Annotated in this window: 56 protein-coding genes and 2 pseudogenes (1 of these 58 running past the window's edge); 36 read left to right on the plus strand and 22 right to left on the minus strand. The window is 32.1% G+C overall.

Going from position 1 to position 57,671, the window contains the following annotated elements:
* Window positions 1–45 precede the first annotated feature (45 nt).
* Together murD and mraY are read right to left on the minus strand one after the other, a co-directional pair.
* Entirely contained in the window at window positions 46–1,263 is a 1,218-nt protein-coding gene (murD, locus tag OQH62_RS03050; RefSeq protein WP_266013641.1) for a UDP-N-acetylmuramoyl-L-alanine--D-glutamate ligase, read from the minus strand.
* Window positions 1,263–2,324: a phospho-N-acetylmuramoyl-pentapeptide-transferase gene (gene mraY, locus OQH62_RS03055; protein WP_266013646.1), complete on the minus strand. Its 1,062-nt coding sequence runs from the start codon at window positions 2,322–2,324 to the stop codon at window positions 1,263–1,265. Before mraY ends, murD begins: the two co-directional genes overlap by 1 nt.
* 74 nt (window positions 2,325–2,398) lie before the next feature.
* Between mraY and gpmI the strand changes: the two genes are divergently transcribed.
* Together gpmI and fabG are read left to right on the plus strand one after the other, a co-directional pair.
* Entirely contained in the window at window positions 2,399–3,877 is a 1,479-nt protein-coding gene (gpmI, locus tag OQH62_RS03060; protein WP_266013649.1) for a 2,3-bisphosphoglycerate-independent phosphoglycerate mutase, read from the plus strand.
* Window positions 3,878–3,917: 40 nt separating this feature from the next.
* Entirely contained in the window at window positions 3,918–4,661 is a 744-nt protein-coding gene (gene fabG, locus OQH62_RS03065) for a 3-oxoacyl-ACP reductase FabG (RefSeq protein WP_266013653.1), read from the plus strand.
* A 161-nt stretch (window positions 4,662–4,822) separates the two neighbouring features.
* Here fabG and tenA read toward each other — a convergent pair whose 3' ends face one another.
* Window positions 4,823–5,488, minus strand: a complete 666-nt coding sequence (gene tenA / locus OQH62_RS03070; protein WP_266013656.1) for a thiaminase II — start codon at window positions 5,486–5,488, stop codon at window positions 4,823–4,825.
* A 133-nt stretch (window positions 5,489–5,621) separates the two neighbouring features.
* On the opposite strand from tenA, the gene acpP reads away from it, so the two are divergent.
* The 9 genes from acpP to OQH62_RS03115 all read left to right on the plus strand — a co-directional run bounded on the left by acpP (window position 5,622) and on the right by OQH62_RS03115 (window position 16,273).
* Entirely contained in the window at window positions 5,622–5,858 is a 237-nt protein-coding gene (gene acpP, locus OQH62_RS03075) for an acyl carrier protein (protein WP_266013659.1), read from the plus strand.
* A 19-nt stretch (window positions 5,859–5,877) separates the two neighbouring features.
* Entirely contained in the window at window positions 5,878–7,092 is a 1,215-nt protein-coding gene (locus OQH62_RS03080; protein ID WP_266013662.1) for a beta-ketoacyl-ACP synthase II, read from the plus strand.
* 1 nt (window position 7,093) lies between these two features.
* A complete protein-coding gene (gene accA, locus OQH62_RS03085) occupies window positions 7,094–8,035 on the plus strand; it encodes an acetyl-CoA carboxylase carboxyl transferase subunit alpha (RefSeq protein WP_266013665.1) in 942 nt (313 codons plus the stop codon).
* 221 nt (window positions 8,036–8,256) lie between these two features.
* Window positions 8,257–10,374, plus strand: a complete 2,118-nt coding sequence (locus tag OQH62_RS03090; protein ID WP_266013667.1) for a TonB-dependent receptor domain-containing protein — start codon at window positions 8,257–8,259, stop codon at window positions 10,372–10,374.
* A 131-nt stretch (window positions 10,375–10,505) separates the two neighbouring features.
* The gene (locus OQH62_RS03095; RefSeq protein WP_266013670.1) at window positions 10,506–11,096 is read left to right on the plus strand and encodes an NUDIX domain-containing protein; all 591 of its coding nucleotides are present in this window, start codon (window positions 10,506–10,508) and stop codon (window positions 11,094–11,096) included.
* A gap of 218 nt (window positions 11,097–11,314) precedes the next feature.
* Complete coding sequence (gene mnmG / locus OQH62_RS03100) at window positions 11,315–13,174, plus strand: tRNA uridine-5-carboxymethylaminomethyl(34) synthesis enzyme MnmG (RefSeq protein WP_266013673.1); 1,860 nt, start codon at window positions 11,315–11,317, stop codon at window positions 13,172–13,174.
* A gap of 225 nt (window positions 13,175–13,399) precedes the next feature.
* Complete coding sequence (gene petA / locus OQH62_RS03105; RefSeq protein ID WP_266013676.1) at window positions 13,400–13,903, plus strand: ubiquinol-cytochrome c reductase iron-sulfur subunit; 504 nt, start codon at window positions 13,400–13,402, stop codon at window positions 13,901–13,903.
* A 1-nt stretch (window position 13,904) separates the two neighbouring features.
* Entirely contained in the window at window positions 13,905–15,155 is a 1,251-nt protein-coding gene (locus OQH62_RS03110; RefSeq protein WP_266013680.1) for a cytochrome b, read from the plus strand.
* Window positions 15,152–16,273: a c-type cytochrome gene (locus OQH62_RS03115; RefSeq protein ID WP_266013683.1), complete on the plus strand. Its 1,122-nt coding sequence runs from the start codon at window positions 15,152–15,154 to the stop codon at window positions 16,271–16,273. The genes OQH62_RS03110 and OQH62_RS03115 overlap by 4 nt, the downstream gene beginning before the upstream one ends.
* Window positions 16,274–16,340: 67 nt before the next feature.
* Here OQH62_RS03115 and OQH62_RS08790 read toward each other — a convergent pair whose 3' ends face one another.
* The 4 genes and pseudogenes from OQH62_RS08790 to rpmB form a co-directional block, all read right to left on the minus strand.
* Window positions 16,341–16,781, minus strand: coding sequence for a CZB domain-containing protein (locus OQH62_RS08790; protein ID WP_416335536.1), 441 nt, complete (start codon window positions 16,779–16,781; stop codon window positions 16,341–16,343).
* Window positions 16,764–17,030, minus strand: a pseudogene (locus OQH62_RS08795) (methyl-accepting chemotaxis protein); the annotation flags it as partial. The gene OQH62_RS08790 and the pseudogene OQH62_RS08795, both read right to left, overlap by 18 nt.
* A 421-nt stretch (window positions 17,031–17,451) precedes the next feature.
* Complete coding sequence (locus tag OQH62_RS03125) at window positions 17,452–17,667, minus strand: YdcH family protein (RefSeq protein WP_266013690.1); 216 nt, start codon at window positions 17,665–17,667, stop codon at window positions 17,452–17,454.
* 157 nt (window positions 17,668–17,824) lie between these two features.
* Window positions 17,825–18,019, minus strand: a complete 195-nt coding sequence (gene rpmB / locus OQH62_RS03130; protein WP_266013693.1) for a 50S ribosomal protein L28 — start codon at window positions 18,017–18,019, stop codon at window positions 17,825–17,827.
* Window positions 18,020–18,157: 138 nt separating this feature from the next.
* On the opposite strand from rpmB, the gene rpe reads away from it, so the two are divergent.
* Together rpe and OQH62_RS03140 are read left to right on the plus strand one after the other, a co-directional pair.
* Window positions 18,158–18,805, plus strand: coding sequence for a ribulose-phosphate 3-epimerase (rpe, locus tag OQH62_RS03135; protein WP_266013696.1), 648 nt, complete (start codon window positions 18,158–18,160; stop codon window positions 18,803–18,805).
* Window positions 18,802–19,584 (plus strand): 3'-5' exonuclease, encoded by a 783-nt coding sequence (locus OQH62_RS03140; RefSeq protein ID WP_266013699.1) that lies wholly within the window; start codon window positions 18,802–18,804, stop codon window positions 19,582–19,584. Before rpe ends, OQH62_RS03140 begins: the two co-directional genes overlap by 4 nt.
* A 250-nt stretch (window positions 19,585–19,834) precedes the next feature.
* Here OQH62_RS03140 and OQH62_RS03145 read toward each other — a convergent pair whose 3' ends face one another.
* From OQH62_RS03145 to OQH62_RS03170, 6 genes are read right to left on the minus strand one after another with little or no spacing between them, the layout of a single operon-like run.
* On the minus strand, window positions 19,835–20,356 hold the full coding sequence (locus tag OQH62_RS03145; RefSeq protein ID WP_266013702.1) for a hypothetical protein: 522 nt from the start codon (window positions 20,354–20,356) through the stop codon (window positions 19,835–19,837).
* On the minus strand, window positions 20,356–20,877 hold the full coding sequence (locus OQH62_RS03150) for a hypothetical protein (RefSeq protein WP_266013705.1): 522 nt from the start codon (window positions 20,875–20,877) through the stop codon (window positions 20,356–20,358). Before OQH62_RS03150 ends, OQH62_RS03145 begins: the two co-directional genes overlap by 1 nt.
* The gene (locus tag OQH62_RS03155) at window positions 20,874–21,842 is read right to left on the minus strand and encodes a clan AA aspartic protease (RefSeq protein WP_266013707.1); all 969 of its coding nucleotides are present in this window, start codon (window positions 21,840–21,842) and stop codon (window positions 20,874–20,876) included. The genes OQH62_RS03150 and OQH62_RS03155 overlap by 4 nt, the downstream gene beginning before the upstream one ends.
* A 1-nt stretch (window position 21,843) precedes the next feature.
* Window positions 21,844–22,473 (minus strand): lysophospholipid acyltransferase family protein, encoded by a 630-nt coding sequence (locus OQH62_RS03160; protein ID WP_266013710.1) that lies wholly within the window; start codon window positions 22,471–22,473, stop codon window positions 21,844–21,846.
* Window positions 22,457–23,758 (minus strand): tRNA (N6-isopentenyl adenosine(37)-C2)-methylthiotransferase MiaB, encoded by a 1,302-nt coding sequence (gene miaB, locus OQH62_RS03165; protein WP_266013712.1) that lies wholly within the window; start codon window positions 23,756–23,758, stop codon window positions 22,457–22,459. Before miaB ends, OQH62_RS03160 begins: the two co-directional genes overlap by 17 nt.
* The gene (locus OQH62_RS03170) at window positions 23,755–23,997 is read right to left on the minus strand and encodes an HP0268 family nuclease (RefSeq protein ID WP_266013715.1); all 243 of its coding nucleotides are present in this window, start codon (window positions 23,995–23,997) and stop codon (window positions 23,755–23,757) included. Before OQH62_RS03170 ends, miaB begins: the two co-directional genes overlap by 4 nt.
* A 142-nt stretch (window positions 23,998–24,139) precedes the next feature.
* Between OQH62_RS03170 and nusA the strand changes: the two genes are divergently transcribed.
* Window positions 24,140–25,222: a transcription termination factor NusA gene (gene nusA / locus OQH62_RS03175; RefSeq protein WP_266013719.1), complete on the plus strand. Its 1,083-nt coding sequence runs from the start codon at window positions 24,140–24,142 to the stop codon at window positions 25,220–25,222.
* Between the two features lie 211 nt (window positions 25,223–25,433).
* Window positions 25,434–26,774 carry an MFS transporter gene (locus tag OQH62_RS03180; protein ID WP_266013723.1) on the plus strand — a complete coding sequence of 447 codons (1,341 nt, stop codon included), beginning with the start codon at window positions 25,434–25,436 and terminating at the stop codon, window positions 26,772–26,774.
* Here OQH62_RS03180 and OQH62_RS03185 read toward each other — a convergent pair.
* Window positions 26,763–27,956, minus strand: a complete 1,194-nt coding sequence (locus OQH62_RS03185; RefSeq protein ID WP_266013727.1) for an MFS transporter — start codon at window positions 27,954–27,956, stop codon at window positions 26,763–26,765. The two genes, OQH62_RS03180 and OQH62_RS03185, sit on opposite strands and share 12 nt — an antisense overlap.
* Window positions 27,957–28,027: 71 nt before the next feature.
* Here OQH62_RS03185 and OQH62_RS03190 point away from each other — a divergent pair, with 71 nt between their 5' ends.
* The 3 genes from OQH62_RS03190 to recG are packed head-to-tail and all read left to right on the plus strand — an operon-like array spanning window position 28,028 to window position 32,095.
* Complete coding sequence (locus OQH62_RS03190; protein ID WP_266013730.1) at window positions 28,028–29,074, plus strand: dehypoxanthine futalosine cyclase; 1,047 nt, start codon at window positions 28,028–28,030, stop codon at window positions 29,072–29,074.
* On the plus strand, window positions 29,074–30,294 hold the full coding sequence (locus tag OQH62_RS03195) for a M16 family metallopeptidase (RefSeq protein WP_266013733.1): 1,221 nt from the start codon (window positions 29,074–29,076) through the stop codon (window positions 30,292–30,294). The genes OQH62_RS03190 and OQH62_RS03195 overlap by 1 nt, the downstream gene beginning before the upstream one ends.
* Complete coding sequence (gene recG, locus OQH62_RS03200; RefSeq protein WP_266013735.1) at window positions 30,284–32,095, plus strand: ATP-dependent DNA helicase RecG; 1,812 nt, start codon at window positions 30,284–30,286, stop codon at window positions 32,093–32,095. Before OQH62_RS03195 ends, recG begins: the two co-directional genes overlap by 11 nt.
* A 2-nt stretch (window positions 32,096–32,097) precedes the next feature.
* Here the strand turns inward: recG and OQH62_RS03205 are convergent, their stop codons facing one another.
* Window positions 32,098–32,469, minus strand: a complete 372-nt coding sequence (locus OQH62_RS03205) for a group III truncated hemoglobin (RefSeq protein WP_266013737.1) — start codon at window positions 32,467–32,469, stop codon at window positions 32,098–32,100.
* 116 nt (window positions 32,470–32,585) lie between these two features.
* Between OQH62_RS03205 and OQH62_RS03210 the strand changes: the two genes are divergently transcribed.
* Genes OQH62_RS03210 through OQH62_RS03250 form a run of 9 tightly spaced genes read left to right on the plus strand, consistent with a single transcriptional unit; the run spans window position 32,586 to window position 41,419 of the window.
* Entirely contained in the window at window positions 32,586–33,287 is a 702-nt protein-coding gene (locus tag OQH62_RS03210; RefSeq protein ID WP_266013740.1) for an amino acid ABC transporter permease, read from the plus strand.
* Window positions 33,280–33,936 (plus strand): amino acid ABC transporter permease, encoded by a 657-nt coding sequence (locus OQH62_RS03215; RefSeq protein WP_266013743.1) that lies wholly within the window; start codon window positions 33,280–33,282, stop codon window positions 33,934–33,936. The genes OQH62_RS03210 and OQH62_RS03215 overlap by 8 nt, the downstream gene beginning before the upstream one ends.
* 4 nt (window positions 33,937–33,940) lie before the next feature.
* The gene (locus tag OQH62_RS03220) at window positions 33,941–34,666 is read left to right on the plus strand and encodes an amino acid ABC transporter ATP-binding protein (protein ID WP_266013745.1); all 726 of its coding nucleotides are present in this window, start codon (window positions 33,941–33,943) and stop codon (window positions 34,664–34,666) included.
* A gap of 17 nt (window positions 34,667–34,683) precedes the next feature.
* Entirely contained in the window at window positions 34,684–35,448 is a 765-nt protein-coding gene (locus OQH62_RS03225; RefSeq protein ID WP_266013748.1) for a hypothetical protein, read from the plus strand.
* Between the two features lie 2 nt (window positions 35,449–35,450).
* Window positions 35,451–35,804 (plus strand): hypothetical protein, encoded by a 354-nt coding sequence (locus tag OQH62_RS03230; protein ID WP_266013751.1) that lies wholly within the window; start codon window positions 35,451–35,453, stop codon window positions 35,802–35,804.
* A gap of 56 nt (window positions 35,805–35,860) precedes the next feature.
* A complete protein-coding gene (locus tag OQH62_RS03235; RefSeq protein ID WP_266013754.1) occupies window positions 35,861–38,167 on the plus strand; it encodes an N-6 DNA methylase in 2,307 nt (768 codons plus the stop codon).
* Window positions 38,160–39,509, plus strand: a complete 1,350-nt coding sequence (locus OQH62_RS03240) for a restriction endonuclease subunit S (RefSeq protein WP_266013757.1) — start codon at window positions 38,160–38,162, stop codon at window positions 39,507–39,509. The genes OQH62_RS03235 and OQH62_RS03240 overlap by 8 nt, the downstream gene beginning before the upstream one ends.
* A 10-nt stretch (window positions 39,510–39,519) precedes the next feature.
* Window positions 39,520–41,109 carry a hypothetical protein gene (locus tag OQH62_RS03245; RefSeq protein WP_266013760.1) on the plus strand — a complete coding sequence of 530 codons (1,590 nt, stop codon included), beginning with the start codon at window positions 39,520–39,522 and terminating at the stop codon, window positions 41,107–41,109.
* Complete coding sequence (locus tag OQH62_RS03250; RefSeq protein ID WP_266013763.1) at window positions 41,102–41,419, plus strand: hypothetical protein; 318 nt, start codon at window positions 41,102–41,104, stop codon at window positions 41,417–41,419. Before OQH62_RS03245 ends, OQH62_RS03250 begins: the two co-directional genes overlap by 8 nt.
* A gap of 218 nt (window positions 41,420–41,637) precedes the next feature.
* On the opposite strand, the gene OQH62_RS03255 is transcribed toward OQH62_RS03250, so the two are convergent.
* From OQH62_RS03255 to alaS, 3 genes are read right to left on the minus strand one after another with little or no spacing between them, the layout of a single operon-like run.
* Window positions 41,638–43,554: a penicillin-binding protein 1A gene (locus OQH62_RS03255; RefSeq protein ID WP_266013766.1), complete on the minus strand. Its 1,917-nt coding sequence runs from the start codon at window positions 43,552–43,554 to the stop codon at window positions 41,638–41,640.
* Window positions 43,551–44,099 (minus strand): septum formation inhibitor Maf, encoded by a 549-nt coding sequence (gene maf / locus OQH62_RS03260; protein ID WP_266013769.1) that lies wholly within the window; start codon window positions 44,097–44,099, stop codon window positions 43,551–43,553. The genes OQH62_RS03255 and maf overlap by 4 nt, the downstream gene beginning before the upstream one ends.
* On the minus strand, window positions 44,099–46,633 hold the full coding sequence (alaS, locus tag OQH62_RS03265; RefSeq protein WP_266013773.1) for an alanine--tRNA ligase: 2,535 nt from the start codon (window positions 46,631–46,633) through the stop codon (window positions 44,099–44,101). Before alaS ends, maf begins: the two co-directional genes overlap by 1 nt.
* A 179-nt stretch (window positions 46,634–46,812) precedes the next feature.
* Here alaS and hemH point away from each other — a divergent pair, with 179 nt between their 5' ends.
* The 9 genes and pseudogenes from hemH to OQH62_RS03310 all read left to right on the plus strand — a co-directional run bounded on the left by hemH (window position 46,813) and on the right by OQH62_RS03310 (window position 54,751).
* Window positions 46,813–47,736, plus strand: a complete 924-nt coding sequence (gene hemH / locus OQH62_RS03270; protein WP_266013775.1) for a ferrochelatase — start codon at window positions 46,813–46,815, stop codon at window positions 47,734–47,736.
* A gap of 278 nt (window positions 47,737–48,014) precedes the next feature.
* Window positions 48,015–49,244: an ammonium transporter gene (locus OQH62_RS03275; RefSeq protein ID WP_266013778.1), complete on the plus strand. Its 1,230-nt coding sequence runs from the start codon at window positions 48,015–48,017 to the stop codon at window positions 49,242–49,244.
* 76 nt (window positions 49,245–49,320) lie between these two features.
* Window positions 49,321–49,950 (plus strand): urease subunit gamma, encoded by a 630-nt coding sequence (gene ureA / locus OQH62_RS03280; RefSeq protein WP_323053600.1) that lies wholly within the window; start codon window positions 49,321–49,323, stop codon window positions 49,948–49,950.
* Window positions 49,951–49,979: 29 nt separating this feature from the next.
* Complete coding sequence (gene ureC / locus OQH62_RS03285) at window positions 49,980–51,683, plus strand: urease subunit alpha (RefSeq protein ID WP_266013781.1); 1,704 nt, start codon at window positions 49,980–49,982, stop codon at window positions 51,681–51,683.
* A 36-nt stretch (window positions 51,684–51,719) separates the two neighbouring features.
* A pseudogene (locus OQH62_RS03290) lies at window positions 51,720–52,232 on the plus strand (AmiS/UreI family transporter).
* A complete protein-coding gene (locus tag OQH62_RS03295; protein ID WP_266013783.1) occupies window positions 52,229–52,723 on the plus strand; it encodes an urease accessory protein UreE in 495 nt (164 codons plus the stop codon). The pseudogene OQH62_RS03290 and the gene OQH62_RS03295 overlap by 4 nt, the downstream one beginning before the upstream one ends.
* On the plus strand, window positions 52,720–53,379 hold the full coding sequence (locus tag OQH62_RS03300; protein WP_266013785.1) for an urease accessory protein UreF: 660 nt from the start codon (window positions 52,720–52,722) through the stop codon (window positions 53,377–53,379). Before OQH62_RS03295 ends, OQH62_RS03300 begins: the two co-directional genes overlap by 4 nt.
* A gap of 11 nt (window positions 53,380–53,390) precedes the next feature.
* Window positions 53,391–53,996 (plus strand): urease accessory protein UreG, encoded by a 606-nt coding sequence (gene ureG, locus OQH62_RS03305; protein WP_266013788.1) that lies wholly within the window; start codon window positions 53,391–53,393, stop codon window positions 53,994–53,996.
* A complete protein-coding gene (locus tag OQH62_RS03310; protein ID WP_266013791.1) occupies window positions 53,993–54,751 on the plus strand; it encodes an urease accessory protein UreD in 759 nt (252 codons plus the stop codon). The genes ureG and OQH62_RS03310 overlap by 4 nt, the downstream gene beginning before the upstream one ends.
* An 18-nt stretch (window positions 54,752–54,769) precedes the next feature.
* Here OQH62_RS03310 and OQH62_RS03315 read toward each other — a convergent pair whose 3' ends face one another.
* The 4 genes in view from OQH62_RS03315 to flgB are tightly spaced (at most 9 nt apart) and all read right to left on the minus strand, a layout consistent with a single transcriptional unit that may run on beyond the window.
* The gene (locus OQH62_RS03315) at window positions 54,770–56,554 is read right to left on the minus strand and encodes a peptidoglycan D,D-transpeptidase FtsI family protein (RefSeq protein WP_266013794.1); all 1,785 of its coding nucleotides are present in this window, start codon (window positions 56,552–56,554) and stop codon (window positions 54,770–54,772) included.
* Between the two features lie 6 nt (window positions 56,555–56,560).
* A complete protein-coding gene (gene fliE, locus OQH62_RS03320; RefSeq protein WP_266013797.1) occupies window positions 56,561–56,860 on the minus strand; it encodes a flagellar hook-basal body complex protein FliE in 300 nt (99 codons plus the stop codon).
* 5 nt (window positions 56,861–56,865) lie between these two features.
* On the minus strand, window positions 56,866–57,360 hold the full coding sequence (flgC, locus tag OQH62_RS03325; protein WP_266013800.1) for a flagellar basal body rod protein FlgC: 495 nt from the start codon (window positions 57,358–57,360) through the stop codon (window positions 56,866–56,868).
* 9 nt (window positions 57,361–57,369) lie between these two features.
* Window positions 57,370–57,671: the 3' portion of a flagellar basal body rod protein FlgB gene (flgB, locus tag OQH62_RS03330; protein WP_266013802.1), read on the minus strand. 130 nt of this gene lie beyond the right edge of the window; the window shows 302 of its 432 coding nt (coding positions 131–432); its start codon lies beyond the right edge, outside the window; it ends in the stop codon at window positions 57,370–57,372.

The following is a 57,671-nucleotide window of genomic DNA, read 5'->3' on the forward strand; positions in this document are numbered from 1 at the left end:
GAGAACTCTTTAAATTTTGATTTTGGATTGATTTTTGAAAAAAGATTATTTTTCTAATTGATTGATGTATTGTTTGAAGAGTTCCCCGCGTTGTATATATGATGAAAACTGATCTAAACTTGAACAAGCTGGACTAAGCAAAGCTATGTCAGTTTTTTGGAGAATTTTGGAAATTTCTTTGACTGCTTTTGAAAGAATTTCACATTTTGAAGCTTGTATTTGGTGTTTTTGTGCTAGAACAATCATACTATCAGCACTTTTTCCGATAAGATAGAGATGAATTTTAAAATTTTTTAGAAAATAAAATAAGCCGTTTAAATCAACTCCTTTGTCATCTCCTCCTAAAATAAGATGGATATTTTTAGTTTTATAACGATTGAGAGCAGCTTTCACTGCATCTTCATTGGTTGCTTTTGTATCATTAACCCAAAGTCTGCCTTGTTTATCGTAGAGTTCTTCAAGTTTGTTTTCTTCTATGGTGAAATTGTTTAGAATATCGTAGCTTGTAGTATCAAGCAAAATTTTTTCTATACTCAAAGCCATAGTGGCATCGAGTAAAAAAGGAGTTTGAAATCTTATTTTTTCAATATTTATACCCATTTTTTTAGCTAAATCAAATTCGTTTTTATAACTTATAATATAAGCTTTGCAATCAAGAAAATCTTTGTGTGTTTGAGGTATAATTGCTATGTCGCATTCATTTAATCTTTCTAAAACACTCAATTTTGCTTGTACGTATTTTTCAAAGTTTCCGTGCCAAGAAAGGTGATCAGCACCTATAGGTAAAAGAGCATAAATTTCAGGTTTTGCTAGTTTTGTATAATGCAATGTGAAAGATGAAGTTTCAAGTATCCAAAGTTTTGCGTTAAGGTTAAGTTGTGCTAAAGGGATTCCGATATTACCGCCCATTGCAATTTCTATATGTGAGAGCAGATGAGCAGTCATTTGTGTCGTTGTTGTTTTACCATTTGTTCCACTTATCCAAATGCTTTTTGGCATAGCATCATAGAAGAAGTCATATTCGCTTTGTAGATTTTTTGCTTTTTGAACGAGAAAATGCGTTGGTGGAAATCCCGGACTTGGAATTTCAAGCTCACTTGCATTAGGGTCAAATTCATTTGGAGGTAGAAGTTTATTACCAAAATTATCTTCACTTGGCTTTAAAAAATTGTCATCATAGATGTTAAAACCACCTATTTTTTTACCAAAAATTTCAGCCAGACTTCGTGTTGTTTTGCCGTATCCAAAAAGTGATTTTTTCATTATCGCAATTTTATAGAAGCAAGTGCAAGGAGGTTTGCAAGAAAAGCTATCATCCAAAAACGTACTATGATTTTGTTTTCTACCCAACCTGCTTTTTCAAAATGATGATGGATTGGTGCCATTTTAAAAACTCTTTTGTGCCAGATTTTAAAGCTCCCAACTTGTAAAATAACTGAAACAGTTTCTAGAACAAAAATAAAACCTATAAGGAGTAAAAGAAATTCATTTTTACTAATAATTGCTAAAAATCCTATAAATCCACCAAGTGCAAGACTACCGCTATCTCCCATAAAGATTTGTGCAGGATAGCAGTTATACCACAAAAAGCCCATTAAAGATCCTATTAGAGCTCCGCAAATTACAACAACTTCTCCGAGTCCTTGAATTTTAGGCAGGAGTAAATATTCACTATAATTTACATTTCCGCTTAAATAAAGAAATATTCCAAGAGTTGTTAGAGAAAAAATACTTGGAACTGTGGCTAAACCGTCCAAACCATCAGTCAGATTAACAGCGTTTGAACTTGAGATTAATACTAAAATCCAAAAGAAAATAGCGAAAATTCCCATATCAAAAAGTGGATGTTTGTAAAAGGGCATATAAAGCTCGGTGCTTAGTTTTTCACTTAAAAAAAGTGGAAAAGTACAAAGAATTCCTGCAAGAATTTGAAGTATTAATTTCATTTTCGGACTTAAACCTGAGTGATTGTCTTTTTTTAAGACTTTTCCTAAATCGTCTATAAGTCCTATTGCACAAAAAAGAACAAGACATAAAAGCGCTGTAATGGAGAAAATATTATCAAGTCGCACACAAATTATACTTGTCAATACAGCACAACCTATAAAAACAAGACCTCCCATAGTAGGAGTTTTTGATTTTACTTGATGTGTTTCTGGGGCAAATTCATAGATAGGTTGATTTGCTTTTCTTGTTTTTGCCCAAGCGATAAATTTTGACATAAAAAATAAAGACAAGCATAAAGCAATGAAAAAAGCAAATCCTGCTCGCACGCTGATATAACTAAAAAAAGCATAATTGCTTAAATCCGAAAGGTAGTACAAAATAGAGCCTTTTTTGTTTTTATAAAGTTTAATTCTAGTAAAATCTAGCAAAAAAAATTCTTATAAGGAATACAATGAGTCAAAAATGTATTTTAGTAATTACTGACGGTATAGGCTGTAATGAAAAAAGTGAATTTAATGCTTTTTTTGCAGCAAAAAAACCGCATTATGAAAAGCTTTTTAGTCAAGTACCTAATACTTTGTTAAAAACAAGTGGTTTGGCAGTTGGTTTGCCTAAAAATCAAATTGGTAATAGCGAGGTAGGGCATATGTGTATAGGGAGTGGTCGTGTTATATATCAAAATTTGGTACGGATAAATGCAGCCATTGAAAATGGCGAATTGAAAAAAAATTCCAATTTGCACACTTTGCTTCAGAAATGTAAAAAAGTACATATTATAGGGCTTTATAGCAATGGCGGGGTACATTCTATGGATATGCATTTTAATGCTTTGCTTGAAATTTGTGTTCAAAATGGAAATGAAGTTTTTGCTCATGCCATTACAGACGGTAGAGATGTTCCTCCTACAACAGCATTAACTTTTGTAAAAAATTTGCAAGAGCTAACAAAGAGATTAGGAGTAGAATTTGCTTCGCTTTGCGGACGCTTTTATGCAATGGATAGGGATAGGAGATGGGAGAGAATTGAAGAATATTATAAATGCTTGATAGGGGATTGTGTTGTGAGTGAAGATTTTGCTAATTTTATTGAAGATTCATACGCACGTCAGATCACAGATGAATTTTTGAAACCTGTGAGAAGTAAGAAATTTCAAGGAATTGGGACTGATGAGGGTTTGATTTTTATTAATTTTCGTAACGATAGAATGAAAGAAATAGTCCAAGCACTTAACAAAAAAGATTTTAATGAATTTCAACGTGATAGAATTTATAAAAATATCCTTACAATGAGTGAGTATGATGAGACTTTCGCATTGCCTGTTTTATTTGAAAAAGAAAAATTAGAAAATACTTTAGCTGAACTTGTTTCTCAGGCAGGACTTAGACAACTCCATACAGCTGAAACAGAAAAATATGCCCACGTTACATTTTTCTTTAATGGTGGCAAAGAGCAGGTACTTGAAAATGAAACAAGGGTTTTAATACCAAGCCCTAAAATTCGTACCTATGATGAAAAACCTCAAATGAGTGCTTTTGAAGTGCTTGAGGTTGTAAAACAAGGTATAAGAAAAGGTGAGGATTTTATAGTTGTAAATTTTGCAAATGGTGATATGGTAGGACATACCGGTAATTTTGATGCAACGGTTAAAGCTGTTGAAACAGTGGATACTTGTTTGGGTGAGCTTGTTAGCGAAGCAAGAAAAAATGGATATGCTTTTATAATCACAAGCGATCACGGAAACTGCGAGGCTATGCAAGATGAAAAAGGCAATATACTTACAAATCATACAAATTTTGATGTTTTTGTTTTTGTTGAGGCGCAAAGAGTAAGTAAGCTCAAAGAAGGAATGGGGCTTAGCAATGTAGCTGCTAGTGTACTGAAAATTTTAGGACTCGAACCAGCACAAGAAATGAATGAGGCTTTGTTTTAATATTCTTGTGTTACAATAATAAGAAATTTGAAAGGTAAAAATGCGGTTTAGTGGAAAAAATGTTTTAATTACAGGTTCAAGTAAGGGTATAGGTGCGTCTATTGCTAAAGTATTAGCAAATTTTGGTTTAAAAGTGTGGATAAATTATCGTTCAAATCCAGCTCTTGCAGATTCTTTAAAAAAAAGTATTGTACTTAATGGTGGGAAAGCTGCTGTAATAGCTTTTGATGCGAGTCAAGAAAGTGAATTTGAAGCTGGTGTTAAGACTATTCTTGATTGTGATGGAGAATTAAACTATCTAGTCAATAATGCCGGTATAACAAATGATAAACTTGCTCTTCGAATGAAGCTTGATGATTTTAATTCTGTTGTTGATACGAATTTAAATTCAGCGTTTTTAGGGTGTAGAGAGGCTTTAAAAGCTATGAGTAAAAAAAGGTTTGGTGGTGTTGTAAATATTTCTTCAATAGTTGGTGAAATGGGCAATATTGGGCAGGTGAATTATTCTGCAAGTAAAGGTGCTATGATAGCAATGACAAAATCTTTCGCCAAGGAAGGTGCGAGTCGCAATATCCGTTTTAATTGTGTAACACCGGGTTTCATTAAGAGTGATATGACAGAAGTTTTAAGTGATGAAGTAAAGCAAAATTATCAAAAAAATATACCACTTGGACGTTTCGCAGAACCTGAAGAAATAGCATATTGTGTAGCATTTTTGTTAAGTGATTATGCTTCATATATTACAGGCGATGTTCTTAAAATTAATGGTGGTCTTTATATGTAAAAATTTTTTGAGATTGAAAAAATATTTTTTTAAACTAGAAATACAGCTATAAAGAATTTTTACTCATCTCTTACAATGAAAATATTTTTTATAATTTTAATTCGTGATAATTCTTTCAGTTTGAAAATTTCCAAGGAAAGCGATTTTAGTTATAGAGAGACTTAGAAATCCATTTGCATTTTCATACTGTGTTCCCAAAAAGCCGTTTCTAAACGCACCGCTGTGTAAAAAATCTCGTTAAGCCTGTTGAATTTTGTTGTATTGATTTGCCTTTGATAGCTATTTACAAAATCTTCAAATTCTTTGATTTCTGTTTGAAATTCTTGACTCGAATAAGTTAAAATCCATTCTTTATAAGGATGATGGTGTAATGTTTTTTCATCTATGCTTGCTATCATTTCAGTTCCTATATATCCATATCCTATAGCACAGGCACTAAGAGCTATAAGCATATCTAAAAAATCTCCACTTTGTCCAACATTTAAAACATAACGCGTATAAGCTATTGTGGTGAGACTTTCGTCTTTAATGCTAAGTTCTTTTGTGTCAATGCCTAATTGTAAAATGTTTTTATGAAGCTCAATTTCACCATTGATAATGGCATTTTGAAATTTCATTGCAAAGCGGAGTTCATTTGCATTTGTCGCGTTTAAAGCTAAAGTGGCATAAGCTTTAGCGTAATGAAGAAGGAAAAGATAGTCTTGTTTGAGATAAAATAAAAACACTTCTTTTGGTAAGGAACCATCTTGAAGTTTTTTGACAAAAGCATGGTGTATATAATTATCCCACTGTGCTGAATTTTTTTCTATTAAATCTTTAAAAAGCATACTTACAATCCTTTATTATTTGTATATTTTTGCATTGCATTTTCTTAATCAAAGTATAGCAAAACTTTCTATAAATAGTTTAAGTTTTTTATAGTAAAATACTTTTTATTTTTTAATTTTGAAGGAGAAGTAAATGGCAACTTTTGATGATGTAAAAGCTGTAGTAGTGGAGCAATTAAGTATCGATGCAGACGCTGTAAAATTAGAGTCAAAGATTATTGAAGATTTGGGTGCTGATTCTTTAGATGTTGTGGAGCTTATTATGGCTTTAGAAGAAAAATTTGAAGTAGAAATTCCAGATAGTGATGCTGAAAAACTTATCAAAATCGAAGATGTTGTAAAATATATTGAAAATCTTAAGAAAGCTTAAATTATTTAAAGGCTTATTTTTGAAAAGAGTTGTAGTTACAGGTATGGGTATGATTAATGCCCTTGGATTAGAAAAGGAGAGTTCTTTTAAAAGAATTTGTGAAGGGAAAAGCGGGATTAATAAAATTACTTTATTTGATGCAAGCGATTTTCCTGTACAAATTGCTGCTGAAGTTAAGAATTTTGATCCTTTAAAAATAATTGATCCAAAAGAAGTGAAAAAGATAGACCGCTTTATTCAGTTGGGTATTCAAGCTGCGAAAGAGGCGATAGAAGATGCGAAATTTGATACTGCAATAGATAAAAATGACTTTGGTATAGTTTCGGCTTCAGGCATAGGCGGTTTGCCAAATATAGAAAAAAATTCTATTGTTTCTGAACAACGAGGACCTAGAAAAATTTCACCTTTTTTTATCCCTTCAGCTCTCATCAATATGCTTGGAGGTTTGATTTCTATTCAACACGGACTCAAAGGACCAAATCTTTCTTGTGTTACTGCTTGTGCTGCTGGGACTCACGCCATAGGAGAAGCTTATAAAAGTATAGTTTTAGGAAGTGCAAATAAAATGCTTGTAGTTGGTTCAGAATCGGCAATTTGTCCTGTGGGTATAGGTGGTTTTGCTTCTATGAAAGCTTTATCTACAAGAAACGATGAACCAGAGTTTGCTTCAAGACCTTTTGATAAGGAAAGAGATGGTTTTGTAATGGGTGAAGGTTCTGGAGCTTTAGTGCTAGAAGAATATGAGCAAGCAAAACAAAGGGGAGTAAGAATTTATGCTGAGCTTATAGGTTTTGGCGAGAGTGCAGATGCGTATCATATTACTTCGCCAACATTAGAAGGGCCGTTAAGAGCTATGCAAAAAGCTTTACAAATGGCAGGAAATTTAAAAGTAGATTATATTAATGCACACGGTACTTCTACACCGATTAATGATAAAAATGAAACTGCAGCTATAAAAACTCTTTTTGCTGATTCTATTCCGGTTGTAAGTTCTACTAAAGGACAGATTGGACATTGTTTAGGTGCTGCAGGAACTATTGAGGCAGTTATTAGTCTTATGGCTTTACAAAATAATATTGTTCCTCCTACTATAAATCAATTTGTTAAAGATGAAGAATGTGATCTTGATTATGTGGCAAATCAAGCTAGAGAAATAAATTTGGAAGTTGTAATGAGTAATTCTTTTGGTTTTGGCGGTACAAACGGTTGCGTTCTTTTTAGAAAAGTGGAATAAAATGGCTTCATATTTAGATTTTGAGAAAAATATTCAACAAATTGATGAAGACATTGTAAATGCACAAATTAAAGGCGATGCCGATGCTGTTATCATTCTGAGAAAAAATCTTGAAAAAGAAATTACCAAAACTTATAAAAATTTAAGTGATTTTCAAAGATTACAACTTGCCAGACATCCGGATAGACCTTATGCTTTAGATTATATAGAGCTTTTTTTAAGTAATTCTTACGAGATTCACGGTGATAGAGCTTTTAGAGATGATCCTTCCATAGTTTGTTTTATGGGGTATTTGGGTGAAAAAAAAATTATTGTGATTGGAGAACAAAAGGGACGTGGAACTAAAGATAAGATTGCTAGAAATTTTGGAATGCCACATCCTGAAGGGTATCGTAAGGCCTTAAGAGTTGCAAGACTTGCTGAAAAATTTCAAATTCCTATTTTATTTTTAATTGATACTCCCGGTGCCTATCCCGGTATTGGTGCAGAAGAACGTGGACAAAGCGAAGCTATTGCGAAAAATCTTTATGAATTAAGTGATTTAAAAATTCCTACTGTTGCCGTAGTAATAGGAGAAGGTGGTAGTGGAGGAGCTTTAGCTATAGGAGTAGCTGATAAACTTGCTATGATGAAAAATTCAGTTTTTTCTGTTATCTCTCCTGAAGGATGTGCGGCTATACTGTGGAATGAGCCTACAAAAAGTGAGGCTGCTACTAAAGCGATGAAAGTAACAGCAGATGATTTAAAAGCACAAGGCTTAATTGATGATGTGATTGATGAACCTATAAACGGAGCTCATCGCGATAAACAAGCTGCAGCTATCGCGATAGCAGAATATGTTAAAAAAGCTTTTCGTGAATTAGAGAGTATAGACAGAAGAGAACTTGTCTCAAATCGTATGGAAAAAATTTTAAAACTAGGAGCTTTTAAAGAGAATTTTTGAGTCTTTTTTGCCGCAAAATTCAACTACTATATAAAACTTCTAAAAAATTGAAATACTATTATTTTTTATTCCATTAATCTTACAAAGAGTTGTTTCAATGTTAATAGAGTATCTTTGATAAATAAAAACTATGCTTCATTAATATTTTTTTAAGTGAGTTTTCTGTTTAATTCAAAATATTGATTTTAAGTATCAAAATATTTTTAAGAAAGGTTTGGAGAATGAACAATTTCAAAGTTAAAAGAAAATTATTTCTTTCCCTTGTTTGCTTTAATTCACTTCTAGCAGAAACTAATTATAATCTTGATGATGTGGTTGTAAGTGCTTCTGGATATGAGCAAAATGTTAAAGAAGCCCCGGCAAGCATTTCTGTTGTTACCGGAGAGGAAATTTTAAATCGTCCTATGAGAGATTTGGGTGATATAGTTCAAGAGGTACCCGGAGTATCTACTTCAGTTGGAAAAACGGGTTCAAATACTATTAACATAAGAGGTATGGCAAGTAAATATACTTTAATATTAATTGATGGAAAGAGAGTAAATATTTCTTCAAGTTTTGATAGCAATGGATTTGACTCTACTTCGGGCTTTCTACCACCTGCTAATATGATAGAAAGAGTTGAGGTTATAAGAGGTCCTGCTAGTGTTATTTATGGAAGTGATGCTCTTGGTGGAGTAATCAATATCATTACTAAAAAAAATCCAGATAAAGCTACGGGTGGCATAGGATTTGACACAAGACTTCAACAGCATCATAACACTTGGGGGAATGTTTATGGTTTAAATGGAAATATATTTGCGCCAATTGATGAGAAAATTTCTTTTAATTTTAGAGGAAAATATTATTATGGAGAAAAAAATAAATTTTATAAGAGAGATATAGCAGGATATGATCTTAGCGGTCAAACACAAGCAGGTAAAAATAATCCTTATACTTCGCATTCTCCAACAGGATACAAAAATTTTTCTGTTGGTGGTCGGGTTAATTATCTTTTAAATGAGAGAAATTCTTTCTATTTTGACGTAGATTATGGCTTTCAAAGATTAGGTTCTCTCAATACTTCAGGGAATCAAATCACAGCCATAAGGGATTATCATAAGTATAATTTTATTTTCAATCACGATGGAGATTATTCAGAACTTTTTGGAAGGATAAATAATTATATTCAATATTCTAACACTAAAAGACTTTCCCACAGAGATGTAAAAATAGGAACAAGTAGTGGGACTCCTAATCACGAGGCTTTGATTGATGATCAGTTTATAGCTTTGGGTTCAACTTGGACAAAAAATTTTGATTTTATAAAATACGGCTCAATGATTTTTCAAGCAGGTCCTTATTTTCAATGGGAGAGATTGTATAAAAGAAATGCGAATTTCGATAAAGATGCTTATCAAGCGGCTTTATTTTCAGAAGGGGAATATTTTATTAATGATTATTTTTCAACCACACTCGGTGCAAGGTTGAATTATGCTCAAGTGTATGGAGCATTTTTAAGTCCGAGATTTTTTGTGAATACGTATCCAAACGATTGGCTTATTTTAAAGGCAGGAGTTGCTAATGGACTTTCTATCCCAGATCTTGGACAGAAATATGATGGGTACTATAATACAAGCGGAACAACAGATTTGTACGGTAATGGAAGTTTAAAAGCAGAGACAACTTTGAATTACGAAATTTCCGCCATAGCAGAGAATCATTTAGCAACAGTGACTTTAACAGGCTTTTTGACTGATTTTAGCAATGCTATTAATTCTCAAACTTATCAAACTTCCGCTCAACTTCCTTTTGGATATGGAGAGTGTGGAACTTATGGGGGTCAAACTTGTAGTATTTATGAAAATGTTGATAAGGCAAGATCTAAAGGGGTAGAATTTTCTATAAAATCAAAAGCACTTTTGAGTACTTATATCCCAAAAGGTATTTATTTGGACTTTAATTATGCTTTTACAGATACAAAACAACGAACAGGTGCTAATAAAGGTAAAGCTTTAAATGATGTACCAAGACATAATCTTGCAGCTAAGGTTTCTTATAAGAACTGGGGATTTGACAGTTATTTAAGATTGGTATCAAAAATTGATACTCCAACCGATAATGCACATAGTGCTAATATTGGTCCGGGTGCTTTTTATAAAGATATGCACCTTGTGGATTTAGGGACAAATTACCATTTTAAAAATGGTATAACTATGGGAGTGGTAATAAACAATCTTCTTGATAAAAATTTTGTTGATTATTCTGTATATGAGCAACGTGGAAGAAGTTCATATACAAATAATTATCAAAGAATGATTCCGAGCAGAAATGTTTGGCTTACCCTAAGAGCTGATTTTTAAAAAAATAAAACTTAAGTTTCATAGAATTTCTTCTTTAAGAAACCAAAGAGTTTATAGCTTTTTGGTTTCAAAGTTTTTTAAGCAGAAATTTACTACCTTTTTATAACCTTCTTTATTCAAGGAAAAAAATAATGGCTTTTACAGATTTACAGGAAGAGTATTTTGATAGTTCCATTTATATCAAACCAAAAAGATTTTCTTATAAAAGCAATAATAAAGCTTGTGTTTGGGATTTTATTGAAGCTAAAGATAGTGTTTCTATACTTTTATATCACCAAACTTTTAAAAGCTTTATCTTTGTACGTCAATTTAGAATTCCACTTTGGTACCACCAAAACCGCGATAAAACTTATAAGAAAGATGAAAATATGGGTTATACTATTGAGCTTTGCTCTGGACTTGTAGATAAAAATATTTCTTTAGAGCAAATTGCTAAAGAAGAGTGTATTGAAGAGCTTGGTTATGCCCCTAAGATTTTTGAGAAAATAGGAGATTTTTATACAGGTTTTGGTTCTGGAGTAAGCAAACAGAGTTTTTATTTTGCTGTTGTAAATGAGAATGATAAAATTGCACAAGGGGGAGGTGTTGATGGAGAACAAATTGAAGCAGTCTATGTAAAAGTAGAAGAATTTGAGAGTTTTATTCAGAATGTTATACATTCACCCTTGCTTAATTTTTCTTATTTATGGTTTATGAAAGAAAAAAGCAGATTATTTTGTTAAGTTTTGAATGTAAAGAAATTCTGTTTTAATTGCTGCAAAAAGTTAAAGAAACTAGTTTGAGTACAATCATTTAAAACGCAATACTTTCTTGTAGAACAAAAGTAAGTGTATTCATACTCAATTTTCAATGAGTTTTATCCTATCAAAAAAGAAAACGAGCTTTTAACCTTTACTTTAATTAAAATACTCTATAATCCGTTAATACTTAAAGGTGGAGAATGTTTGATATTATAGTCATTGGAGGCGGACACGCTGGTATTGAAGCAAGTCACGTTTCTGCAAGAATGGGAAAAAAGACCTTGCTTTTAACAACGCTTGTTGAGCAAATTGGTGCTGCAAGTTGCAATCCGGCTGTTGGAGGACTCGCAAAAGGACATTTAGTGAAAGAGCTTGATGCAATGGGTGGCTTGATGGGTGAAATTACTGATAGAGCAGGGATACAATTTCGCATACTTAATGAAAGCAAAGGTGTTGCTGTACAAGGCAGCAGAGCACAAATTGATATGGATCAGTATAAGATTATCGCTCGTAATATACTTTTAAAGCTTGAAAATTTGGAGATTTCTCAAGAACAAGTTGTTGCTTTACTTGTTGAGGGAAATGAAGTAAAAGGCGTAAAAACAAATCTCCAAAATGAATATTATGCAAAAAAAATTATTCTTACAACAGGAACTTTTTTAAATGGATTGATTCATATAGGTGAGAACAAGCTTGAAGCTGGAAGAGTTGGAGAACTCGCTTCTGTAAGGCTTGGACACTACCTTAAAGAATTAGGATTACATATAGGAAGATTGAAAACTGGAACTTGTCCTAGAGTGTCAGCAAAAAGTATAGATTTTTCCGTTCTTGAAATTCAATATGGAGATGAAAAGCCTAAGCCTTTTAGTTTTCGCACAAATAATTTTTCACCAAAGCAACTTCCTTGTTATATAGCAAGGACAAACACACAAACACACGAAATTATCAAAAAGAATTTTTATAGAGCTCCGCTTTTTACAGGGCAAATTGAAGGGGTTGGTCCAAGATACTGTCCTTCTATCGAAGATAAAATTAACCGCTTTGGTGATAAGCAAAGCCATCATTTGTTTATAGAACCCCAAACGATTGCTGCAACGGAATATTATATCAATGGTTTTTCTACTTCCTTGCCTTATGAAGTACAAAAAGAAATGCTGCAAAGCATCAAAGGTTTTGAAGATGCTAAAATAACACGTTTTGGTTATGCTATTGAATATGATTACCTTATACCAACACAATTGTATCATAGTCTTGAAACAAAACAAGTGAAAAATTTATACTGTGCAGGACAGATTAATGGTACTACAGGATATGAGGAAGCGGCAGTTCAAGGCTTTATGGCCGGAGTTAATGCTGTTTTGGCAATACAGGAAAAATCGCCATTTATTTTAGGACGCGACGAGGCTTATATAGGAGTTTTGATTGATGATTTAGTAACAAAAGGTACAAAAGAACCTTATAGAATGTTTACTTCAAGGGCTGAATTTAGACTCCTTTTGCGAGAAGAAAATGCTATAGTAAGACTTGGAAAATATGGTTATGACTTTGGACTTTTAGATAAGGAACATTATGCTTTTATACAAAAATTATCTGAAAATGTTTCAAAAGGTTTTAATCTCTTGCTTTCAAAAGAAATTACACCTAATATCCAAAACAATACTTTTTTACAAGAATTGAACGAAGAAAAAATTTCTTCTGTTATCAGCCTTCAGAAAATTGTTGCAAGAACAAGTTTTACGACAGAAAAACTTAAAAAACTTGACCCAATTTTTAAGAATATGGATGAATATGCCTTAAGGGAAGTACTTAGCGAAGCGAAATACTATCATTATGTGTGTATGCAAAAGGCACAAGTTGAAAAAATGAAAAGTTTAAGAGAGCTTAAAATTCCGGAAAATTGTGATTTTAAAGCTATAAGCGGACTAAGCAATGAAGTCGTTGAAAAACTACAAGAATATAAACCGCTAACACTTTTTGCAGCAAGTAGAATTAGCGGGATAACTCCTGCAGCTTTAGACATATTGCAAATTTATATTAAAACACAAAAGAAAAAGGCTTAAATGTTTTTTTGAGTCTTTTTTATTGGATTGAAAATTCTGAAAAGATTTCAAAATAATCTCTCGTTTTCATTTTTCTAGCATTTTTATACAGCCTTTTGTACAGCAGTATCAGAGTAAGGTAAAGCTTAAAAAATACTAAAAAAAGAAAAAATTTATTTTATTTTAGATACACTGCTAAATTTAATTAACGAAAGCAAAAACAAACCAAAAAGAAAGGAATGGACAATGGCTACATCTGAAAGCAGACGAAGTTTTATGGGTTTTGCATTTGGCGCTGTGGCTGCTGTGGGTGGTGTTTTTTCACTTGTTGCGATGAAAAAAACTTGGGATCCGCTTCCAAGTGTGAAAGCTGCAGGTTTTACCACAGTAGATTTATCAGGGATGCAAAATGGAGAGCTAAGAACCATAGAATGGCGTAAAAAACCTATTTTTATATTGAAAAAAGATTCAAATATGGGAAAAGATAGCAAACGCGATGTTGTAGTGCAGAATGATACTTATACGGTTGTGATAGGACTTTGCACTCATTTAGGCTGTATCCCAGCTTATGCACCAAATGAGCAACTTTTTAAATGCGCCTGTCACGGTGGAGAATTTGACACGAGTGGAAAAAATATTTTTGGACCACCACCAAGACCGCTTGATATACCTCCTTTTAAAATTGACGGAACCAAACTTGTTTTAGGAGAAGAGGGTTCTGAGTATAAAAAAATGATTGCGGAGGTTTAAAATGGCACACATACAAAAAGCTAATGGACTAGTGGATTGGCTTGACCAAAGACTTGCTATACGTAAATTACTGAATGTTTTAATGATTCAGTATTGGATACCAAAACAAATTAATTTCTTATGGGCTATGGGTGTTATTTTAACTACTCTTTTTGCCATTCTTTTTGTTACAGGACTTTTACTTGTGATGTATTACAAACCAGATACCGCTTTGGCATTTGATAGTGTGAATAAAACTATTATGCAAGAAGTGGAGTATGGTTGGCTTTGGCGGCATATGCATGGCGTTGCTGCTTCTGTAATTTTTTTGATCATATACATTCATATGCTTACAGGAATTTATTATGGCTCTTATAAAAAAGGGCGGGAGATGATTTGGATTAGCGGTATGCTTTTATTTGTTGTTTTTTCAGCTGAAGCTTTTAGCGGTTATATGCTTCCTTGGGGACAAATGAGCTATTGGGCAGCGCAAGTTATTACAAATCTTTTTGGAGGAATTCCTTTTATAGGTTCTGAACTTGTCGTTTGGATACGAGGTGATTATGCTGTATCTGATCCGACATTAACAAGATTTTTTATGCTCCACGTGTGTTTATTACCTATTGTCATTTTAACTTTGATTGCTTTTCACTTTTATGCTTTAAGAATCCCACACGTTAATAATGAAATTGCTGAGGAGCTTGATTTTGACCTAGAAGCTGAAAAATATTTAGCAGGAGATACAAAAGGAGCTAAAGTTATCCCTTTTTGGCCAGCTTTCTTATCAAAAGATTTTATGTATATTTGTCTTTTTATGATTTTCTTTTTCTATCTTGTCTCTTTTAAATTTGATTTTGCAATGGATCCTATTAATTTTGATCCAGCAAATGCACTCAAAACTCCAGCACATATTTACCCTGAATGGTATTTTTTATGGTCTTATGAAGTTTTAAGAGGTTTTTTCTTTGATATAGGAAATATCAAAGCTTTTGATATAGGTTTGACTGCTTTTGGTATAGCTCAAGTCATCTTTTTCTTACTTCCTTGGCTTGATAGAAGTGATGTTGTAAAACCAGCGCACGAAAGACCTCTATTTTTTATTTGGTTTTGGCTTTTACTTATCGATCTCATTGTTTTAACAATTTATGGCAAATTGCCTCCAACAGGTATTAATGCTTGGGTAGGTTTTTATGCTTCTGTAATATTTTTATTATTGCTTGTAGTAGCCTTACCTGTTATTACAATTTTAGAAAGAAAAGGAGCGAAACAATGAGAGAGCTGAAAATATTTTTTGTTGTAGTTATTTTTACAGCGCTTGTGTATTGGGGAGTTGAACCTTATGCTCATTCTGTAATGAAATCTCACGTTACTCCTGCTAATTTTAATTTTTCACAAGAAGATATCCATTTCGCAAAAGAAACAGTTACTGCAAAAGAATTAATTCTTCAAGAAGCCCAAGATTCAAACGACTCCTCTAGAGCAGAAAGTGCTCAAAAAGAACTTGATAAAGCTAAAGAAAATTTAGCAAAAGAAGAAGCACTTTGGGCAGCAGTTGATAAAATAGATTTTAGTCGTGCAGATACAGGTAAAGGAAAAGAATTTTTTCAAAGTAATTGTTTTGCATGTCACGGCTTACAAGAGGATGGTATAGAAGCTAGTATTACCGATTCTTCTTTGGGTGTGATTCCACCGGATTTAAGTTCAGCAGGGAGTTTGTATGATGAAAGGTTTTTGGCGGCTTTGATTATGCAGCCAGCTCTTGCCTTGAAAATTGAGCATAAATTTCCAGATGGTTTTCTAATGACACCTTATAACACTGATGATAGCAGTGATAGCGAAGAAGTTGTATATTCAAATATCGCAAATGTAATCGCATACCTTAAGGAAGTTAGTGTTCGCTTTGAAGCCAACGAAGATTCAAATATTAAAAAAGAATTAGAACTTAAATATACACAGTTTGATGAAAAACAGAAAAATTTCCTTATTGAAAAAGATACAAGATTTGCGAAAGAAAAATCAGCTTTTATCCAAGCTTGTGGTCGTTGTCACGATATAAAATATGATAATTTTTTCACCGAATCAAAACAAGAGGATTTAAAAAATTATCTCGGTTCGATTCCTCCTGATCTTTCTATGATGATTAGGTCTCGCGGAGGACAATATTTACACGACTTTATTAACAATACGCAAAAACTTCTTCCCGGAACGGCTATGCCAAGAGTTGGGCTTAATGAAAATGCACAAGCAAAAGTTATCTCTTATATAGAAAAAGTTGGTGATAGCAAAAAAGAAGAGAGAGAGAGTACAGGAATTTATATTATGATATTCTTCGTAGTTTTAAGTATTTTTGCTATTGCTTGGAAAAAAGTTATTTGGTCTAAGCTGCATTAAAAAATTGTACCCTTGTGGTACAATTTTCTCTTTCTATAAACAGCATTTTTAAAGCTGTTTTTAAATCTTAATTATCTGAACTTTCTTGAAGCATATCTTTAAAGACATTGAAAAGTTGAAGTGAAGCATTTTCAGCATTTTCACATTTTTGTATAATTTGTTGTTGCGTTGTTTTGTTATTAGAATCTTCTGTGTTTGCTATTGCAATAGCCGAATTCATACTTTCGTGTACTTTTTGATGTGGCTCGTTTATCTTAATAAAGCTTTTAACGTGTCCAAATCTTTCTTTTCCAGAACTTGCAACCCATTTTCCTAGACGACAACTTGTATGATCAGCAAGTTGTTTGCCTGATTTGGCAAAGATCTCTTTATAACCATTCATTTTAAAAGCTATATGATCAAGTTTTGCTAAAGATACAAAGGCTTCAGAAGCTATTCCTACTGCATTATTGTTTGTAGAATGTGCTTCATTGACAAGATTGTTAAATTTTTCTGAGAAACTTATAATATGTGCATTAGAGTCCATAGAAATTTTTTCTACTTGCTCACTTTGGGTATTCATTTCATTAGCATTTTGTTTGAGAAGATTAATATTCATCTCTACTTCTGTGGTAGCTTTTTGTGTTTTTTCTGCGAGTTTTCGAACTTCATCAGCCACAACAGCAAATCCGCGTCCGTGTTCTCCAGCTCTAGCAGCTTCAATAGCTGCATTTAATGCAAGGAGATTGGTTTGATCAGATACATCTTTAATTAAATTAATAACATTGGTAATTTCATCCACGCTTCTATGTAAAGTATTTGCAGTATCTCTTGTTTTATTTGCTGATTCTGTAATGTCGCTAAGCGAGGCATTGATAACATTAGCAATTTGATTGAGTTCTTCCATAGCAGAGAGGGAAGTTTGGGAGTAATTTGAGATAATTTCTGCTTTATTGACATTGTCAAGCATATCATTTTGAACAGTAGCAATATTGTTCAAAACTCCATTTAACAATACATTTAAAAGTTCAGTTTTGAGTTTTGATTCTGTATCTTCTTGTTGTAGAAGAGCAATTTTATTTTTTAGTTGCGAATTTTCAGCATGAATTTGTGCAAATTGCTCCTTTAGTCTCGTATTTTCTTCTTTTATTTTTTGAAGTTCTAGATTGTTTTTAATACTAAACATCGTTTTTCCTTGATTATTGTTTATAATTTTGTAGGTACTGTTTAAGCTCATCTTTGGTATGCAATTTTTCTTTTTTTAACGCTGAAATTTCCATATCGCTAAGAAAAACTCTTCCTTCTTCTGCATCTTTTATTTTATCATCAAGTTTATTATGATGTTCAAATAATTTATCAAAATGAGCATCCTTACCTTTTAGCTCAGACATTAAATTTCTATACTCGTGTAACATATTAACAACTCCTTTAAACATAGCTAATAATAAACAATAATTTTACACTATTAAGTAAAATTTGGACTTAAAAAAACTTTAAATATTGCTTGGCTTAGTTTTAAAATAAAATACTTAAAATAGTGAGAGTTTGAAGTCTTAAGATTCTCCTTAAGACTTATTTTGAATTGTGTTTTCTTAGCATTCTTAGTGTAGAAGCAGCGATTCTCATTTTTTTGGTAGTGCCATCTTCTAAAGTAATGCGCACTGTGCGGAGATTTGGTAAAAAACGTCTTTTTGTTTTATTATTTGCGTGACTGACATTGTTACCAACCATAGGACCTTTGCCTGTGATTTGACATATTCTTGCCATAGTATATCCTTGTATATTTTTTGAAAATTTTTCAATTATAACAAAGAAAACCTGAAAGATTTCTAGAATTTTTAATTTCTTTTTTAAACAGAAAAAGATAGAATAATTTTTTTTGAAAATTATCGCACAAGGCTTTTTATGTATGTAGCTCCAAGTTTATTATCAGCGAATTTTTTAAGACTTGAAGAAGAAGTTCGAGCAGTGAGCGAAGCAGGGGCTGATTTGCTTCATATTGATGTAATGGACGGACATTTTGTTCCAAATTTAACTTTTGGTCCGTGTGTGCTTGAAAAGATTTCAACTATTACAGAAGTGCCTTTAGATATTCATTTGATGGTGAAAAATGTAGCGCAGTTTGTAGAGTTTTTTATCCCCTTACAACCTAAATTTCTTTCTTTTCATATCGAAGCAGAAGAACATCCTATAAGACTTTGTGAGTATGTAAAAAATAAAGGAATTCATCCTGCTGTTGTATTAAATCCACACACTCCTATACAGTCAATTGAACATATAATAGAATTTGTAGATATGGTGCTTTTGATGAGTGTTAATCCCGGTTTCGGAGGTCAAAGTTTTCTTCCTATAACATATAGAAAAATTCAGCAGTTACGTGAGCTTATCGATACTCAAAATGCTAAAGTTTTTATAGAGGTTGATGGAGGGATCAATGGTTTAAATGCTCCAAATTTAGAAGAAGCAGGGGCTGATATACTTGTAGCTGGAAGCTATATTTTTTCCTCTCAAGATTACAAAACTTCTATTTCATCTTTAAAGCTCCAATTTTGAGTTTGCAAGAAGTTGAAGAAATCATTGCTGTTTTAAGCAAACAAAGCAAACCGTATGAGTGGGTGGTAAACGAATTTTCTAAGATAGATGAATTTGCACATTTAGATATTGATTTAGAAATTCTTAGGCTTATGGGATTGAGCTTGGAGTTACATAACAATAATATGGTGTTTTTAAAAAATCGCATACGAAAGATTAAAGAAGAGGTCTTTTGCATAGTGGATATTGAAACTACCGGAGGCAAGACAAATGGAAAATTGTTGGAACTCGGCGCTGTAAAAATAAAGAATTTTCAAGAATTAGATCGTTTTGATACACTTGTTAAAGTTAAGGATATACCCGAGAACATCATAGAACTTACAGGTATCAGTCTGAATATGGTTCAAAATGCTCCATCCTTAGCTAAGGTTTTACACGATTTTAGATTTTTTTTGCAAGACAGTATTTTTGTAGCTCATAATGCACAATTTGATTTTAACTTTCTTTCCAAAGCGATGAATGAATGCGGTTTTGGAATCTTGCTAAACCGTTCAGTTTGTACCATCAATTTTGCAAGGCTTTGCATAGAGAGTCAATATTATGGACTTGAAACTCTAAAAGAATATCTAGGGATTAAAAGCATCCATCATAGGGCTTTAAGCGATGCTTTAGCTACGACTGAAATTTTTAAATACTGTCTTGAAAAACTTCCTTCTCATATTAAAACAACTCAAGAGCTTTTAGAATTTACCCAAAGTCCTCAAAAAAATGTAAGAAAAAAAAGAAAATCTTTATCGTAAAATAATCACAGCAGCTTGTGCTAGAGCCAGGCTAATTGAACATTTTATTGTTTAAGCTTTTGCTATTTTGATGATAAAACAAGTTTGAGGATGAATTGCTTGTAAAGAGTAAAGCTATAGAAAGTTTGTTTATGTTCTGCTAATAATGTGTGTGAAACATTTAAGATTGCGCTCAATTAGATGTTTGAGAGTTATGGTTTTAGATATGCAAAACTAAGAATCGCTATTTTTGTGTTTTCTAAAGTGATGATTAGTCAAAAGCTGAATAAATTTTTACTCTAAAACTAAATGCTATTGCATCTTTTTGTGCTTTTAAGATAAGCGGATAGTCTATTTTGATAAAACTTTCAAAATTTTTTGCAGCATCAATAAAATCATAAAAATTTTTTGGAGAGTTAATCTGTCCTTGTATGATGAGACTATGTTTGAGGTATTTATTTTTGATTATTTTTTCTTCTTTTATTTCAAGATTTTTAAAGTATTTTTGTAGAAAGAGCGTAAAATTGCTAAGATTAAAACTTTTTTCAAATTGGTCTAAACTTGTGTTGTTTTCACTTCTTAGTAAAAAAATTTTATCCCTGCTTACTTGAAGTTTTGTTCTAAAATTTTCTAAGATAGCAGTTTGAGAGTTATCTTTTAAACTTTGTTGTTTGTGTGTTTTGAGTAGGGGTAAAAGGAGGAAAAGTATCAAAGCCGTGCAAACACTCACAAAACTTAAACCGTAAATAAGCAGTTTTAAAATGTCTATTTCTTGTAAGCTTTTATCTCTCACTATTTTATTCCTGAGCTATGTTTTTGACTTATATTGATAAAACGGTACCAACCATTATTGAGTCTATAATAAGTTGTATTGCTTTCATCAAAAATACTTCTTAATGGAGTTTCTAAAAGCAGAGCAAATTTTTCTTTTGTTGGGGTAACTCCACTAAGTTTAAGAGAATTCGAATCTTGTTCCATTGTTTCGAGTGTAATACTATCCGTTTTTATAATCATATCGAAAAGATTTTTAAGACTATCCTTAAGAGCTGCATTTTGAGTGTTAAAAGTATTCGCTATCTGGGTTTGTGCAAGCATAATTTCATAAGATACATTCGCATTTGTGATTCCCTCTTGGATTACAAGTGCTTCTTGTTTTTTGTTTTCTATTGAAGCAGAAATGAATTCTAACTTGATTACATACATAAAATACACACTTAAAATAAAAATAATCCCAAATAGAAAAAGAGTGAACCAAATTTTATCAAAAAGTGAAAAAATAGGCTTTTTTCTTGGCTGTATAAAACTATAAGTCATAGCGAAATTTCCTTTTGCATAAGCTCTATCATAAGTTCTAGGGTATTAATTTGATTTATTTTAAGTTCTAAAAAAGTCTCATCTTCTAAGAATTCGATAGCACTAGCATTGAACTCTTTGTCGCTAAAGATGATTGCTTTGTCAATAAAAGAAGTCTGATTTTTTAAGTTATAAAATTTTTCAATACTTGTGATAATATAACGGCAAAATTCCATATCTTTGCTTAACTGATTTAATTCATCAAGTTTTAGTTTTTCATCTTTAAATTCTACTAGTTCTTCTTGTTTAAGAGTGTCAAATTTATCATCTGATATTTCATTGGTTTCATTAAAACTGTCAAGCGTCATCTCTTCATCATCTGTTTGCTTAATAGTTATTTCTTCATCTTTCATTTCATCGTTAAAATTCTCAAGTTCTGAATCGGTATTTACTTTAAAAGTTTTAAATTCTCCATACAGTATTTCACTATTTTTACAGATCATAACCACAAGAATGTGTGAATATCTATAAATATACAGTATAGTTTTATCATCTGTTTTTTCTTTCTGTATGCAAAAATATAAAAGAGCAAAAGGGGAATAGATAAAATCAAGCCCGTTATAATCTTCAAAAAGATCGCTAAAATACTCTATGTGTTCAGTTGCAGTATAAATTTGGACATTGTTGAGAACAAACGTTTTAAGACTGATCTTGCCCACGTCAAAATTTTCAAAATTTTCAGTCTTTTTACTTGGAATTAAACCCTGTTCGTTAGCGTCTAAAAATAAACCTGTGTAGTAAAAAAGAAATCTTTTGCTTATATTTTTCACATAATCAAACAAATTTTCATTTTTTTCGAAGCTTTTTTCAGTACTACTTATAAGCTTACCGTTGCGAAAAGTTGAAGCTTTAAGAATTTTTTTATTTTCTTCTAAAATTACAGCAATAAAAAGTTGAGGGAAAAACTTTCTTAGAAAAAACAACATTTTATTCCTTAAAACTATCTGTTTTTGCTATATTTTCAAACTGATCAAGAAGAAATTTCTTTGCCTCATCTTTCTTTAAATTTGAAATATCAAAAGGCTCACTTAAACTATAAACCAACTTGCTAAAAGGTTTAGGTAAAATCATCTTGTCCCAGCTTTTAAATTTCCAAAAATGATTTGCTTCATAATTTAAAATACGTATTGTAACATTTTTTTTCTGTGCTAACAAAATAGGTCCATCAGAAATACTATGATAAGGACCTCTTGGTCCATCAGGTGTAATTATTATATCATCTTTTTGATCTAAAATTTTTAATGCCGCTTTAAGAACTTGACTTGCACCTTTTGAGCTGCTGCCTCGAATCGAATGAAGTCCGTAAAAGGAGATAATTTTTGCTATGTTTTCTCCGTCTCTGTGTCGTGAAATTATTACGTATGCTTTTTTTTGTGGCATTCTATAATGTTTAAATGCAAAGGGCATTAACGCAATACGTCCGTGCCAAAACAAGATCACATAAGGTTTGTTGTCTAATTTTTCTCCTCGATATTGTTTTGAACAAGTAAGAAAAATAATCCATTGCAACAGAAAAACAAGCCTTAAAAGAACAGCATTTTTAAACGATTTCCCCATAAAGAACCATACGTTTTGGATTTGTGATTTTTACTTTTTTGATTTTTCCTAAAAGCTCTTCGCTTGCATTCACTTGAACTAAAAAATTATCATCTGTTCTTCCAGCTATGTTTAGATTGTCTCTTAGTTCTTCGAATAAAACTTCAACTTCCTGTCCATTTTTTTTTACAGTGATTTCATCGACAATTTCATAATGACGTTTTTGCAAATAAGAAAGTCTTTGTGAGGCAATATCATCAGGAATTTGACCTTGCATAGCAGCAGCTTTTGTAAGAGGACGTTTTGAATATTTAAAAGAAAAAATTTGTTCAAAGCGAATTTGTTCTATCATATCCATAGTATCTTGAAAATCTTTTTCGCTTTCATTTGGAAAAGCTACGATAATATCTGTTGAAATGCTTACGTTTGGGCAAAGTGAGCGAAGTTTTAATGCTCTTTGTAGATACCATTCTCTTGTATACCCTCTTTTCATTGCCTTGAGAATTTGATTTGAACCGCTTTGCAAAGGCATATGCATAGACTTACAAATTTTAGAATTCATACTAAAGGTGTCTAAGAATTTATCATCCATATGTAAAGGATGAGGGCTTGTAAAACGGATACGCTCAAGCCCTTGAATACAACTAAGTTCGTTGAGTAAATCTGAAAAATCCATTTTTTTATGATGATTTGTAAATTTTTTACCATAATTATTGACATTTTGTCCTAGTAAGAAAATTTCTTTAGCACCTTTTTGTACTGCCTTTTGGGCTTCTTTAAAAATGATATTAAAAGGTATGGAAATTTCATCACCTCTTGTGTGAGGGACTATACAATAAGTGCAGTGTTTGTCGCAGCCTATTGAAATATTGATGAAAGTTTTGTAAGGACTATTTCTAAAGTCAGAGAAGGCAAATTCACTTTCATCGTATTCTATATCTACTCCAAGAAATTTTGGAGTTTTTATCGCTTGAGTAATTTTAGAAATATTTCTTGCCCCTAAAACAAAATCCACATAGGGAGCACGTTTAAAGATTTCAGCCCCTAGATGTGAAGCAGTACAACCACAAACTCCTATTTTAGCATCATTTTTTTTGATTTTTTCAAAGCTGCCAACTTCTGAAAAAAGCTTATGCACCGGTTTTTCTCTCACCGAACAAGTATTGATAAGTATCAAATCAGCTTCTTTTATATTTTCGGTAAGATTATAATGCTCTTTTTGTGTGAGTTCAGCTATTATATGTTCTGAATCTCTAACGTTCATAGCACAACCTAAGGTTTGGATGAAAAGTTTTTTTGCACTCAAAGAATATGAACCTCATACATAAAATCGTTTTCACCAAGTCCGTATTTTATTATCCTATGATATACACTTAAACCTTTTTTTTCAAAATGCTCTACAAGAGCAATTAATCCTTTATGAGAATTTTCTTTGTCAAAATAAAAAAATTTCTGTCCGTCTTTTTCTACAAACTCTTCAATTTTTGCCAAACTAATACTTTTAGGTTTTTCATCGAATACGTTTCGTGCTAATTTTAAATCCATGATAGCATCCTTGTAGCTTCTTTTTTACTTTTATTAAATTTATTATTCTATCAAATTTTACTTTTAATTAAACTTATTAAGAGTATAATTTTTAGCTTTTATTCTTTCAAGTTAAATTCCCAAAAACAAAAAGGCTTAAATTATGGAAAAAATTGCAGATATTATAGAATCGATTGCTAATGAGAAAAATTTAGAATTGCAAAGTGTTAAAGAGAAAGTTATTATAGCACTCATTAATACTGCAAAAAAAATTTATGGACAAGAATATGAATTTTTTGTTGATGCAAAGAATTTAAGTCTGTATCAAAAAATTACTATAGTAAGCGATGATGATGAAAGACTTGAACAAAATAGTCAGAGTTTTATTGCTTTAAGCAAAGCCCAACAGGAAGCAGATGATGTAGAAATAGGAGATGAGCTTACTTATGAATGTTCATTAGAAAATTTAGGCAGGACGGCTGTAAATGTTTTGCATAAAGAGCTTGAATATCATATCCAAAAGCTTTTAGAAGAAACTATTTTTGAAAAATATAAAAACAGAGTTGGTCAAATGGTTTTTGGTTCTGTTGTACGTGTAGATAATGAAGAGAATACTTTTATAGAAATTGATGAATTAAGAGCTTTTCTACCTAGAAAGAATCGTATTAAAGGTGAAAAATTTCAAGTAGGTGATGTGGTCAAGTCTGTAATTCGCCGTGTATATTCAAATAAAGGCATAAAAATGGAGCTTTCGCGTACAAGTCCTAAATTTTTAGAATGCTTGCTAGAGGCTGAAGTACCAGAAATTAAAGACGGCTATGTGAATGTAGTAAAATGTGCAAGAATTCCCGGAGAGAGAGCAAAAATTCTTTTACAGGCTAATACTGCTAACATTGATCCTGTCGGTGCAACTGTTGGCGTAAAAGGAGTAAGGATTAATGCTGTAAGCAAAGAGCTTCATAATGAAAATATAGATTGTATTGAATTTAGCAATGAGAGCGAAATTCTCATTGCTAGAGCTTTAGCACCTGCCATTGTAAATTCTGTAAAAATTGAAGATACTAAAGCTATCGCCACTTTAAATAGTGAGCAAAAAAGTAAAGCAATAGGGAAAAATGGTATCAATATACGGCTTGCTTCTATGTTAAGCGGCTATGAAATAGAACTCAATGAAATGACAAGCACCACACCTGCTATTAGCAATGAGGAAGCTTTAAAGAATTTGCAAAATTTATTCAAATCTTAAGCAAGTTTTTTATAAAAATGGTAAATTAATGTTACTATTTGTAATAGATATTTTTGCCATACTATCTTTGTGTGATGTTGAAAATTAAGCGTTTTCATTAGTCTTTTCCTTCTATTTCGTAAAGAAAAATACAACACATTCTTTTAATTATTTTCATTATTTAGATATAGTGAAAATTTCACAATATGTAACAACAATTAAAGGAGTGTTTATGTCCATAGCAAATTCTCATATTACAAAAAGTCAAAGAGTACGTTCTATTTTTGCAGCAAGTTCTGGGAATTTCGTAGAATGGTTTGATTTTTATATTTATCTTTCTCTAGCGAGTTATTTCACCCATCATTTTTTCAATTCTGAAAATGAAGTCATAGCATTAATTCAGAGTTTTGGCGTTTTTGCAATAGGATTTTTTATGCGCCCTATAGGCAGTCTGATTTTTGGTTCTTTAGCAGATAAAGTAGGCAGACAAAAGACTATGATTTATGCCATAGTGCTTATGTCTTTAGGTAATTTTATGATAGCCTTTATTCCTTCACAAGAAAAAATTGGACTTTGGGCGGCTTTTTTGCTTACTCTTGCGCGTATGATACAGGGTGTATCAGTCGGAGGCGAAGGAGGATTGGTAGCCACTTATATTTCTGAAATGTCTACCAAAGGAAATCGTGGTTTCTTCTCATCATTTCAATATGTAACTCTTATCGCAGCCCAGTTTGTTGCACTTGGTTGTGTATGGCTTGCAGTAAGCTATTTTGGAGTAGAGAAAATGAGAGAAGATGCTTGGCGTTATCTTTTCATTCTTGCTGGAATTTTGGCGTTAGGTTCTTTATTTTTAAGAGCCACTATGCACGAAAGTGCTAGAGAGCTCGATAAAAAAGACTCATCTAAGGGTTCGCTTAAAACCCTTTGGCACTACAGAAAATATTGTCTATTGGTTTTTGGTTTAACTGCAGCTGGGAGTATGTGTTATTATAATTTCACAGCTTATATGAAGACATTTTTAGATAAAAGTGCGCTTTTTGATAAAGACACTGCTTATATTATCGCCTTGCTCGGTTTGGCTTTTGGTATGATTATTCAGCCTTTTATGGGTATGATTGGTGATAAAATAGGAGTGAGAAAAATGCTAGTGCTTTTTAGTGTTTTAGGATTTTTTGGAGTGTTTCCTTTAATGATGGGTATTATTGAAAGTGGTCCTAAAGGAAGTCTCAATAGTCCCTATTTAGCTTTCTTGTTTATAGCTTTGGGTTTAATTATTTCGGGTTTTTATACTTCAATAGCAGGGATTGCTAAAGCAACATTGTTTCCCGAAAAAATACGTGCTTTGGGTACAGGTTTTCCTTATGCTATAGCAGTGGCTTGTTTTGGAGGGACTGTCCCAAGTGTGGCTTTATGGTTTAAAGCCGGAGGTCCTTATGGCTCTGATCAATTTGTTGGTTTGGCTGAATGGGGGTATTTTATTTATATTATGTTCTTTTTAGCTTGTTGCTTTTTAGTTGCGATAAATATTCCCAAAGAAACCGAGCTTGAAAAACAAAATGATTCAATTTTGTAGATAATGCTTGTAAAACCAAGCCCAATATATCCCAGCGATGATAAAAATTGTTCCAAGCATAAATGTGATGAGCTTTAAACTCATCATCAGTTCAAAAAGTACTCCTATAAGCACAGAAATACTTGCACTCACGCAAAGGAATACCATATCAGTATAAGCAATTACTCGTCCAAAATACCTTCCATCGCAGTTTTTTTGTATTAAAGTATAAGTATAAGCCCAAAGTGAAGAAGTGAAAAACCCTGTCATAAAAAGTCCTAAAAAAGAAAGGTAGAAATTGTATTGAGTAAAAGCCCAAAGTATAATTCCTAAACCTTGTCCTAGATAAAAATATCCTAAAATACGTTCATCGGTTATCTTGCTTAAAAATACAGTTCCAAGAATCAATGAACAAGCGCGAATAGCATTTAAAAAGCCTATTACCAAGGCAGCCGATAAAAGTTCTTTGTATTCGTGTTTTGCAAGAAGTGCAACGAGAGTTTCATAGCTTGTAAAACCCATAAAAGCGTGGAGTAAAATAAGATGGAGGAGTTTTTTATTGTTACAAAGATACAAAAAACCCTCCTGTATCATTGAGAAGAAATTGTCCTCTAGCATAGTTTTAAAATGTGGGATTTTCAATCCTGCTAAAAGAATAATTCCAATGCTAAGTAAAAAGCAGTCAAATAAAAAAGCTGTTTGTATGCCATAAAAATAAATAAAAATTCCAGCTAAAGCCATACCAGCAGTATAAGAGATCGACCAAATGACACTGTGCATTTCATTGGCAAGTTTGAGTTCATTTGGTTGAAGGATTTTTGCTAATAAACTCATTTCAGCTTGAAAATAAATTGATCCCACGCATAAGCGTGCAAAAATCAAGAAAAACAAAAACCAAAGCATACTTAAATCATCGACAAAGATAAGGAGAAATATACTGATGAGTTCTATACTTGCCATACTGATTAAAAGTTTTTTAGGCTTATTTTTTTCGACGATAACGCCATTAACAGGGGCAAGTAAAATTCCGGGCAAAAAAGCAAGCATAGCGCTTATTGAAATAGCCCAAGTTGGAGCATCTAATTCAACTAGAAGTGTGAAAACTCCTGTTTGAGAGAACCAAGCTCCAAAATAAACTATAAGTTGTACACAACTAAGTATTCGTATGTTTTTATTGTTTTGTAGTAGTTTGAGGTGATTCATAAGCAAAACTATATCATAAATTTATGCTTTCAGTGTTATAATTGCCGGTAAAAAACGAAAAAGGTATGAGATTGAAAAGATTGCAAAAGAAAGAAGCTCTCTCTTTGTTTAAAAATGCTACTTTGGCAGAGCTTGGTGAATTAGCATATCAAAAGAAATTAGAATTACATCCTGAAAGAATTACCACTTTTGTGGTCGATAGGAATATTAATTATACGAATGTTTGTTGTATAGATTGTTCTTTTTGTGCTTTTTACAGACATCATAAAGAAAAAGATGCGTATATTTTAAGTTTTGAAGAGATTGGAAAAAAGATTGAAGAATTACAAGCTATAGGCGGTACTCAAATTCTTTTTCAAGGTGGAGTAAATCCAAAGCTTAAGATTGAATGGTATGAAGAACTTGTCCAATGGATAAAAGAGCATTATCCTGATATTACTTTACACGGTTTTTCGGCTGTTGAGATTAGTTATATTGCTAAAATTTCAAAAATTTCTATTGCTGAAGTATTGCAGAGACTCCAAATGAAAGGTTTATTTTCTATACCGGGTGCTGGAGCTGAAGTATTGAGTGATAGAGTAAGAGATCTTATAGCGCCAAATAAATGTGATACAGCCACTTGGCTTGAGGTGCATAAAAGTGCGCATAGAATTGGTATGAAAAGTACAGCTACTATGATGTTTGGTACTCTTGAAACTGATGAGGAACTGATAGAACATTTTGAATATTTAAGAGCTTTGCAAGATGAGACAGCAGGGTTTAGAGCTTTTATTTTATGGTCTTTTCAAAGTCAAAATACAAAACTCATTGAAAAACATCCTCAAATTCTTAAACAGAGTTCGAATAAATATCTGCGTCTCTTAGCTTTAGCAAGGCTTTATTTGGATAATTTTAAAAATTTGCAAAGTTCGTGGGTTACTCAAGGATCTTTAATCGGTCAGCTTGCTTTAAAATTTGGAGCCAATGATTTAGGCTCAACAATGATGGAAGAAAATGTCGTTTCAGCTGCAGGTGCAAGCTATCAAATGAATCAAGATGAGATGATAAGACTGATTAAAAGTCTTGGTGAAAAGCCGGCAAAACGTAATACAGCGTATGAAATTTTAGAAAGGTTTTGATGAGGTATTTAGAAAAGCAAGGAGTGAAAATTCCTTTTCTTTTTGAACAGAATAATGATTTTCCTATTGTGAATTTAAAATTGGTATTTCAAAATTGCGGAAGAGGTTTTGATGAGATAGCAGGGCTTGCTAGAGTGTTTGCAAAGCTTTTAAATGAAGGTACGGATGAAAATTTTTTCAAAAAGTTAGAACTAAGAGCTATTAGTTTAGAAGCAAGTAGTGGTTTTGAAAGTTTGCAGTTGCATCTTACTTGCTTAAAAGAACATTACAATTTTGCACTCAATGCTTTAAAAAATTTACTCCAAAAGCCTCGTTTTGAAGAGAAAATTTTACAAAGAATTACAACTTTGCTTTTAGGGGAACTTGCAAATAGAGAGAATGATTTTGATTATGTAGCAAAAAATTTACTCAACCGCACTGTTTTTGAATATAAGGAATTTCAAAGTCCAAACACTGGAGATGAAAAAAGCATTGCTACAATCTCACTTGATTCTTTGCGAAAATTTTATGAAAAACATTTCACTTTGAGTAATCTCATTGTTGTTTTAGGTGGAGATTTGGATGAAAAAGAGGCTGTAGAAAAGATCTTAAAATTGTTAGATTGTCTTCAAGAGGGAAAAAAGATTCCAGAAAAGCACTATGTTTTTACTCATCAAAAGAAAGATGAAACGCTACAAAGAAAAGAGAGTGAGCAGGCTTATATTTATTTTGCCTCTCCTTTTATAGTAAAGAGAAACGATGCAGATTTATATCTTGCTAAAATTGCTCTTTTTATTTTAGGACAAGGAGGATTTGGATCGAGGATTTTAGAAGAAATTCGAGTAAAAAGAGCTTTAGCATATTCAGCATATGCTTTGCTTGATGTTACAAATTCTTACGAACGTGTTTTTGGGTATTTGCAGACAAAAAATGAAAGTGCTAAAGAAGCAAAAAAACTTGTAGTTGATATTTTTACTGATTTTGTTGATAAAGGAGTTAGTGAGTTAGAATTAACTCAAGCAAAAAATTTCCTTATAGGAAGTACTCCTTTGCGTTATGAAAACTTAAGTAAAAGACTTGATATAGCTTTGAATGAATATTATCAAGGTTTAGAACTTGGACACTATAAGAGAGAACTTCAATTGATAGAAAAGGCGAGTTTGGAAGAATTAAATGCATATATTGTAAAACATAAAGAATTGTTACATCTTAATTTTGCAAGCGTTGTAAATGAAAATTAAAGAGAGCGATTTAGTACTTTTTGAAAAACTTCAAATCAAAAATGTTATTGATTTAGCTTTGCTATTTCCAAAAAAGATTGATAATTTTACCCTTACTCAAGTGCCAAAAGAAAATGAAAATTGCACACAAAAAGTAAAAATTAGCTCTGTAAATTTCCGTCCAAATCAGCTTTTTGGCTTAGCATATTGTGAAGCTTGGAAACAAACAGTGCGTTTTGTTTTCTTTCATCCAAGCAAATGGCATACTATGATTTGTAAGCTTGGTCAAGAAATTCTTTTCAATGCGAAAATCACTCTGTTTAATGATATGTGGCAGTTTAGCAATCCTAGAATTATTACTCAAAATATTGGTTTTTATCCAAAATACAACATACAAGGCATTAAAGATAGTGAAATTCAAAGACTCATTCAAAGTTATGTTACTTTTGAAAATTTGCAACAAAGCGGTTTAGAGCAAAAATACATCTCTTTGCTCTTAGCTTTGCAAGGTTTTGATTCGAAAAGTTTTCTAATGCATCAGAATTTAGAGTGTTTTAGCAAGGAATTAAAATATATAGAAATTTATAATTTTTTAAGACGATTGCGAGCAAAAAAAAGTTCTTCAAAAGCGTATAAATTGACTCTTTTTTCTATTCAAACTTGGTTAGAGAGTTTGCCTTTTTCTCCTACTCAAGATCAGCTTAATGCTTTAGAGGATATTCGAACTGATTTAAGCTCAAGTGAAGCGAAAAGACGTGTGATAATGGGTGATGTCGGCTGTGGAAAAACCTTAGTTTTGCTTGGTGCTGCTTTGATGGTTTATCCTAGACAAGCACTTTTAATGGCTCCAACAAGCATACTTGCAAAACAATTATACGAGGAAGCAAAAAAACTTTTGCCAGAATTTGTTCGTATGATTTTTCTTAAAGGTGGAAAAAAGGAAAAAGACTCTACTAAGCATATACAAAATGCAAATTTAATAATAGGAACTCACGCGCTCTTGCATTTAAAAAAACATAATGCTGTACTTGTAATGATAGATGAACAACATCGCTTTGGTTCAAATCAAAGGCAGAAAATTCATTCCCTTTCTCAAGGTGAATGTAGTGCCCATTTTATTCAATTTTCAGCTACGCCTATTCCAAGAACTTTAAGTATGATACAAAGCGAGCTTGTTCAATTTAGTTTTATAAAGCAAATGCCTTTTCAAAAGCAGATTGCAACTATTTGTATCCAAAATGAGGATTTTGCAAGGCTTAAGCAAGAAATTGATGAACAAATCAAGCAAAATCATCAAGTTGTTATAGTCTATCCTTTGGTGAATCAAAGCGATACTTTGCCTTATATGTCTCTTGAACAAGCTTCAAAATATTGGATAAGTCATTATGATAAGGTCTTTATAACACACGGTAAAGACAAACAAAAAGATGAGGTTTTAATGCGTTTTCGCGATGAGGGTACTATTTTACTCAGTACCACTGTAATAGAAGTAGGTATTTCCTTGCCCCGCTTAAGTACAATAGTGATTGTAGGAGCTGAAAGATTAGGGCTTGCAACTTTACATCAATTACGTGGCAGGGTTGGCAGAACAGGACTAAAAAGTACTTGTTATTTATATACAAAATTAAAAGAAATCCCACAACGTTTAAAGGAATTCGCTTCTACCTTGGATGGTTTTAAAATAGCTGAATTGGATTTGAAAAATAGATTGAGTGGGGATTTGCTTGATGGTTTTATGCAACACGGCAATGAATTTAAATTTTTTAATTTTTCAAGCGATGAAGACATTTTAAAGCAAGCAAAAAAAGCTTTACAAAGCTAAATTTATCTGTAAAGTATGCTTTGAAAACGCGAGGCTATCATTTGGGCACGTTGTAAGATAAGTGCTTGAATTTCTTCGTTATAGAGAGTTTTTAAACTTTCTTCAAAAAGTTTTAACCAAACATTAAAGAGCTCTTTTTCAAAATATGGCAAATCAAGATGTTTTTTTAATGGATGTCCATTATAATCACCTTCACCTAAGAGCAATCCAGCCCAAAAATTTCCAATTTTGATTTTATGTTCATCCCAAGCTTCTTTGCTTGTTCCAATGGCTGTGTTAAAAATAATTCCCAAGTCCTTATCGTGCTGTACTTTTGTGTAGAAAATTTCCATAAGTTTTACAATGTTTTCTTTATTAATAGTGTCGTATTTCATACCTACTCCTTTGGCTGCTGAATGTAAGATAAATCAGCTTTAATTTATCTTAAAATAAGTACAATTTGTTTGTTTTTGCATAAAATATTACAGCTTTAATGGGGATTTTTGAAAAAATGGATTACAATTTTTTGCTTCAAGTCAGTCCAGCTTTTGTAAAAGCAACTTGGCTCACTTTAAAACTTAGCTTTTTTGGTGTGTTATTTTCTTTCATTATAGGTTTGTTTTGTGTTTTAATGGGATATTTTAGATTTGTAATTGTACAAAAGCTTTGCAGTGTTTATATAGAATTTTCACGTAACACGCCTTTGTTGATACAGCTCTTCTTTCTTTACTATGCTTTGCCAAAATTTGGCTTCAATTTAGAACAAATTCCGCTTTTAAAGCATATCTGTCTTAGTGTAGAGCCTACTTTAAGACCTTCTTTTGCTTGTGCTGTTGTTGGGCTTAGTTTTTTAGGCGGTTCCTATATGGCTGAAAGTTTAAGGGCAGGTTTTGAGGCGGTTAGAAAACAGCAATTTGAAGCAGGGCTTTCTTTGGGTTTTACACTTTTTGGAAATCTTCGTTATATTATTTTACCTCAAGCTTTAGGTATTGCTATGCCAAGCATTAGTGCAAATATTATTTTTCTTATTAAAGAAACTTCTGTTGTGAGTATTATAGCTTTGCCTGATTTACTAACGACTATGAAAAGTTTGAATTCTTTAAGTTATAAAACCGATGAGCTCTTGTTTTTACTTTTTTTGGGTTATTTATGTATTATATTGCCTGTTTCATTTTTTTTAACTTTGCTTGAAAAAAGGTTTTCTTATGTTTGAAATACTCAATACATTCACACTGAAAAGACTTCTTGAAGGCTTATTTATTACGCTTGAAATTTCTTTTGTAAGTATAGCCATTACCTTATGTGTAGGTTTGGTGTTGGGCTGTTTTATGAGTTTAAAGAATCGTTTTATTGTTGTAGTATGTCGATTCGGGCTTGAATTAGTGCGTGTGATGCCTTTATTAGTTTGGCTTTTTATTGTGTATTTTGGTTTTTCAAGATGGTTTGGAGTGCATTTAAGTTCGGTTTCTTCGGCAATTATAGTATTTAGTATTTGGGGGAGTTTGGAAATGATGGATTTGGTTCGTGCTTCTTTACAAAGCATACCAAAGCACCAGTATGAAAGTGCTCTGTCTTTGGGATTGAATTCGTTTCAAATTTTTATGCATATTGTTATCCCTCAGGCTCTACGAAGACTCACTCCTACAAGTATGAATTTACTTACTCGTATGATAAAAAGTACAACTTTTGCGTATTTAATTGGTGCAGTTGAACTTGTTAAAGTTGGACAGCAAATTATAGAACTCTACAATAAAAATGATTTTGCACCTTTTATCATTTATGGACTAATTTTTATGATATATTTTTTTATTTGCTATCCTGTGTCTTTATACTCACGATACTTAGAGAAAAAATGGAGCTAATATTATGTTGAAGATAACAAATTTGCAAAAGTTTTATGGGACGCATCAGGCTTTGAAAAACATTGATTTAGAGGTAAGACACAAAGAAGTTGTTGTGATTTTAGGACCTAGTGGCTGTGGAAAATCCACGCTGTTGCGTTGCATTAATGGACTTGAGCAAATTGCTGGAGGAAGCATACACTTAAACGGAGAAACAATAGATAAAAATTTTAAAGAATGGACACGAATTCGTCAAAAGGTTGGAATGGTTTTTCAATCGTATGAGCTTTTTGAACATTTAAGCGTTAAAGAGAATATACTTTTAGGACCTTTGAAAGTGCAAAAAAGGCAAAAAGATGAAGTGTTAAATGAGGCAAAAATTTGGCTTGAAAAAGTAGGGCTTTTACACAAGATAAATGCCCACCCAAGAGAATTGAGCGGTGGGCAAAAACAGAGGATAGCGATAGTAAGAAGTCTGTGTATGAATCCTGAGTTAATGCTTTTTGATGAAGTTACAGCCGCACTTGATCCTGAAATTGTTCGAGAGGTTTTAGAGGTGATTCTTACTTTAGCAAGAGAGGGTATGACTATGCTTATTGTTACACACGAAATGCAATTTGCTAAAGCAGTTGCAGACAGAATCGTTTTTATGGATGAAGGAAGTATTGTTGAGATTAATACTCCAGAGCTTTTTTTTGAGAATCCTAAGACTCAAAGGGCAAAGAAATTCCTCAATTTGTTTAGTTTTTAACATACAAAGAGTAGATGATGAAAAGAGATAGAATGGCAAATAAACGAAAGTTTGATGAATTTTATTATAGTGCAGAAAATAAAATTGTTTCGTTTGACAAACTCAATGAGGATAATCGCTTATTGTATGAGAATAAAATGTTTTGTCCTGATTGTAAAACTGCTAAACTTGGTTTTGTTGTGAAACAAGATAATTCATATCTACGCACTATACCACCTTCTACACATAGTGAAGGTTGTTTCTATGCTTATGAAATTGTTCCTACTCAAGTTGCAATAGAATATTTTAAAGAGCTAAGCCCTGCCCAAATTAAAAATAGACTTGATTCTCTAATGCGCCGTTTGTGTCTTGAAAAAAATAATTGTAGCGTAGTAGATAATTGTTTAAATGAGCAAGACAATCCCTTGCTGCTAAACATAAATCCCCCAACTAAAAAGAAAAATATAAAATCTCTTAGGGAAAAAAGTGTAAATGCAAGTTTTGGAAAAGAAGATGATGGAGAATTATTTGTATTTTATGGAAAAGTGAAGTTTAATTTTTTTAAACAAGAAAAAAATGAATATGCTTATTTACAGATTTTAGTAAAGGATAAAAGAAAGTTTAGCATTAACATAAGTCCTAATGCTGAAAATTTGCCACAAAAGAACAAAGAATATTTTTTTGTAGCCATAGGATTTTTTTTATATAAGCTTCATAAAGAAAAATATCCAGCATTTCAAATAAAGCTAAGCAGAGCCGATTCCATAAAATGGAAAGAAATACACGCTGAATATAAGGAGTAATTATGCCAAACTTCGCTTTTCTTACTAACAACCTTTTTACTACCTACACGCTAGAAGTGGATTTCCCACGCATTTATAAGTTTGATGAAAATAAGCAAAAAGCACAAGCTACCCTAGATTCTATAAAAGCACTTTATGATAAGGAGAAGTTTTCAAAGCAAAATGAACACCAATTTGAAGATGATTTTATCGCAAAAGTGTTAGATATTCTAGGTTGGCACAGCATTAGGCAAGAGGAAAAAATTATTCAAGGTAAGTTAGACAAGCCAGATTTCTTGCTTTTTAGCGATACAGATTCTAAAAAAGCCTATTATGCAATAGAAAAAGAGCAAAGAAAAGCGACAAATTGCCAATGAAAGCTAATGAGACTACAAAAATATGCTTTTGATTATTTTATTTAAGGAAGGTGCAAATGGAACTTGAATTGCAATACAGCAAAGAGGGGAAAATATATTCTCACATTCGCAAGGAATATCTTGTAGCTACACCTGAGGAAAAAGTAAGACAAGCTTTTGTGTGTATCTTATGTAATGAATACAATTATAGCCTAGAGCAAATGGACGAAGAGCTTGAAATAGGAGCGAAGCAAAGAGGTGGCGGCGGAGCTAGGGCTGATATTGTGATATGGAAGAACCATCAAGCAAAAAATAACAAGGACAATCCCCTTATAGTTGTTGAATGTAAGGCAGATTCTATAAAAATAGGCGAAAATGATTATTTGCAAGGTGAGCTTTATGCTAGACTGACCGAAGCTCCGTTTTTTGTAACGCATAATAACTATGAAACAAAATTTTGGCGTGTCAAAAGAGATAAGATTCCCGGTTACAGGCAGCAAATTTCAAATATTCCAAAAAATGGGGATAGCGAAAAAGAGATTGAAAAAATCTTTAATTCTTTGGTAGTTTTTAAAGAAGATGAATTTGCAAATTTGCTTCATCGTTGCCACAATATCATAAGAAACATTGAAAAGCTTGACCCAGCAGCAGCTTTTGATGAAATCGCTAAGATTTTGTTTATGAAAGTTTATGCGGAACGAGAGCTTTTAAAAGGAAAAAGAGACAATAAATTCACAAAAGAACATTTTGAAAACGCAAAAGAATATAACCCAGATTTTTTAGAATGGCTTTTTGAAAGAACTAAAAAAGATTTTGCAAAAGACCAAATTTTCTTAAAAGATGAAAAGATAAATCTCAAAGAACATACCGCAATTAAAATCATTGAAGAATTGCAAATCTATAATCTCTCTTTAACCTCAACGGACATAAAAGGAATAGCATTTGAGAAATTTCTAGGCAGAACTTTTAGGGGCGAAATAGGACAATTTTTTACGCCTAGAAGTATTGTTGAATTTATGGTAGAGATGATAGACCCATTAGAAAATGAAATTTCTTGCGACCCAGCAAGTGGTAGTGGTGGGTTTTTGATTAGAATCTTTAGTAAAGTGAGGGAAGATATTCAAAAAGATATTATTAGACAATATGAAGAGTATAAACAAAGATTAGTAGGTAATAAGACAAGTGATAAACTCACAGCTAAACAAGCTTTAAAACTTAATGAAAAATATGAGGAATTAAATAAAGAACTTCAAAATGATAAAAAAAGCATAAATACAAGGCTTTTTAAGCTTTCAAATTATTGTATTTTTGGCACAGATGCAAACGATAGAATGGCAAGAACTTCTAAAATGAATATGATTATGCACGGAGATGGGCACGGGGGTATTCATCATCATAATGGACTTTTAAATATTAATGGAATCTTTGAAAACCGCTTTGATGTGATTCTTACCAATCCTCCCTTTGGCTCTCAAGTAGAAAAAGCCGATGTAATTCAAGCAAGTGATGCACAACTAAGGCTTCCAGAAGAGGGAGAGAAACTAGAAAAAGGAAGACGCTTTATTATAAGAGATGGTTTTGAAGAATATATTCAAGAATATTATAAACTCTATGGAATTGAAGTTTATGAAAATGCACAAAGCCAGATTTTAGATAATATCGGCAAGCCCATAGCCTCACTTTTTAAGCTTAAGCCTGATTTGCAAAGCGATAAAACCGAGCATTTATTCATTAATCGTTGCTTAGATTTGCTAAAGCCCGGAGGGAGAATGGGTATAGTCTTGCCAGAGGGTGTATTTAATACGCCAAATGCTGAATATGTGCGCAAATTTGTAGAAGGAAGAGCTTTTATTAGAGCCGTAATTTCCTTGCCTAGCGAGACTTTCAATAGTGCAAAAGCAAGCGTAAAATGTTCTATTTTGTTTTTGCAAAAATTTGATACACAAACACAGCAAAAATGGGATACTTTGCTCCAAACTCACAAAGAAAAGTTTGAAATAGAATTTAGTCAAGAGCTTGATAAATTGCAAGAAATCATTGATTATCACAAAAGCAAAGAAGAAAAAATCGCTAAATTTAATGCCGAAGATAAAAAGAAAGCGAGAAAAACCCTAGAAGAGCTACAAAAAAAGATACATAAAGATTCTTGGCAGGAAGCAAAAAATGACTTTGATTATCCTATCTTTATGGCAGAGACTGAAAATGTAGGGATTACAAGCACAGGAGAGACAGGCGAAAATATCCCAAACGAGCTTATAGATAGCTATGAAAATAAAGACGATGAAAAAGTTTTAAAACAAAAAGGCATTGCAAGCTATTTTAAAGAATTTTTACAAGAGCATAAAATTGCTTGGAATGCAAACTATGGGGGCAAAAATGAGTAAGGTTCAAATTGTTTGGTTTAGGGATTTAGAACTTTGGGACTTTAGAAGTAATAATTTTACTAGTGATGTATTTAGCAATTCCAATTTTCCTCTTGTTAGAATTGGTAATTTTTTATTTAGAAATAAAACTTCAATTAACATACAAGATAATAAGGAATATAAAAGAGTAACTATAAAAACAAAAGGACAAGGGGTATTTTTGAGGGATATTCTACAAGGTTCTAATATAGGAACAAAAAATCAATTTCTGATTAAAAAGGGGCAGTTTCTTATTTCAAAGATTGACGCTAGAAATGGTGCCTTTGGTGTAGTGAGTGATGATGTAGATAATGCTGTTATTACCGGCAATTTTTGGACTTATGATATTGATATAACACAAGTTAATGCTCACTTTCTAACCTTGCTTACAACAATGGGTTCTTTTATAGAATTTTGCGAATCTTGCAGTGGTGGCACGACAGGGCGACATTATTTAGATGAGAATAAGTTTTTGAATGCAAACATTCCCCTGCCACCCCTTGAAATCCAACAAGAAATTGTTAATAAAATAGAGAATATTAAAAATCAAATCAAAGCCTTACAAGAAGAAGAAAAAAGACTAAAAAATGAAATTGAGGCATATATATATATAGTACTTGGTTTAGAGAAAAAAGAGCAAACGCAAACACAAAAGGTATTTGTAGTGAATTTTAAAGATTTAGAGCGTTGGGATATAACTTATAATCAAGCCAACCAACACACAAAAGGACAAATTTTATTTGAAAGTATTGAAAATATTACAATATATATGCAAAGAGGTAAAACACCCATTTACTCTAATGTAAAAAAATATCCTGTCATTGCTCAAAAATGTGTCCAATGGAGTGGTTTAGAAATTCAAAAATCTCTATTTATAAATCCAGATTCTCTAGCCAGCTACGCAAAAGAGCGTTTTTTACAAGATGATGATATTTTATTAAATTCCACAGGTATAGGCACACTTGGACGTGTTGTGCTATATAAAAATAAGGATAATCCCTATAACATAGCAGTAGCTGATGGGCATATCACCGTTATACGATTTGATACGCAAAGGATCTTGCCACAATACTTTTATCACTACTTTTCAAGCGAGTTAATACAAGATAAGATAGAAGAGTATGCTACAGGTTCAACTAAGCAAAAAGAACTAAGTCTCTCTCTTATAAAACAAATCAAAATCCCTCTACCACCGCTTGAAATCCAGCAAGAAATTATAAATTTTGTAGAATCTAAAAGAGATAGAATAAAGGCGAATCAAAAAACGATACAATCTTTGCGAGATTCTATGAGCAGTGAATTAGAAAACTTACTTATCGTTTAAAGGAGGGAATATGACCACGCTTTATGGGATTATGCAATATTTAGGAGAGTGCAAAGAAACACAAGCTGTAAGTCCAAGTTTCCAAAATAAATTAAATAACAATAATTTAAATTTTAGTTTGGATAAATATAAAAATATAAAGCCTTTGAGTGTAAATAATGGAATACAAGTTTTACGAGGCTTTGCAGATTCTCAAACGCTTGCAAGTATCTCACAAACAAATGAGGAATATCAAAGAAAAATAGAATCCAATCACAAACGAGAGATTGAAGAATACCTTATAAAAAATACTCAAGATAAAATATATTTCCCTGAAGTTACTTTGCTCTATGAGTATGATGCTACTATTGCTCCAGAAGAATTGCCTATAAAATTTTTAATTGATGCACTTGATACAAAAGATGTAAATATTTTAGCTAGGATAGAGGCAATAGGCGTAGCCTCTCTTAGTATTGATGAAGAAAAAGAAAAACTTTATCGCCTAGATGGAAATCATCGCTTGGAGGTATTGGGTAAAGCTGCAAGCGATGGGCTTAAGAAAAACGAAATAAAGAGAGCTACTTCAAATAATATTTTTCAGACCAACAGAATGCTTTCATTTTGTGTAATTTTGGTTGCCAAAACTCAAAATTTTTCTTATGAACATCTATATTTTTACTTATTAAATTCTAAATCTCTGCCAATAAATGCCATTAAGACTTTAGATATTATTACAAAAGCTGATAATAGGGAATTAAAAGAATTTGTAGAAAATGATAAATTTTTATCATTATTAGATTCATTAAAAGAATCGTGGCAAGATTTTGATGATAAAGAAAAAGAGGTTTTAATTAGTGTTGTTAATGAAATGATTAGTGAGAAAGAAGAGAAAGATTTAAGTAACATATTAAAAGAAGCCATAGGTATTTATAAAGGAGAAAAAAACTTAGAAAATACACAAGAATCAATGCTCGGGATTATATGTTTCTTAAGATTAAAAGCTAAAGATTGTGATGAAACAAAAGAGAAATTAAGATATTTTAAGCGGTGGGTTGGAAAATTCCACTATGATATTTCGCATTTCAAAAAGATAAGTGATTTGTATGAATCTTTTATAAAATATGACGAAGAAATAAGAAAGACAAGATCTATTTTTGTCGCAATGGAATTTAATGAAGATTATTTGAAAGTATATAAAAGTGCTATTAATAATGTCATAAACAGAATCAAAGGTGAAAATAATTTGTTCAATTTTGAACTTATACCTATTATGGAGCAAAAATCTGATGTTAATATTCCTGATGAAATTTTTAAAAGTATAAGGGATTCGCACATTGTGATTGTTGATATAAGCACAAATAATACAAATGTATTATTAGAGTATGGTTATGCAAAAGGATTGGAAAAGTATATTATTTTAAGCTATTGTAAAAAATGGCAAAAAGAAATACTTAAAGATTTTGAAAATATTAAGGGCAAAAAATATTTAGAGAAAATAAAAAAGGATTTAGAGCAAAAAGCGTTTGATGTGAAAGTTAATAATTGTCCGTCTTGGGAGGAAAAGAATATATTAGAGGGAATATTAGAAAAAGAAATAAAAGAGTATTTGAAGAATGTATAAAGATTTTGTGAGATATTTATGCAAGGTTGAAATTGTGTCCGTTGCTAAAAATGCTTTAATCTTGCAGCTTTATAATGATAAAGAAAGCAATTTTGAGGAGTTAAGAGAAGAGTTTGGTATAGACAAAGCAGAGATTCCAAAAACTCCTAAAGCCTATGATACACTAAGAGCAAAGCAAGATATTGCCATTGCCAAGCTGTATGGATTAGACAAGGAGGAGTTTTGCTATTTGTTAGAATCTTTTAAAGTCCTGCAAAGCAAACAACCCCAATTCATCGCACTTTTGAAAAACTCTGCCTTTTGGGAGTAGGAATGATATGTTAAAATTACACATTGCAAAGAAAGGGTGCTTATGAAGATTCACATTAAAAACATCGGAATGCTTGATGAAGCGGAGTTTGACACTTATGAGTTGTTTACTTGAATTCTACAAAAGACTTTGTAGCTCTTTTGTTTTAAATACTCAAAAAAGTTTCATTGTATTTTTCCACCGACAAATCTAATAAAAAGATTTTTAAAACTATTAGATTAAAAAATCATTTCATTTTCATTTAGCTGCATATTTTGTCTTGGTAGAGGCGATTTTGGTGTGTAATATTCTACATTTCCTTTAAAAAGAGTTTTATAAACCTTATCAGGCACTTCAAATTTTTTTGTTGTATCTGGGAATTTTTGCAAATATTGAGTGAGAAATTCTTTGAAGACAGGAGCAGCAGTTCTTGCTCCTCCTTCGATTGAACGCATAGGTTTGTTGTTATCATTGCCATACCAGATTAAAGCTTCTATTTCTGGTGTGATACCACAAAACCACGCATCGACGCTTTTATTTGTTGTACCTGTTTTACCCGCTATTTCTATTCCTTCAATTTTTGCATTGCGACCTGTGCCTTTTTCTACAACCCCTTTCATCATATCAAGCATTAAAAAACTTTGTTCCCTCTCACTTATTCTGTGTTCTTGTGAAGTAAATTCTAGTACTAAATTTCCATTTTTATCTAGGACTTCTTTGATAATTTGAAGTTCTTTTATAGCTCCGTAGTTTCCAAACATCGTGTAAAATTGGGCAAATTCGAGTGGAGAGATTCCAAAACTTCCAAGTACTATGGACAAATCAAGTGGCATATTTTGAAAACCCATAGTCTTAAGTTTTGAATATACCACATCAATTCCTATGTCTAAAGTCAAATTAATTGTTGCTAAATTTCTTGATCTCTCAAGAGCTTGTTTTAAGGTAATAAGTCCTTGAAAGTTGTTTCCTAAATTTTTTGGTTTCCAGTTGTCATTTTCAAAAATTCTTGAAATATCAGCCACTTCACTCATAGGCGAATAACCTAGATTGAGAGCAATTTGATACACGAAAGGTTTAAAGGCACTGCCGGGTTGTCTTGCACTTTGTGTAGCTCTATTGTAGTTACTTTTTGCATAATCAATCCCACCAACTAAAGCAAGCACATCGCCATTTTGATGATTTGCTACTACCATTGCCCCATTGAGTGTATTTAAGTTAGCTTCTTTATCGCGCTTTATAATTTCATCATAGCCAAATTTTAAAGCGTTTTGTGCCATTTCTTGTATATCAAGATCTATATTTAAAATGATAGTATAGCCACCTGTCTTTAAATCGTTTATTTTAGGGCTTAGTTGTTTAAGCACTTCATCAACTACATAAGGGGCAACGTTTTTTGTAAGAGTGTCATCATAAATTTGAGGATTTTCTTTGATAGCTGTATCGTATTCTGTTTTTGAAATCCAGCCTAAAGTAAAAAGCCTTTGTATGACATTATTTGCTCTTGATATAGAAAGATCAAGATGTTTAGTGGGATCATAACTGCTTGGAGCTTTTGGCATACCTACAAGCATAGCTATTTCTTTGAGGGTGAGTTCGTTAAGATTTTTGTGAAAATATCCCTGTGCTGCTGTCTTAACTCCATAATACCCGTGTCCAAAAAAAATAAAATTTAAATACCTCTCTAAAATTTCTTCTTTGCTTAAAATATTTTCTAATTTGTAAGCAAGTAAAGCTTCGCGAATTTTTCTGCTTAAAGTACGTTCAGGAGTAAGTTCTGTGTTTTTTATAAATTGTTGTGTAAGTGTAGAAGCTCCTTCCATAGTTTTACCACCGCTTTTTACAATTTTGATTATAGCTCTAAAAATAGCATCGATATTAATGCCATTATGTTCAAAAAAACTTGTATCTTCAATGGCTATGAGTGCTTCAATAAGACGCGGAGGGAATTCTTCATAAGTGGCATAAAAGCGATTTTGTTCAAAGATGTTTGCTACAAGTCTGCCTTTTCTATCGAAAATTTGAGTTGTGAGTGGTGGTTTGTATTCTTTAAAGGAATATTCTTGTGTGTCTGCAAGAGTGAAAATATAAAATATATACAGCATTGCTATTACAAAAAGTACTAACAGAAAAGACACAACAGAATTCAAAAATTTCATAAATAAGCCTTTAGAGTATCAGTGTCAAGTCCTAAAGAGGTGCTTGTATTGCCAATTTGCTTTATGATGTATTTTTTATGAAAACCCTCACACATAAGAGCTCCTGCTTTACCTTTATAAAGATCGCTTTGAATATAAGTTTTGCATTCATTTGCATCGAATTGCTTAAAAAATAAGGTTGTTTTTGAAAGTGAAAAAATTCTTTTTTGCGGTGCTTTTAATAAAAATGCACTTAGAATATCTACTGAATTATTACTTTGTAAATTTAGCATATATAAAGCTTCTTCTTTTGTTTTTGCTTTTGTAAGAATAGCACCACCAACACTTACTATACTATCAGCAAAAAGAATAGTTTTATCATCTGTATCTTTTATTTGTTGGCAAAATTGTTTTTCTTTATTCAGCACTATTTTTTGTACAGATTCATCTGCTTTGAGGGTTTTTTCAAGATTTTCGTCATAGTCAAAAAATACTTGTGTAAAAGCTATGTGAGCTTTTTGTAATAAATTTGCACGAGAATTTGAGCTTGAAGCAAGAATAAGCATTATAAACCTTTTTCAATTTGGGTACTAAGTGTCTGTAAGGCTTCATCTATCTTGTGTAAGTGTTTGCCACCACCTGTTGCAAAATCATCTTTACCACCGCCATTTCCACCTAGAATTTGAGTCAGTTCTTTGACTAATAAAGCAGCCTTAAAAGGAGCATTTTTTACCCCAACAGCGAGAGTGATTTTTTCATCTTTAACTTGGATAAGTGCAATAACAGCTTTTTCAAAGCTGTTTTTAAATTCATCAATTCTTGTCTTAATTTCATCATTGTCAAGTCTTTGGATACAAATTTGCACTCCTTTATTGTTGTGAGACACTAAAGGATCTTTACGGGAATTTTTGCATTCATTTTTAAGTGTTAGAAGTTCATTTTTTAGTTTTTTAATTCCTACTAAGAGTTCATTAGTTTTTAATTCATCTTTTGCACAAAGAAGTTCATTTTTTAGTTTTTTTAAATATGCAAGAGCTGCTTGTGAAACTACAGCTTCTATACGTCTGATTCCTGCGCTTACTCCACTTTCTTTGGTTATATAAAAACTTCCAATTTGGGCTGTGTTTTTTACGTGGGTACCTCCGCAAAGTTCTTTGCTTGCACCGAGTGTTAAAACTCGCACTTTGGAGTCGTATTTTTCATTAAACAAAGCAAGGGCTCCGCTTTCTTTGGCTTCTTTTAAAGGCATAATTTCAAGCAAAGCGTCATTGCTTTGTATGATCATTTCATTGACCATATTTTCAATGTTTTCAAGTTCATCTTTGCTTAAAGCTTTTGGGTGAGTAAAGTCAAAACGTAACTTATCGCTTTCAACTAAGGAACCTGCTTGTGTGATATGATTTCCAAGAATATGTCGTAAGGCATAATGTAAAAGATGTGTTGCAGAATGATGACGCGCGATTTGCTCTCTTTTTTCTTTGTCAATTTTTACTTCAACATATGTTTTTGTTTGTAATGTACGCGAAGCTTTTACAAGACTTAAATTTAATCCAAAGAATTTTTGTGTATCGATAACCTCATTTTCTCCTATATAACCCGTATCAGCACTTTGCCCACCACCTGTGGCGTAAAAAGGAGTGCTTTCTAAAAAAACCCAACCGAGCTTTCCTTGGTCAAGGTAATCAATTATCTTATAATTTTCATCTAAAAGAGCAAGAATTTTACTCTTTTGAAAAGAATTTTCATACCCGCTAAAATGATTTTGCCCAAAATCTTCAAGCAATTTTTTAAAATCGCCGTTGATCGCTTTATCCCCACTTCCTTTCCAAGAAGCCTTTGCACGAGTTTTTTGTTCATTCATTAAATTCTCAAAACCTTTTTCATCTACTTTAAAACCTTTATCTCTAAGCATATCAGTAGTTAAATCAAGAGGAAAACCATAAGTATCGTAAAGTTTAAAAGCTACTTGTGCGCTAAAAATATTTTTTGTATTTTTTAATTCTTCGTTAAAAAGTTCGATACCTCTTTCTATGGTGATTAAGAAACGTTCTTCTTCAAGTTGTATTTGCTCTTCAATCAGTTTTTTCTTTTTAAAAAGATAGCTATAATGTTGTCCCATCAGTTCGCAAAGCTTAAAAACAAGTTTGTATAAAAAAGGTTCTTTCAACCCTAATAAATAGCCGTGTCTCAAAGCTCTACGTACAATACGTCTTAAAACATAACCTCTGCCTTCTTTATCAAAATGTACCCCTTGTGCAAGCAAAAATACGCTTGAGCGGATATGATCAGCTATTACACGGTAGCTTGCTCCGTCTTTATAGACATATGGTTTGGCACAAAGATCGGCTATTTCATTGATTAAAGGCATAAATAATGAGCTGTCAAAATTGCTTAATTTTCCTTCTTTAAGAGCCACAATCCTTTCAAGTCCCATTCCTGTATCAATACTTGGTTTTGGTAATGGAGTAAGTATGCCATCAGTACTTCTTTCATATTGCATAAAAACTAAATTCCAAATTTCTAAAAAACGATCCCCATCTCCTCCCATACAATCTTCTCTACTTTTAAAATGCTCAGCACCTTGGTCATAAAAAATTTCACTACAAGGCCCACAAGGTCCTGTATCTCCCATTTGCCAAAAATTGTCCTTATCGCCAAATTGATAAATTCTTTCTTTTGCTATATGTTTTTGCCAAAGTTTATAGGCTTCTTTATCATTTTTATGGACAGTAACATAGAGTTTTTTTTTGTCAAACATCAATATTTGAGTGATAAATTCCCAAGCATATGCGATAGCTTCTTCTTTAAAATAGTCTCCAAAGCTGAAATTCCCAAGCATTTCAAAAAAAGTGTGGTGTCTGGCTGTATAGCCAACATTATCTAAGTCGTTATGTTTTCCACCCGCTCTTATGCAAGTTTGGCAGCTTGTTTTTCTTGGGGGATTAGGCAAAGGGACCTCCCCTGTGAAAATATTTTTAAAAGGCACCATTCCTGCATTTGTAAATAATAAACTTGCATCATCTGGAACTAAAGGGCTTGACTGTGTTATTTCGTGTCCTTTAGATTGGAAAAAATGCAAAAATTCATTTCGAATATCCATAAACAACTTCCTTAAATTAAAGTCTAATATCATACCAAAATTACTTTAAATTCAGTAAAACTTAATTATAATCGGTTCTTTGTTCAATATTTTTAAATGCAAATCAATATGAACAAAGCAATGATTTTGAATGCAAGTTTTCAAGCTAATACTTTTTATACCACTTTTGAGAAATTTTTATGAAATATGTTGTGTTTTTAAATATGGGCGGAGTGAGTCATAAAGACGAATGTGAGCTTTTTTTGAAAAATATGTTTAATGATCCTTATATTTTAGGGATTAAAAATACATTTTTGCGTACAATTGTAGCTTCGATAATTACGCGGGCAAGAGTAAAAACTATGCAAAAAAATTATGCCCATTTAGGAGGAAAATCCCCTTTAAATGAGATTACAGAAAGACTTTGCAAGAAACTAAACGATGCAACAAATGAGTATGTGTTTGATTTTGTAAATTCGTATGTACCGCCTTTTGCACAAGATTTTTTACAAAAATATTCTTTTAAAACAGATGATGAATGCATTCTTTTTCCTTTGTATCCTCACCATTCTTGTACCACTGTAACTTCAGCACTTGAACTCTTTCAAAAATGTCTTGAGAAGTTGCAGTTTAAACTCGCTCTATCTAATACAGAAGTTTTTTATCAAAACTCGCAGTATAATGAAATGATCATACAGCATATACTAAAAGCTAATAAAGATTTTCAAAGTCCTAAAAAAAAGACTTTGATTTTTTCTGCACACTCTTTACCTGTATCTATTATTAAAAAAGGTGATTTGTATGAAAAACATATACAAGAACATTTTAAATTTCTTAAAACACGTTTAAAGAATTTTTTCGATGATATTATACTTTCTTATCAGTCAAAACTTGGACCTGTGAAATGGTTGGGACCAAATACAAGTGATATTTTAGCCCAACTTAACAATGAAGCTCTCATTTATCCTCTTTCTTTTTGCATCGATTGTTCAGAGACTGTTTTTGAACTTGAAATTGAATACAGAAAAATAGCTTCTAAAAATTATAAAGTAATAACTTGTCCAAATGATAGTGATGAATTTGTGAATTTTATTTTAGAATTTGTAAGCAAAAAAATTTTATAACTCTTCTATTTATTTTTTATATCTTAGATATAGTTTTGTAAAAAATTCTTCATTCAATTACTTCTTTTCCCAACTTTTCCATTTAGTTTTGTATTTTTGATTTGAAAATCTGTTGTCATTATTTAAAATAAAAGCTATTTAGCCCTTTTTTTCAATGTTTTGAAATAAAAAATTAAATTACTAATAAAAAATATATAAATTATTTCTTAAATTTATATATTTTTAAACTATTTTGAATATAATTTTCTTATAATTTTATTGAAAGGAAGGAAAAAAGTATGGATGCTATCAATTCAAGCTTTATTTTATTATGCACTTTGCTTGTTTTATTAATGACTCCGTCTTTGGCTATGTTTTATTCTGGTATGGTGAAGAGTAAAAATACTTTAAACACTATTATGAACTGTTTTATTGTATTTGGGGTAATTACCTTGCAATGGATAGTGCTTGGTTATACTCTTTCTTTTGGTCCTGACTCTGGTTTTGCTTTTATAGGAAATCTTGAAAATGCTTTCTTAAAAAATCTTGATGGTTTGAATGATTCTGGAGTACCAAATATTTTGTTTATGGCTTTTCAAATGATGTTTGCCTTGATTGCTTGTGCTATTATCACGGGTTCTTTAGTTGGTAGGATTAAACTTGGTGTTTTGGTTGTATTTTTGCTTTTTTGGAGCACTTTTGTTTATGATGTTTTAGCACATATGATTTGGAGTGAAGATGGTTTCTTACTCGTTCGCGGCAGTCTTGATTTTGCAGGTGGAGGTGTTGTGCATATTAGCTCTGGAGTTGCAGGTTTAGTTGGTGCTTTGCTTGTTGGAGCAAGAAAAGGAGGGCAAGAAAATTCAAACGCTCATTCTATTCCTTATGCTTTTTTAGGGGCAATTTTGCTTTTTATAGGTTGGCTTGGTTTTAATGCAGGAAGTGCCGGTGGTGTTGATATGATTGCTGTTAATGCGTTTGTGGTGAGTATAATAAGCGCTGCTATGGGTTTTTTAACTTGGGTTCTTCTTGAATGGCTTTTACATAAAAAACCAACTATTTTAGGAGGTTTAAGTGGTTTAGTTGCCGGACTTGTCGGTATTACACCAGCTTGTGGTTTTGTTGATGTGTTTGCAAGTTTATTTATAGGTTTCTTTGCTTCAGTGTTTTGTTATTTTGGTTTGAGTTTTATTAAATACAAGCTAAAACTAGATGATTCCTTAGATGCTTTTTCTTTGCACGGCATAGGAGGTATTTGGGGAGGCATAGCTACCGGACTTTTTGCTAATGCAAAAATTAATCCAGCTGTCGTTTCTGATACAGCTTTAGGAGAGGGTTTTTTAATAAGCGGAAACACTGCTTTGTTTTTTGAACAACTCTTTGCTATTTGTGTTTGTATAGTCTTGTCTGCTGCGATGAGTTTTCTTTTTTTTAAAATTATAGGACTTTTTACAAGCTTGAGAGTAGAGGAGGAAATTGAACACAAAGGTCTTGATATTCATTTACACGGAGAGAAGGCTTATAACTAATATAATATTCAAATTTTAAATACTATATTAAAAAATTATATTAAGTTATATTTTATTTAAATTAATGGAGATTATTGTGAGATTAAGTCCGAGAGAAATAGAAAAATTGCTTTTACATTATGCTGGTGTTGTGGCAAAAGAGAGAAAGAAAAAAAAGATAAAGCTTAATTATGTTGAAGCCATAGCTTTAATCAGTATGGAGATTATGGAAAGTGCAAGAGAAGGTAAGAAAACAGTTGCAGAGCTTATGAGTTATGGAAGAGAGCTTTTAAAAGCCAATGAAGTGATGGATGGAGTGGCAAGTATGATTGATGAAGTGCAGGTTGAAGCAAGTTTTTTAGATGGTACCAAGCTTGTTACTATTCATAATCCTATTGAGGATACTTGTACATTTACTCCCGGTGAATATATACTTTCAAATGAAGATATAGTGCTTAACCATAACAAAGAATCTTTAAGTATTAAGGTTTTAAACAAAGGTGATAGACCCATACAAGTGGGTTCTCATTTTCATTTTTTTGAAGTCAATAGCTTTTTGCACTTTGAGCGTGAAAAAGCTATTGGTAAAAGACTTGATATTGCTTCAGGTACTGCTGTGAGGTTTGAACCGGGTGAAAGTAAAATTGTAGAATTAATTGATTTTGGCGGAAAAAGAAAATTCTGTGGATTGAATACTTTTATAAATTCAAAAAAAGCCAACAGATAAAAATTGAGCAAATAAAATAAAGGCAAAAGATGAAAAAAATTTCACGAAAAGATTATGTTGCTATGTATGGACCAAGTGTTGCAGATAAAATAAGACTTGCGGATACAAATTTGTTTTGCGAAATTGAAAAGGATTTTACACTTTATGGTGAAGAGGTAAAATTTGGTGGAGGTAAAAACATACGTGATGGTATGGCACAGAGTGCAAGTGTATATAAAAATGAACTTGATCTTGTGATTACAAATGCAGTGGTTATTGATTATACAGGTATTTTTAAAGCTGATATTGGGATTAAAGATTCAAAAATTATTGCACTTGGTAAAGCTGGTAATCCAGATACACAAGATGGAGTAAATATGATTATCGGTTGTAGTACTGAGGTGATAGCAGCTGAAGGTTTGATTGTAACAGCTGGAGGCATTGATACGCATATTCATTTTATCTCACCGACTCAAATTCCAACTGCTTTGTATAGTGGCATTACGACGATAATAGGTGGAGGTACAGGACCTACTGCAGGAACGAAAGCTACTACTTGCACTCCCGGACAAACAAATATCAGTTTAATGCTCCGTTGTGCTGAGGCTTTTGCTGTGAATTTGGGATTTTTTGGTAAAGGTAATAGTTCTAATGAAAAGGCTTTGGAAGAACAAATCAAAGCTGGAGCTTTAGGTTTAAAGATACACGAGGATTGGGGAGCAACACCTGCTGTTATCGATAAGGCTTTAAATGTAGCACAAAAATATGATGTACAAGTGGCTATTCATACTGATACTTTGAATGAAAGCGGATTTCTTGAAGAAACTTTAGCCGCGATTAATGGTAGGACAATTCACACTTTTCACACAGAAGGTGCTGGTGGTGGGCATGCGCCCGATATCATAAAAGCAGCTGGGCAACTAAATGTTTTACCAGCTTCTACAAATCCTACTTTGCCATTTACAAAAAACACTCTTGATGAGCATTTGGATATGCTTATGGTATGCCATCATTTAGATAAAAATATAAAAGAGGATTTAGCTTTTGCAGATAGTAGGATTCGACCTGAAACTATAGCAGCAGAAGATACTTTGCATGATATGGGTGTTTTATCTATTGTAAGTTCTGATTCTCAAGCTATGGGAAGAGTTGCAGAACTCATTACAAGAACTTGGCAAATGGCTGATAAATGTAAAAATGAATTTGGGCTTTTGCAAGAGGAAAATGGAGAAAATGATAATTTTAGAATTAAAAGATATATAGCAAAATATACTATCAATCCGGCTATTGCATGTGGAATTTCTGAATATGTAGGTTCGGTTGAAGTTGGAAAATTTGCTGATTTGGTGCTTTGGAAAAGAGCTTTGTTTGGGATAAAACCTGAAATGATACTTAAGAATGGTTTTATTGTTGCTTCGCAAATGGGCGATTCAAATGCTTCTATCCCAACACCTCAACCTGTGATGTATGCACCGATGTTTGGGAGTTATGGTCAGGCAGTACAAGAGTGTGCTAACATTTTTGTTTCACAGAAAGCTTTTGACTTGGGCATTAAACAAAAATTAGGGCTTCAAAAAAGGGTTTTGCCTGTTAAAAACTGCACCAACCTTACAAAGAAAGAGATGAAATTTAACGATGTGGTTGCAAATATAGATGTAAATCCAGAAAGTTATGAAGTAAAGATTGATGGAAAGCTAATCACTTCTCAACCTGTCGATAAAGTTGCTTTAGGACAGCTTTATACTTTATTTTAGTTAAAGATTGAGTATCTAAAAATAAAAAGGAAAAAAATGCTAGGGCTTGTTTTGTTTTATGTCGGTGCTGTGTTGATGAGTAATGGTATATGCCGTTTAAGTCGTGTTGAAATTAAATCGGCTGCTATAATGAATTTCTTTGTTGGCGCACTTTGCGTTTCTGTTAATTGCATTTATATTGCAAAAGCTATTTTCAGTGATGGCGAACTTAGTGATTTTTATATAGGAGCAATGGGACTGCTTTTTGGTTTTACATATCTTTTTATAGCCTTAAATGCTTTTTTCGACCTTGATCAAAGAGCTTTAGCTTATTTTAATTTGTTTGTAGCTTTAAATACTATTCCAGCAGCTTTTTTAAGTTATGATCATACAATACAAGGTTTAGTTTTTAGTGTTATTTAGCTTGCTTGGGGAATTTTATGGTTTTCGGTTTTTTTAGAGCTTTGTATCAATAAAGAATTACATTTCGTTCCATATTTAGCTTTATTTGAAGGTGTTTTTACAGCTTTTCTTCCTGCTTGGCTTTTTTTTACAGGTGTTTTCAAATGATTATAGAACGTATTTTAGGAAATATCCATCAAGAAATTGTTCAAGGTTTTGAAGTTGATAAGGTTGAGCTTGAGTGGTTTAATGCTTTTAGAAGAATCCATCGCTTTGAGACAAAGCAGGGTGAAGTGTTTGCTGTAAGATTAAAACAAAATAAAGGTTTAAATGACGGAGATATTCTTTTTAAAGAAAAAGGAAGGATAATTATTGTTTGTATAGTTCCTGTTGTAACTTTATGTGTGCGTTTAGAAGGGCTTTGTGCTGTGGCAGGTTTATGCTATGAGCTTGGAAATTTACATACAGCTTTATTTTTTCTTCCTCAAAATATGGAATTTCAAATTCCTTTTCAAGCACACTTGCAAAAGGTTTTAGAAAGACTTAATCTGTCTTTTGAAAAGAAAATGTGCATTTTGAATTCAAAAGACAGACTTATGATTGCAAACACATTAAAAATGGATTTAAATTGCGAAATTTCTATGAGATCAAAAAAATGAATTTTTTACTTTTGCAAATTACCGACTCTGCTTTTCCCATAGGTGCTTTTGCACATTCTTTTGGTTTAGAAACTTATGTGCAGTGTGGAAAGATAGCTAAAGCTCAGGAACTTAAGGAGTATATGAAAGCGTATTTAGGCACTCTTTTATATACTGATTTTTTAGTTTTAAAACTCATTGAACAAAGCAGTTCTTTAGAAGAAGTTCTTGAGCTTGAAACTCTTTTTTGTGCAAGCATACAAGCTGCTGAGCTTCGTAATGCAATGCATAAATTGGGTAAATCTTTTCTTAAATGCCTCAATGCTCTTGCTTTGGAAGAAAAAGAGGATTTTTTAAAATATCAAAAGCAAAGTAAATTGTATCTATATCCTTGTGTTTATGGAGTTTTTTGTAAGGCATATGCAATGGAATTTGAACACTATCTTAAGGCATATATGTATTCACAAACTTCAAATCAAATTACTACTTGTGTAAAACTTGTACCACTTGCACAGAGTGAAGGGCAAGAAGTTCTTGCTTCCTTGCATACTGAATTTGAAAACTTGGTTAAAAGGCTTGACAAGCTTGACAAAGAGGATTTTTGTGCTGTGAGTCCTGCTTATGAGATTAAAGCTATGGCACATCAAAATCTTTATTCAAGACTTTATATGTCTTAAAAGGAGAAATTATGATAACAATTGGAATAGGGGGACCTGTTGGCAGTGGAAAAACAGCTTTGATTGAGGCTTTGACAAGACAAATGAGTGCAAACTATTCTTTGGCTGTGATTACTAATGATATTTATACTCAAGAAGATGCTAGGTTTATGAGTGAAAATTCTGTTTTAGATTCGGCAAGAATTTTAGGCGTAGAAACAGGAGGTTGTCCTCATACTGCTATTCGAGAAGATGCTTCTATGAATTTGCAAGCTTTAGAAGAAATGGAGCGGAGATTTACAGATTTAGAGCTTGTGTTTATAGAAAGTGGCGGTGATAATTTAGCTGCAAGTTTTAGTCCTGAACTTGTTGATTTTAGTATTTTTGTTATTGATGTTTGTGCTGGAGATAAAATTCCACGCAAAGGAGGACCCGGTATAATGCACTCTGACTTGCTTTGTATCAATAAAATAGATCTTGCTACTTATGTAGGAGCAGATTTAAGTTTAATGAAAGATGACACAAAGAGAATGCGTGGTGAAAAACCTTTTGTTTTCACAAATTTACGAACAAAGGAGGGTTTAGATTCTGTGATAGAATGGATAAAAAAACATGCACTTTTAGAAGAATTTCTATGAGTGTTTTTGCACAAAAAAGCGTTTTAAAACTTAAAACAAAGCTTTCATTTAAAAACAATACTTGTGTTGAGAGTTTATATTTTACTCCACCGCTTAAAATTATTTGTCCCAATCAAAAAGTTGAAAAATTAGAGCTTATGCTTTTATCAGTATCAGCAGGATTGATGAAAGATGATGAGCAAGATATTGTTATAGAAATAGGCAAACAAAGCAAAGTAAAGCTTTGTTCTCAAAGTTACGAAAAGATTCATAATACCTACGATTCTTTTGCAAGTAAAAACAGCCTGATATGTCTTAAAGAAGGCGCTTTTTTGCAGTACGATCCTTTGCCTGTAATTGCCTTTGCAAATTCAAGTTTTAAAGCTACAACTTGTATCAAGCTTGAAAAAAATTCTTCTTTGCATTATAGTGAAATTTTTTGTGCAGGAAGGGTTTTGAGAAATGAAATTTTTGCTTTTAAAGAATTTTGTTCTAAACTTTCAATTTTTCGCGATGAAGAGCTTATACTTTTTGATAATCTTTGCTTAAAACCTAAATATATGGCTTTGCAAAATTGTTGCCTCTTTGATGGCTACACTCATTATTTAAGTCTTATTTTGTTTGATGAGAATTTAGAATATGAAAATTTAAAACAGCAATGTCTTGCTTCTAAGCTTAATATTGGTATAAGCTCCTTAAATGGAGGTATTGTTGTGAGAGCTTTGGCAAATACAAGTGAAAGTTTAATAGAATTTAAAGAATCTCTCAAACTATAAAGGCTATTGTTTTGACTTTTATTTGTTTTGTGGTGAGAGAAAATTTTCACTGATTAAGGTATCCACGACATCTTTAAAAATAGGCAGAGCGCTTTGAGCAGCGTAGTAGCTGTAAGCTTTAGTAGGATTTCTTACTAACACTCCTATAGTATAAGCATTTTTGTCATCATTGGCAAAACCAAAGAAAGAAGCATTATAGCGGTTTGTTGTATAACCTTCTTTTTCAGCTATCCTTGCCGTCCCTGTTTTGCCTCCCACTATAATCCCTTGTGTTATAGCTTTTTTTCCTGTGCCTTTTTCTATAACATTGATAAGTATTTGTTGTATAGTTTTTGCTGTATTTTTTGAAAGGATTTTCTCTTGTTGTGTTTCAGTATCAAGATTTGTGAAATGTCCATTTTGAAAGAATTTTTCAGCTAAACGTGGAGTAATATATACTCCATCATTGTTAAATACATTATAGGCTGCAAGGAGTTGTATGAAGGTTGTTTTGAGTCCGTAACCATAACTTAAAACAGATTTTTCTATCTCTCTAAGTTTTTTTGGATTTGGCACTTCACCCTTTTGTTCATAAGGCAAGTCAATACCGCTTCTTTCTCCAAATTTAAAGATTCTTAGTCCAGCTATCATTTCTGCATTATTTAACCTTTTTGCAATTTGTATCATACCGATATTAGAAGAGTACATAATAATCTCTTCCATACTCATTTTATCTGCTTTGTGGTCATCTTGTATTGTAAAGCGTCCAAGTTTATATTGACCCCCATAGGTTTTGATAATTTCATCAGTTTTAATTTTCCCTAGACTTAAGGCTGTGCTAAAGATAAAAGGCTTGATTACAGAACCAGCTTCATAGCCATATTCAATAGCACTTGCATTCAATACAGATAAATCTTTTCCACGATTTTGTGGATTGTAGCGTCTTGTGCTTGCTAAAGTTACTATTTTACCGCTTTTGCTTTCCATAATCCCGACTAAAATCTCACTTGCCTGTAAGTCAGTATTTGTTTGATCTATAAGTTTTTCTATACTTTTTTGTAGTTTTAAAGAGATATTAAGGTATAAATCACATCCATTAATTTTTTTTTGCTGCAAGGAACTTGAATTTAAAATAATATTACCACCTATGTCTTTTAAGCCTTGAATTTTTTCATTTTGTAAAGCACTAAGGCATTGGTCATAATATTTTTCCAAACCTTTTACACCTTTATTTTTTAAAACTCCATTTTCTTTATTCAAAAGCATTCGTGTATATCCTATGGCAGGAGTAAGAGAATCTTGTGATATATAGTTTCTATCTTCTTGATGTTCTATGATGTCAAGTCCTCTTGTTTCGACTCTGCCATTACTATTAGTAAAAGCTTTAAAAAAACCTTGAATATAGAGCTTTTTAGCTAAATCTTTAAGGTAACTTGCTTGTTTAGAATCTAAATTTTGCAGAAGTACAAAATTATAACTCCGTTTTTTTTGAGTTCGCATTCTTTTTTGAATCGCTTCAAGTTCATTGTCGCTAATACCGCTATAAATTTGAAAGAGTTTTAAAAAAAGGTCAAATTTATCTTTATTAATACTTCTAAGATCAATTTCAGCCCTGTAAATCTGACGAGAAGTAGCTATGGTAAAATTATCTTTAGTGATAATATTTCCTCTTAAAGCAAGGTTGTGTTGATTTTTTTCGGTATTTGGAATTTGACGCTTTGAGGTGAGAAAGAAAGTAGAACTAAGAAAAATAATCATAAACAAAAGTGCCATACAATACGCAAAGGCAACTTTTGAAACTCTATTTTTTTTATGTTCTTCCATAAAAATTTAGATTTGTGTTCTTGTTATTTCTTTATAGGCGTTTATGGCTTTGTTTCTTACTTCGAGCATAAATTTCATACTTGTTTCAGCTTTAGAAATGGCTATGGCTGCTTGATGTAAATCTTTGATTTGTCCGGTTGCAATATCTGTCATAGCTGCTTCACCAGCCTTTTGAGTTTTGTCTAAATCATCAAGCTCATTCTTAAGCATTTTTGCAAATTCATCTCCAATTGAGTTTTCTTTTGAAGTTTGGTTTGCACTGTCTTTCGTTTTGTTAAGTTGTCCTAGACTATTAATAGTATTCATTTTTATTATCCTCGTAATAGATCGATCGCACTTTGAGCGATAGTTTTAGCACTTGTAAAAGCACTTACATTAGCTTGATATGCCCTTGTAGCTTCTATTAAATCAGCCATTTCGATAACGGGATTGACATTAGGATATGCAACATAACCTTGTGCGTTTGCATCAGGATGATTTGGTTCATATTTCATACGAAAATCTTTATCATCTCGTACAACTTTATCAACTATAACACTCATAATTGCCGGTTTTGCGTCTTTTTGCGAACTCGGGTCATTAAGAGGATTTTCATATTTTAAAAAATTATTTTCTTTATTGATTTGTTTATTTAAAAACTTATCAAAATCTGTTGCTTTGAAAATCACCTCACGCCTCCTATAAGGACCACCTTCAGCTGTTCTAGTTGTATTGGCATTAGCAATATTAGAGCTAATGACATTCATTCTAAAACGTTGAGCACTTAAACCATATCCGCTAATATCAAAATCACTTAAGTATGCCATAATATACCTTTAACTTATTTTAGAACTTGCATCAAGTATAGAACTAAAAATAGTACCTTGTCTTCTCAAAACACCATCAAGTGCTGTAATCATCGCTGTATTTTTACTCATCTCTGTAGTTTCAACATCTAAATCAACAGTATTTCCATCATTTCGTGCTAAATGCCCGTCTCTTAAATAGATAGTTGATTTATTTGGATCAGGGAATTTCCAAGGTTTTTGATGTCCTTCTTCTGTAAGAGCGAGTTCTAGTTCTTTTTTATCATTTTTTTTGAAAATTTCATTTGCACGGTTGATTAAAGCTGTTTCAA

The organism is Campylobacter sp. MIT 21-1684, assembly GCF_026241315.1.
Classification (GTDB): domain Bacteria; phylum Campylobacterota; class Campylobacteria; order Campylobacterales; family Campylobacteraceae; genus Campylobacter_D.

Coding starts and splice junctions, on each gene's coding strand:
- murD (WP_266013641.1), bottom strand. CDS start 1,263: ATGAAAAAATCACTTTTTGGATACGGCAAAACAACACGAAGTCTGGCT.
- gpmI (WP_266013649.1), top strand. CDS start 2,399: ATGAGTCAAAAATGTATTTTAGTAATTACTGACGGTATAGGCTGTAAT.
- fabG (WP_266013653.1), top strand. CDS start 3,918: ATGCGGTTTAGTGGAAAAAATGTTTTAATTACAGGTTCAAGTAAGGGT.
- tenA (WP_266013656.1), bottom strand. CDS start 5,488: ATGCTTTTTAAAGATTTAATAGAAAAAAATTCAGCACAGTGGGATAAT.
- acpP (WP_266013659.1), top strand. CDS start 5,622: ATGGCAACTTTTGATGATGTAAAAGCTGTAGTAGTGGAGCAATTAAGT.
- accA (WP_266013665.1), top strand. CDS start 7,094: ATGGCTTCATATTTAGATTTTGAGAAAAATATTCAACAAATTGATGAA.
- OQH62_RS03090 (WP_266013667.1), top strand. CDS start 8,257: ATGAACAATTTCAAAGTTAAAAGAAAATTATTTCTTTCCCTTGTTTGC.
- OQH62_RS03095 (WP_266013670.1), top strand. CDS start 10,506: ATGGCTTTTACAGATTTACAGGAAGAGTATTTTGATAGTTCCATTTAT.
- mnmG (WP_266013673.1), top strand. CDS start 11,315: ATGTTTGATATTATAGTCATTGGAGGCGGACACGCTGGTATTGAAGCA.
- petA (WP_266013676.1), top strand. CDS start 13,400: ATGGCTACATCTGAAAGCAGACGAAGTTTTATGGGTTTTGCATTTGGC.
- OQH62_RS03110 (WP_266013680.1), top strand. CDS start 13,905: ATGGCACACATACAAAAAGCTAATGGACTAGTGGATTGGCTTGACCAA.
- OQH62_RS03115 (WP_266013683.1), top strand. CDS start 15,152: ATGAGAGAGCTGAAAATATTTTTTGTTGTAGTTATTTTTACAGCGCTT.
- OQH62_RS03125 (WP_266013690.1), bottom strand. CDS start 17,667: ATGTTACACGAGTATAGAAATTTAATGTCTGAGCTAAAAGGTAAGGAT.
- rpmB (WP_266013693.1), bottom strand. CDS start 18,019: ATGGCAAGAATATGTCAAATCACAGGCAAAGGTCCTATGGTTGGTAAC.
- rpe (WP_266013696.1), top strand. CDS start 18,158: ATGTATGTAGCTCCAAGTTTATTATCAGCGAATTTTTTAAGACTTGAA.
- OQH62_RS03150 (WP_266013705.1), bottom strand. CDS start 20,877: ATGACTTATAGTTTTATACAGCCAAGAAAAAAGCCTATTTTTTCACTT.
- OQH62_RS03155 (WP_266013707.1), bottom strand. CDS start 21,842: ATGTTGTTTTTTCTAAGAAAGTTTTTCCCTCAACTTTTTATTGCTGTA.
- OQH62_RS03160 (WP_266013710.1), bottom strand. CDS start 22,473: ATGGGGAAATCGTTTAAAAATGCTGTTCTTTTAAGGCTTGTTTTTCTG.
- OQH62_RS03170 (WP_266013715.1), bottom strand. CDS start 23,997: ATGGATTTAAAATTAGCACGAAACGTATTCGATGAAAAACCTAAAAGT.
- nusA (WP_266013719.1), top strand. CDS start 24,140: ATGGAAAAAATTGCAGATATTATAGAATCGATTGCTAATGAGAAAAAT.
- OQH62_RS03180 (WP_266013723.1), top strand. CDS start 25,434: ATGTCCATAGCAAATTCTCATATTACAAAAAGTCAAAGAGTACGTTCT.
- OQH62_RS03185 (WP_266013727.1), bottom strand. CDS start 27,956: ATGAATCACCTCAAACTACTACAAAACAATAAAAACATACGAATACTT.
- OQH62_RS03195 (WP_266013733.1), top strand. CDS start 29,074: ATGAGGTATTTAGAAAAGCAAGGAGTGAAAATTCCTTTTCTTTTTGAA.
- recG (WP_266013735.1), top strand. CDS start 30,284: ATGAAAATTAAAGAGAGCGATTTAGTACTTTTTGAAAAACTTCAAATC.
- OQH62_RS03205 (WP_266013737.1), bottom strand. CDS start 32,469: ATGAAATACGACACTATTAATAAAGAAAACATTGTAAAACTTATGGAA.
- OQH62_RS03210 (WP_266013740.1), top strand. CDS start 32,586: ATGGATTACAATTTTTTGCTTCAAGTCAGTCCAGCTTTTGTAAAAGCA.
- OQH62_RS03215 (WP_266013743.1), top strand. CDS start 33,280: ATGTTTGAAATACTCAATACATTCACACTGAAAAGACTTCTTGAAGGC.
- OQH62_RS03220 (WP_266013745.1), top strand. CDS start 33,941: ATGTTGAAGATAACAAATTTGCAAAAGTTTTATGGGACGCATCAGGCT.
- OQH62_RS03225 (WP_266013748.1), top strand. CDS start 34,684: ATGAAAAGAGATAGAATGGCAAATAAACGAAAGTTTGATGAATTTTAT.
- OQH62_RS03230 (WP_266013751.1), top strand. CDS start 35,451: ATGCCAAACTTCGCTTTTCTTACTAACAACCTTTTTACTACCTACACG.
- OQH62_RS03235 (WP_266013754.1), top strand. CDS start 35,861: ATGGAACTTGAATTGCAATACAGCAAAGAGGGGAAAATATATTCTCAC.
- OQH62_RS03240 (WP_266013757.1), top strand. CDS start 38,160: ATGAGTAAGGTTCAAATTGTTTGGTTTAGGGATTTAGAACTTTGGGAC.
- OQH62_RS03245 (WP_266013760.1), top strand. CDS start 39,520: ATGACCACGCTTTATGGGATTATGCAATATTTAGGAGAGTGCAAAGAA.
- OQH62_RS03250 (WP_266013763.1), top strand. CDS start 41,102: ATGTATAAAGATTTTGTGAGATATTTATGCAAGGTTGAAATTGTGTCC.
- OQH62_RS03255 (WP_266013766.1), bottom strand. CDS start 43,554: ATGAAATTTTTGAATTCTGTTGTGTCTTTTCTGTTAGTACTTTTTGTA.
- maf (WP_266013769.1), bottom strand. CDS start 44,099: ATGCTTATTCTTGCTTCAAGCTCAAATTCTCGTGCAAATTTATTACAA.
- alaS (WP_266013773.1), bottom strand. CDS start 46,633: ATGGATATTCGAAATGAATTTTTGCATTTTTTCCAATCTAAAGGACAC.
- hemH (WP_266013775.1), top strand. CDS start 46,813: ATGAAATATGTTGTGTTTTTAAATATGGGCGGAGTGAGTCATAAAGAC.
- OQH62_RS03275 (WP_266013778.1), top strand. CDS start 48,015: ATGGATGCTATCAATTCAAGCTTTATTTTATTATGCACTTTGCTTGTT.
- ureC (WP_266013781.1), top strand. CDS start 49,980: ATGAAAAAAATTTCACGAAAAGATTATGTTGCTATGTATGGACCAAGT.
- OQH62_RS03295 (WP_266013783.1), top strand. CDS start 52,229: ATGATTATAGAACGTATTTTAGGAAATATCCATCAAGAAATTGTTCAA.
- OQH62_RS03300 (WP_266013785.1), top strand. CDS start 52,720: ATGAATTTTTTACTTTTGCAAATTACCGACTCTGCTTTTCCCATAGGT.
- ureG (WP_266013788.1), top strand. CDS start 53,391: ATGATAACAATTGGAATAGGGGGACCTGTTGGCAGTGGAAAAACAGCT.
- OQH62_RS03310 (WP_266013791.1), top strand. CDS start 53,993: ATGAGTGTTTTTGCACAAAAAAGCGTTTTAAAACTTAAAACAAAGCTT.
- OQH62_RS03315 (WP_266013794.1), bottom strand. CDS start 56,554: ATGGAAGAACATAAAAAAAATAGAGTTTCAAAAGTTGCCTTTGCGTAT.
- fliE (WP_266013797.1), bottom strand. CDS start 56,860: ATGAATACTATTAATAGTCTAGGACAACTTAACAAAACGAAAGACAGT.
- flgC (WP_266013800.1), bottom strand. CDS start 57,360: ATGGCATACTTAAGTGATTTTGATATTAGCGGATATGGTTTAAGTGCT.